The 44,395-nt window shown below is 62.2% G+C and carries 45 protein-coding genes (1 of these 45 only partly in view); 9 read left to right on the forward strand and 36 right to left on the reverse strand.

From position 1 onward, the window contains the following. From N5J71_RS01175 to N5J71_RS01225, 11 genes are all read right to left on the reverse strand, one after another. Window positions 1-191: the 5' portion of a PA3694 family proteiin gene (locus tag N5J71_RS01175; RefSeq protein ID WP_003462641.1), read on the reverse strand. It extends 133 nt beyond the left edge of the window; the window shows 191 of its 324 coding nt (coding positions 1-191); its start codon is at window positions 189-191; the stop codon falls past the left edge of the window. Next, a complete protein-coding gene (locus N5J71_RS01180; RefSeq protein WP_279916162.1) occupies window positions 188-1,105 on the reverse strand; it encodes an alpha/beta hydrolase in 918 nt (305 codons plus the stop codon). Before N5J71_RS01180 ends, N5J71_RS01175 begins: the two co-directional genes overlap by 4 nt. Before the next feature lie 55 nt (window positions 1,106-1,160). Continuing rightward, window positions 1,161-2,159: an ankyrin repeat domain-containing protein gene (locus tag N5J71_RS01185; protein ID WP_162884214.1), complete on the reverse strand. Its 999-nt coding sequence runs from the start codon at window positions 2,157-2,159 to the stop codon at window positions 1,161-1,163. Between the two features lie 141 nt (window positions 2,160-2,300). Next, on the reverse strand, window positions 2,301-3,590 hold the full coding sequence (locus N5J71_RS01190; RefSeq protein ID WP_279916151.1) for a flavohemoglobin expression-modulating QEGLA motif protein: 1,290 nt from the start codon (window positions 3,588-3,590) through the stop codon (window positions 2,301-2,303). A gap of 8 nt (window positions 3,591-3,598) precedes the next feature. Then, entirely contained in the window at window positions 3,599-4,159 is a 561-nt protein-coding gene (locus N5J71_RS01195; RefSeq protein WP_003462652.1) for a hypothetical protein, read from the reverse strand. 89 nt (window positions 4,160-4,248) lie between these two features. Continuing rightward, window positions 4,249-4,962, reverse strand: coding sequence for a TetR/AcrR family transcriptional regulator (locus N5J71_RS01200; RefSeq protein WP_003462655.1), 714 nt, complete (start codon window positions 4,960-4,962; stop codon window positions 4,249-4,251). Between the two features lie 333 nt (window positions 4,963-5,295). Then, on the reverse strand, window positions 5,296-6,798 hold the full coding sequence (gene lysS / locus N5J71_RS01205) for a lysine--tRNA ligase (protein WP_039964873.1): 1,503 nt from the start codon (window positions 6,796-6,798) through the stop codon (window positions 5,296-5,298). Between the two features lie 115 nt (window positions 6,799-6,913). Beyond that, window positions 6,914-8,009, reverse strand: a protein-coding gene (gene prfB / locus N5J71_RS01210; protein ID WP_279916152.1) for a peptide chain release factor 2 whose coding sequence is annotated in 2 segments (ribosomal slippage) — window positions 6,914-7,936 and window positions 7,938-8,009 — 1,095 coding nt in all. Because the reading frame shifts where the segments join, the coding sequence is not laid out codon by codon here. 178 nt (window positions 8,010-8,187) lie between these two features. Continuing rightward, on the reverse strand, window positions 8,188-8,610 hold the full coding sequence (locus N5J71_RS01215) for an autotransporter outer membrane beta-barrel domain-containing protein (protein WP_169713310.1): 423 nt from the start codon (window positions 8,608-8,610) through the stop codon (window positions 8,188-8,190). Then, on the reverse strand, window positions 8,562-9,122 hold the full coding sequence (locus tag N5J71_RS01220) for an autotransporter outer membrane beta-barrel domain-containing protein (RefSeq protein WP_003462666.1): 561 nt from the start codon (window positions 9,120-9,122) through the stop codon (window positions 8,562-8,564). The genes N5J71_RS01215 and N5J71_RS01220 overlap by 49 nt, the downstream gene beginning before the upstream one ends. Before the next feature lie 146 nt (window positions 9,123-9,268). Further along, on the reverse strand, window positions 9,269-10,915 hold the full coding sequence (locus tag N5J71_RS01225) for a GMC family oxidoreductase (protein ID WP_074858005.1): 1,647 nt from the start codon (window positions 10,913-10,915) through the stop codon (window positions 9,269-9,271). 179 nt (window positions 10,916-11,094) lie between these two features. Between N5J71_RS01225 and N5J71_RS01230 the strand changes: the two genes are divergently transcribed. Beyond that, window positions 11,095-12,867, forward strand: coding sequence for a SulP family inorganic anion transporter (locus tag N5J71_RS01230; protein ID WP_074858007.1), 1,773 nt, complete (start codon window positions 11,095-11,097; stop codon window positions 12,865-12,867). 14 nt (window positions 12,868-12,881) lie between these two features. Here the strand turns inward: N5J71_RS01230 and N5J71_RS01235 are convergent, their stop codons facing one another. The 4 genes from N5J71_RS01235 to N5J71_RS01250 form a co-directional block, all read right to left on the reverse strand. Beyond that, entirely contained in the window at window positions 12,882-13,607 is a 726-nt protein-coding gene (locus tag N5J71_RS01235; RefSeq protein WP_084341137.1) for a tellurite resistance TerB family protein, read from the reverse strand. 165 nt (window positions 13,608-13,772) lie between these two features. Further along, window positions 13,773-15,482, reverse strand: a complete 1,710-nt coding sequence (gene recJ, locus N5J71_RS01240; RefSeq protein ID WP_116618059.1) for a single-stranded-DNA-specific exonuclease RecJ — start codon at window positions 15,480-15,482, stop codon at window positions 13,773-13,775. 72 nt (window positions 15,483-15,554) lie between these two features. Then, window positions 15,555-16,094, reverse strand: a complete 540-nt coding sequence (locus N5J71_RS01245) for a YaeQ family protein (RefSeq protein WP_074858014.1) — start codon at window positions 16,092-16,094, stop codon at window positions 15,555-15,557. A gap of 254 nt (window positions 16,095-16,348) precedes the next feature. Beyond that, window positions 16,349-16,897 (reverse strand): rhomboid family intramembrane serine protease, encoded by a 549-nt coding sequence (locus N5J71_RS01250; protein WP_039964876.1) that lies wholly within the window; start codon window positions 16,895-16,897, stop codon window positions 16,349-16,351. Window positions 16,898-17,266: 369 nt separating this feature from the next. Between N5J71_RS01250 and N5J71_RS01255 the strand changes: the two genes are divergently transcribed. Then, window positions 17,267-17,521, forward strand: coding sequence for a hypothetical protein (locus tag N5J71_RS01255; protein ID WP_084341139.1), 255 nt, complete (start codon window positions 17,267-17,269; stop codon window positions 17,519-17,521). Window positions 17,522-17,567: 46 nt separating this feature from the next. On the opposite strand, the gene thrC is transcribed toward N5J71_RS01255, so the two are convergent. The 10 genes from thrC to ffh all read right to left on the reverse strand — a co-directional run bounded on the left by thrC (window position 17,568) and on the right by ffh (window position 26,504). Continuing rightward, window positions 17,568-18,977 (reverse strand): threonine synthase, encoded by a 1,410-nt coding sequence (gene thrC / locus N5J71_RS01260; RefSeq protein ID WP_003462689.1) that lies wholly within the window; start codon window positions 18,975-18,977, stop codon window positions 17,568-17,570. A gap of 57 nt (window positions 18,978-19,034) precedes the next feature. After that, complete coding sequence (locus N5J71_RS01265) at window positions 19,035-20,339, reverse strand: homoserine dehydrogenase (RefSeq protein ID WP_147810011.1); 1,305 nt, start codon at window positions 20,337-20,339, stop codon at window positions 19,035-19,037. A gap of 362 nt (window positions 20,340-20,701) precedes the next feature. Continuing rightward, complete coding sequence (dsbC, locus tag N5J71_RS01270; RefSeq protein WP_003462695.1) at window positions 20,702-21,427, reverse strand: bifunctional protein-disulfide isomerase/oxidoreductase DsbC; 726 nt, start codon at window positions 21,425-21,427, stop codon at window positions 20,702-20,704. Between the two features lie 119 nt (window positions 21,428-21,546). Then, the gene (xerD, locus tag N5J71_RS01275) at window positions 21,547-22,443 is read right to left on the reverse strand and encodes a site-specific tyrosine recombinase XerD (RefSeq protein WP_279916153.1); all 897 of its coding nucleotides are present in this window, start codon (window positions 22,441-22,443) and stop codon (window positions 21,547-21,549) included. A gap of 106 nt (window positions 22,444-22,549) precedes the next feature. After that, window positions 22,550-22,963, reverse strand: a complete 414-nt coding sequence (locus N5J71_RS01280) for an acyl-CoA thioesterase (RefSeq protein ID WP_074858020.1) — start codon at window positions 22,961-22,963, stop codon at window positions 22,550-22,552. A gap of 81 nt (window positions 22,964-23,044) precedes the next feature. Then, window positions 23,045-23,395 carry a 50S ribosomal protein L19 gene (gene rplS, locus N5J71_RS01285; RefSeq protein WP_003246155.1) on the reverse strand — a complete coding sequence of 117 codons (351 nt, stop codon included), beginning with the start codon at window positions 23,393-23,395 and terminating at the stop codon, window positions 23,045-23,047. A 42-nt stretch (window positions 23,396-23,437) separates the two neighbouring features. Then, window positions 23,438-24,181, reverse strand: a complete 744-nt coding sequence (trmD, locus tag N5J71_RS01290) for a tRNA (guanosine(37)-N1)-methyltransferase TrmD (protein WP_074858022.1) — start codon at window positions 24,179-24,181, stop codon at window positions 23,438-23,440. 5 nt (window positions 24,182-24,186) lie between these two features. Continuing rightward, window positions 24,187-24,723 (reverse strand): ribosome maturation factor RimM, encoded by a 537-nt coding sequence (gene rimM / locus N5J71_RS01295; RefSeq protein WP_074858024.1) that lies wholly within the window; start codon window positions 24,721-24,723, stop codon window positions 24,187-24,189. 8 nt (window positions 24,724-24,731) lie between these two features. Further along, window positions 24,732-24,983: a 30S ribosomal protein S16 gene (gene rpsP / locus N5J71_RS01300; RefSeq protein WP_037003051.1), complete on the reverse strand. Its 252-nt coding sequence runs from the start codon at window positions 24,981-24,983 to the stop codon at window positions 24,732-24,734. Window positions 24,984-25,124: 141 nt separating this feature from the next. Further along, entirely contained in the window at window positions 25,125-26,504 is a 1,380-nt protein-coding gene (ffh, locus tag N5J71_RS01305; protein ID WP_003462712.1) for a signal recognition particle protein, read from the reverse strand. A 157-nt stretch (window positions 26,505-26,661) separates the two neighbouring features. Here ffh and N5J71_RS01310 point away from each other — a divergent pair, with 157 nt between their 5' ends. Together N5J71_RS01310 and N5J71_RS01315 are read left to right on the forward strand one after the other, a co-directional pair. Then, the gene (locus N5J71_RS01310) at window positions 26,662-27,462 is read left to right on the forward strand and encodes a cytochrome C assembly family protein (RefSeq protein ID WP_003462716.1); all 801 of its coding nucleotides are present in this window, start codon (window positions 26,662-26,664) and stop codon (window positions 27,460-27,462) included. 10 nt (window positions 27,463-27,472) lie between these two features. Beyond that, a complete protein-coding gene (locus N5J71_RS01315) occupies window positions 27,473-28,759 on the forward strand; it encodes an HlyC/CorC family transporter (protein WP_279916154.1) in 1,287 nt (428 codons plus the stop codon). Here N5J71_RS01315 and N5J71_RS01320 read toward each other — a convergent pair. The 5 genes from N5J71_RS01320 to N5J71_RS01340 are packed head-to-tail and all read right to left on the reverse strand — an operon-like array spanning window position 28,731 to window position 32,012. Continuing rightward, window positions 28,731-29,465 carry an SGNH/GDSL hydrolase family protein gene (locus N5J71_RS01320; RefSeq protein ID WP_125873897.1) on the reverse strand — a complete coding sequence of 245 codons (735 nt, stop codon included), beginning with the start codon at window positions 29,463-29,465 and terminating at the stop codon, window positions 28,731-28,733. The genes N5J71_RS01315 and N5J71_RS01320 overlap by 29 nt on opposite strands. Beyond that, complete coding sequence (purT, locus tag N5J71_RS01325; RefSeq protein ID WP_084341143.1) at window positions 29,462-30,643, reverse strand: formate-dependent phosphoribosylglycinamide formyltransferase; 1,182 nt, start codon at window positions 30,641-30,643, stop codon at window positions 29,462-29,464. The genes N5J71_RS01320 and purT overlap by 4 nt, the downstream gene beginning before the upstream one ends. 21 nt (window positions 30,644-30,664) lie before the next feature. Further along, the gene (locus N5J71_RS01330; protein ID WP_039964880.1) at window positions 30,665-30,865 is read right to left on the reverse strand and encodes a DUF1289 domain-containing protein; all 201 of its coding nucleotides are present in this window, start codon (window positions 30,863-30,865) and stop codon (window positions 30,665-30,667) included. Then, entirely contained in the window at window positions 30,858-31,385 is a 528-nt protein-coding gene (locus N5J71_RS01335) for a gamma carbonic anhydrase family protein (protein WP_003462726.1), read from the reverse strand. The genes N5J71_RS01330 and N5J71_RS01335 overlap by 8 nt, the downstream gene beginning before the upstream one ends. A 21-nt stretch (window positions 31,386-31,406) precedes the next feature. After that, window positions 31,407-32,012 (reverse strand): CoA pyrophosphatase, encoded by a 606-nt coding sequence (locus N5J71_RS01340; RefSeq protein ID WP_039964927.1) that lies wholly within the window; start codon window positions 32,010-32,012, stop codon window positions 31,407-31,409. A gap of 149 nt (window positions 32,013-32,161) precedes the next feature. Between N5J71_RS01340 and N5J71_RS01345 the strand changes: the two genes are divergently transcribed. Together N5J71_RS01345 and N5J71_RS01350 are read left to right on the forward strand one after the other, a co-directional pair. Then, window positions 32,162-32,716: an NUDIX hydrolase gene (locus N5J71_RS01345; protein WP_003462730.1), complete on the forward strand. Its 555-nt coding sequence runs from the start codon at window positions 32,162-32,164 to the stop codon at window positions 32,714-32,716. Between the two features lie 18 nt (window positions 32,717-32,734). Beyond that, entirely contained in the window at window positions 32,735-33,238 is a 504-nt protein-coding gene (locus tag N5J71_RS01350) for a L,D-transpeptidase family protein (RefSeq protein WP_003462732.1), read from the forward strand. A 135-nt stretch (window positions 33,239-33,373) separates the two neighbouring features. Here N5J71_RS01350 and N5J71_RS01355 read toward each other — a convergent pair whose 3' ends face one another. The 3 genes from N5J71_RS01355 to purL all read right to left on the reverse strand — a co-directional run bounded on the left by N5J71_RS01355 (window position 33,374) and on the right by purL (window position 38,442). After that, entirely contained in the window at window positions 33,374-33,691 is a 318-nt protein-coding gene (locus tag N5J71_RS01355) for a YqfO family protein (protein ID WP_003462734.1), read from the reverse strand. 156 nt (window positions 33,692-33,847) lie between these two features. Further along, complete coding sequence (locus N5J71_RS22445) at window positions 33,848-34,183, reverse strand: CDGSH iron-sulfur domain-containing protein (protein WP_003462736.1); 336 nt, start codon at window positions 34,181-34,183, stop codon at window positions 33,848-33,850. Between the two features lie 362 nt (window positions 34,184-34,545). Beyond that, a complete protein-coding gene (gene purL, locus N5J71_RS01365) occupies window positions 34,546-38,442 on the reverse strand; it encodes a phosphoribosylformylglycinamidine synthase (RefSeq protein WP_279870580.1) in 3,897 nt (1,298 codons plus the stop codon). Between the two features lie 168 nt (window positions 38,443-38,610). Here purL and mltF point away from each other — a divergent pair, with 168 nt between their 5' ends. After that, a complete protein-coding gene (mltF, locus tag N5J71_RS01370) occupies window positions 38,611-40,080 on the forward strand; it encodes a membrane-bound lytic murein transglycosylase MltF (protein ID WP_279916155.1) in 1,470 nt (489 codons plus the stop codon). Window positions 40,081-40,170: 90 nt separating this feature from the next. Here mltF and tadA read toward each other — a convergent pair whose 3' ends face one another. Further along, window positions 40,171-40,647 (reverse strand): tRNA adenosine(34) deaminase TadA, encoded by a 477-nt coding sequence (gene tadA, locus N5J71_RS01375; RefSeq protein WP_116618054.1) that lies wholly within the window; start codon window positions 40,645-40,647, stop codon window positions 40,171-40,173. 41 nt (window positions 40,648-40,688) lie between these two features. After that, window positions 40,689-42,059: a multicopper oxidase family protein gene (locus tag N5J71_RS01380; protein WP_279916163.1), complete on the reverse strand. Its 1,371-nt coding sequence runs from the start codon at window positions 42,057-42,059 to the stop codon at window positions 40,689-40,691. Window positions 42,060-42,847: 788 nt separating this feature from the next. On the opposite strand from N5J71_RS01380, the gene N5J71_RS01385 reads away from it, so the two are divergent. After that, window positions 42,848-43,117, forward strand: a complete 270-nt coding sequence (locus N5J71_RS01385; RefSeq protein ID WP_279916156.1) for a hypothetical protein — start codon at window positions 42,848-42,850, stop codon at window positions 43,115-43,117. Further along, the gene (locus N5J71_RS01390; RefSeq protein WP_341793718.1) at window positions 43,114-43,410 is read left to right on the forward strand and encodes a LasR-specific antiactivator QslA; all 297 of its coding nucleotides are present in this window, start codon (window positions 43,114-43,116) and stop codon (window positions 43,408-43,410) included. The genes N5J71_RS01385 and N5J71_RS01390 overlap by 4 nt, the downstream gene beginning before the upstream one ends. 269 nt (window positions 43,411-43,679) lie before the next feature. Here N5J71_RS01390 and N5J71_RS01395 read toward each other — a convergent pair. Further along, window positions 43,680-44,395, reverse strand: a 716-nt coding sequence (locus N5J71_RS01395) for a transposase (protein ID WP_279916157.1), incomplete at its 5' end; no start/stop codon positions are given.

Genomic DNA, 44,395 nt, shown 5'->3' on the forward strand with positions numbered 1-44,395 from the left:
TGATTGGCCGGTTTCAGCGAGACCTTGTAGTCCTCACCAGGAATGGTCTTGAGCATGGTGAAATCGGACAGCAGCAGCGCATCTTCCGGTTTGGCGAAATGCACGTAGCCGTAGTACCAAAGCACGCCGATGGTGCCGACGATGCTGGCGATACCTGTGAGGATCAGGGGAATGGGGTTACGTTCGGTCATTGCGGACTCTCTGTTGCGGATTCGGTAGCCGGTCCCAGGCGCTCGACGTAGGCCTGCGGCGCGACGAAGAACGCCAGTAGCGACTGACGCCAGGCGGGCTCGGCAAAGGTTTGCACGTGCGGGCCACGGGTCGCCTGAAAGGCGCGTGGCGGGCGCGCAGCTTGATACAAACGCTGGCCATTGGAAAGCGGCACGATCGCGTCGTCAACACTGTGATAGATCAGCAAGGGCGCACCTGCGAGTCGATCGATGCTGTGAATCGCGCTGTCGCCGTCAGGCACCAGCCAGGACAGCGGCACCTGCAGCGGCCAGGTCAACCAGGACTTGCTCAGCGCATGCTGGGCAACGTCGCGATAGCTGGCCGGCACACCGTCCAGTGCAATGGCCTGCAAGGTCGATTGGCGCTCGGGATGCTCGGCCAGATAATGCACGGCTAACGCACCACCGAGGCTCTGCCCAAGCAGGAAAAGCGGCGCGCCCTGCACCTGCGGCGCCTGATCGAGCCAGGCGAAGGCCGCGTCGATATCCTGGTAGACCTCGGGCAAACGCGGCTTGCCAGCGGACAGGCCATACCCCCGGTAATCCAGCATCAGCACCTGATAGCCCTGCTCCGGCAGCCAGTGAACGCCACCCAGGTGCCAGGCCAGGTTGCCGCCATTGCCATGCAGATGCAGCACCGTGCCCTTGACCTGCACCCCAGCCTTGGCCGGCAACCACCAGGCATGCAGACGCGTGCCATCGGCGGCGCTCAGGTGGATGTCGCGGTACTCCAGATCGGCCCGCGCGGGGGTGAACGGCAACCCCGGTTCCGGATAGAACAGCAGGCCGCTGCAGCCGACCAGGCCGAGCAGGACAAGGCCAAGCAGCAGCGCCCGCAGCCTAGCAGCCAGCCCCCCCTGCTCGGATCGATGCATGGCCATAACGGTTTCCTTAACGAGCCTCGCCAACACCAAGGCTCGCTGGGAGCCTTTAATTCAGGTACTTGTTGCAATAACCAGGCACGGGCCTATCTTCGCTGTAGGGAACTTCTTCGCCACGCAGCCCTTTGGTGACCCCGCGCATCCATTTTTCATTCAACTCTAAGCAATGTGCTCTTTCAGCGTTTCTTAGCTTCTGCTTAGTCTGCATAAGCTGAGATTCGTCCAGCTTAGCTCCAGCCTTCAGCCACATATCAACTCTATCATCCGCCATATGATGCCAGATTAACACCCACTCAAGCGGAGTCAGTCCTTCCCGTGACTTATGATTAATATCGGCGCCATCATGGAGCAAACTGTTAAATAACTCCACAGAAGTATTCTCACCATACACATAACTCCAAAGAGCGTCCTTCCCCGCTTTTGTTCCGCCGGCCATAAGCCATGAAACGACTTTTAGTTTGCGCTGCTCTATAAAGCCATTAAGGATTTCTGGTTCCATGCAGTGATAACCCTTGTGGTTTCTCATCGCATCAATCATCTGAATTGCATCATCCTCTGACAGCCTCTCACTGCTCGCTACTTTGAGAAACTCCAACCTACAGTCAGATAAATTCTCTTTTCCCGATAGCAAAATCGTTTTTGCCACATCGTATCTCTTAGCATCTAGGGCCTTACTGAATACATGCCCCTTCAGCTCTGCAGAATTATTTAAAATAACCTCTATAATCTCTGAGCTAAAATACCTGTCATAGCTCAAGGCATAATTAATATACTGAGAGCAGTCACTGCATACGCCAGCCTCGAAAATCTCTTTTACCTCATCAACACTCCCTCGACTTATTATTTTATTTATATCTTTTTCCGAGTAACTTCGAATTTCTTCCAGTCTTGCAGCTGCGACTGCAGCTTTGGCAGCCTCGCTTTTTGTTCTTTCTTGCTCAGCTAGTCGGGCCTGATACCTCCCAACCATAGGCTTCAATACTGTAAGCGCAATAGTTACACATACAGCAATACCTACACCCCACAAAATCCATCCCTTTGCCTTCATTCCCGGATCTCTGATCGGTTGCTATTTGAGCGATAGTGCCATAAAGCCAGTTTCTCACCCAACCCTCGGCAGCTTCTGCCAACTCGAAGTGCGATCAATGGAATCGGAACCATTGACCCACAACAATTCGGCTTTCAGCTCTCACAGAATATTGGCGTAGTCCGCTTCGATGCGATCCAGGCTCAGATGGTTGAGGAAGTTGGAGAAGCACATCCAGGCCGACAGCGCGTTCATGTCCTGAAACTGCGCTGGCAGATACTTGGGCGGCTGCACCAGGCCCTCGTCCACCAGCTTGCGCAGGGTGCGCATGTCTTCCAGGGTGGTCTTGCCGCAGAACAGCAGCGGGATCTGCTCCAGCTTGCCTTTGCGCACCGCCAGCTGGATGTAGTTGTAGATCAGGATGAAACCCTTCAGGTACGACAGGTCCTTGGTGAACGGCAACCCATTCGGCAAGGAGCCGCGGAATACCCGGCTGGCGTTGCTGTAGCCGCCATCCAGGCCGTAGCCCTGGCCACGGAAGAACTCGAACACCTCGAGAAAATCCGCGCCCTCCTCGGCCATGTGGATGGCGCGGGTGCGGTTGGTCAGCTTGCGCAGGCGGGTCGGGTAGGAGGCGAAGGCGATCACTTCCATGAGAATGGCCAGACCTTCCTGGGTCACCGTCGATGAGGGCGGGCCCTTGGCCAGGAAGGTGCAGATCGGCTGGTTGAGGCCGTTGAGCGTGGTGCCGACATGCACCAGGCCTTCATGCACTTCCAGCGCCTTGACGTCGCGCTCGTTGAAACGCGCATCGCTGCGGATCTTGATGTAGTCGGCGCCAGCGGCCGCGTCGGCAAGGATGCCGTCGGACTCGAACACACGAATGGTTTCGTCGCCAAATACGCCAGCCAGACGCTGCTGCAGGATGTTCACCGCATCACTGGCACCGAGGGTCTTGGCCTCGTCTTCAAGGTCGCCACGCGCAGCGATGTTGTTGAGGTAGTCCGAGAGCATCAGGCCAAGGTCGGCCAGGGTCGGATCACCGGCATGAAAGGCGTCGGAGGCAGCGCCATACAGCTCCTGACTGATCAGGCCGAAGTCCTCGGTGCCGCGTGCCTCGAGCATGCGGATGACCATGCGGTATTCCTTGCACATGCGCCGCATGATCTGCCCGACCGGGTTGAACTGGCCGAGCTGACGGGTGATATCACGCTCGATGTTCTGGAATTCCAGCTTCTTCGCTTGCGCGTCAAAGGCCAGCGGCCGACTCAGGTAGTAGTCGCGATCCACCGCCGGTAGCTGCTTGCCCTTGGCCTGGAGAAACGCCTCACGGATACCGTCATCCCATTTCACCGCATCCAGTACACGGATCGGGGTCTGCGCCTCGACAATACGGTCGCTGAGAGCGCGAATACAGAGTTGGTAGTCATCCAGTTTTTGCAGGCTGTTCATTACGATTCCTATTCGGCCACTTCGGCCACCCGCTGGTAACGCGCCACCTCGACGAACAGGTCGGCATTGGCCGGGTCATCGAGATAGGCGAATACCTTGTCCAGCGGGCTGGTGATCAGTGCGCCGTCCGCTTCGGGCATGGAAACGGCCTGCCCTTGCAGCAGGCCCTTTTCCATATCCTGGAGAATGCGGTCGGTGTCGAGGTTGTACAGCACCAGCTCGTTGTCCTTGGTCAACTCGAAACCGGCAATGGCGAAATTGGCCCCCAGGCTCTTCGGCAGGCCCGCCGAGAGGTACCAGCGGCGGCCATGATGAGCGACGGTGAAACCGAACTCCTCGAGGCTGCCGAGGTTGTCCGCGCTGCCCTCGTAAATGCGCGCCTGGTAGAGATTGGAGCCGGCACGGGTGATTTCCAGAAATAGCTGGTCGCCCCACTCGTCCTGCCGGGTCCATTCGCCCAGCAGAGGTATCGGGGCAGCCTCGTTGGCCGGAATCGGGTCCTTGAAGGTAACCAGGCAACCACTCAACAGCAGGAAGGACAGGGCGACCAATGCGCGCCAGGCTTTCATTACGCTCTCCTTGTGAAGACCGTTCGACCCGATGATCGACGGTTTACAACCCCACCTTGTGAAGACCGTTCGACCCGATGATCGACGGTTTACAACCCCAGAACCAGATTCATGTAGCGTTTAAGGATGGCCAGCATTCCTTGGCTGTCCAGGTGCTCTACACCGTCTAGCAGGCCCTGATACTCCATCCGCACGATGGCGGCCGTCAACAGCACGGCGTCCTGTTCAGGCTGGCGCGAGCCCAGCACCTCGAAGAAGTGGGTGACCCCCTGCTGCAGGATCTGCCGGTGAGCTCGCACCAGCTCGCGCAGTCGCGGATTGAGCAAGACTTCCTGCTGGAATGCCTGCTCGGCGATCAGGTGATCACGACGCTCACGCAATTGGCGCTGCACGTACTGCACCGCCAGAGCGGCGATTTCGTCAGCCAATTGCCGACGCGCCTGCTCGCTGCCATCCAGGCGCCCGACCATCTCCTCCAGCACACCCTGGGTACCGGCCCAGAATGCCGCCATCTGCGCAGCGCTGCGCTCGACGAGCTGGGCGAAGGTATCGGTGATCAGGTCATCGATGTCCTTGAAATAGTAGGTCGTGGCCGACAAGGGTACCTGCGCCTCGGCCGCCACAGCGCGATGGCGCACGGCGCGCACGCCATCGCGCACGATGATGCGCATGGCGGCATCGAGAATCGCCTGACGGCGCTGCTCGCTGCCCTGACGACTGGCCTTGCGGCCCTGGTACTGGACGCTTTCGGCGACGGCATTGGCTGCCCGGGTGGCATTCGGGGGCGCGGGCACGGAGCTCACGGTGGGTCGACCCTCTACGTTCTAGTTATGACAGGGAGAGTAATGGCTTGGACAGGCAAGCAAAAGGCTCCGTTTCGCTTACAGGCCAGGCACCCAGCGAAATCGCCGCGAAATGCATAACGACAAGTAGCAAAAAGCCGCCCGAAGGCTAATGCTGATCAGATAAGTTCGTCACCACCCCCTCCTACTTGCAGTAGAGGGGGCGCTTTTCGTAGGAGCCAGCTTGCTGGCGATGCTTTTTATGGCGGATCGCCGGCAAGCCGGCTCCTACAAAAATCGAGTGCAACGGCTTAACTGACCGGCATTAGCCCGAAGGCGGCTTTCTGTCTGGCATCAAGCCTGCGGACGCATATGCGGGAACAGGATCACATCGCGGATCGACGGTGAGTTGGTCAGCAGCATCACCAGGCGGTCGATACCGATGCCTTCACCAGCCGTCGGCGGCATGCCGTACTCCAGAGCGCGGATGAAGTCGGCGTCATAGTGCATGGCTTCGTCATCACCAGCGTCCTTCTCGGCCACCTGGGCGAGGAAACGCTCGGCCTGGTCTTCGGCGTCATTGAGCTCGGAGTAGGCGTTGGCGATCTCGCGGCCACCGATGAACAGCTCGAAGCGGTCGGTGACATTGGGATTGTCGTCGTTGCGACGCGCCAGTGGCGACACTTCGAACGGATACTCGGTGATGAAGTGCGGCTGCTCCAGCTTACTCTCCACCAGCTCTTCGAAAATCATCACCTGCAGCTTGCCCAGGCCTTCGTGGCCGAGCACCTTGGCGCCGGCCTTCTTGGCAATGGCGCGGGCCTTCTCGACGTCGTTGAGATCTGCCTCGGTGATGTCCGGGTTGTACTTGAGGATGGAGTCGTACACCGACAGGCGCACGAACGGCTCGCCGAAGTGGAATACCTTGTCGCCATAGGGCACGTCGGTACTGCCCAGCACGGCCAGGGCCAACTCGCGGAACAGCTCTTCGGTGAGGTCCATGTTGTCGCGGTAGTCGGCATAGGCCTGGTAGAACTCGAGCATGGTGAACTCGGGGTTGTGCCGGGTCGAGACGCCTTCGTTACGGAAGTTGCGGTTGATCTCGAAGACTTTCTCGAAGCCACCGACCACCAGACGCTTGAGGTACAGCTCCGGGGCGATACGCAGGAACATCTGCATATCCAGCGCATTGTGATGGGTCTCGAAAGGCTTGGCCGCAGCGCCGCCGGGGATGGTCTGCAGCATCGGGGTTTCCACTTCGAGGAAACCGCGCTCGTTGAGGAAACGACGGATGTGCGCGATCACCTGCGAACGTACGCGGAAGGTGTGGCGCACTTCCTCATTGACGATCAGGTCGACGTAGCGCTGGCGGTAGCGCTGCTCGGTGTCGGTCAGGCCATGGTGCTTGTCCGGCAGCGGGCGCAGCGACTTGGTCAGCAGGCGCACGTTCTGCATGTCGACGTACAGGTCGCCCTTGCCCGAGCGGGCCAGGGTGCCCTCGGCGGCGATGATGTCGCCCAGGTCGAAGTGCTTGACCGCTTCCAGCTGCTCGGCTGGCAGGGTCTTGCGGTTGACGTAGACCTGCAGGCGCCCGGAGGTGTCCTGGATAACCATGAAGGCGCCACGGTTGAGCATGATGCGCCCGGCGACCTTGACCGGGATGGCGGCCGCTTCCAGCTCTTCCTTGGTCTTCTCCGCGTACTGTTTCTGCAGGTCGGCGCACAGGCTGTCACGGCGGAAATCGTTGGGGAAGGCATTGCCCTGCTCACGGACGGCAGCAAGCTTCTCTTTGCGCTGGGCAATCAGCTTGTTTTCTTCCTGTTGCAGCTCGTTGTGGTCGAGTTGTTGGTCGCTCATGGTCGTTTTATCTGCCTGGCGTGTATATGCAAATGGGGGTTTGGTAGGAGCCAGCTTGCTGGCGATGCGCTTCGAGAGCGTGATCGCCAGCAAGCTGGCCCCTACAGGGTAAGGCTTACAGGCCCTGCTTGAGGCTGGCCTCGAGGTAGCCGTCGAGGTCGCCATCGAGGACTTTCTGGCAGTCGCTACGCTCGACGCCGGTACGCAGGTCCTTGATGCGCGAGTCATCGAGCACGTAGGAGCGGATCTGATGACCCCAGCCGATATCGGACTTGCTGTCTTCCAGCGCCTGCGAAGCCGCGTTGCGCTTTTGCATCTCCAGCTCGTAGAGCTTGGCCCGCAGCATCTTCATCGCCGTATCCTTGTTGGCGTGCTGGGAGCGTTCGTTCTGACACGCGACCACGGTATTGGTCGGCACGTGGGTGATGCGCACCGCCGAGTCGGTGGTGTTGACGTGCTGGCCACCGGCGCCGGAGGAGCGGTAGGTGTCGATGCGCAGGTCGGCCGGGTTGATCTCGATCTCGACCTTGTCGTCGATCTCGGGCGAGACGAACACCGCCGAGAACGAGGTGTGGCGACGCGCGCCGGAGTCGAACGGGCTCTTGCGCACCAGGCGGTGCACGCCGCTCTCGGTGCGCAGCCAGCCGAAGGCATATTCGCCCTTGATGTGCACGGTGGCACCCTTGATACCGGCGACTTCACCCTCGGACAGTTCGATGATGGTGACGTCAAAGCCGCGCTTGTCGGCCCAGCGCAGGTACATGCGCAGCAGGATGTTGGCCCAGTCCTGGGCCTCGGTGCCGCCGGAACCGGCCTGGATATCCAGGTAGCAGTTGTTCGGGTCCATCTCGCCGCTGAACATGCGGCGGAATTCCAGCTTCTCGAGGATTTCGCGCAGGCGCTCGACTTCGGCGGCGATATCGTTCACGGCGCCTTCGTCGTTTTCTTCGGCAGCCATTTCCAGCAGATCTTTGGAATCGGCCAGGCTGCCGGTGAGGTCGTCGATGGTTTCGACGATCTGCGCCAGCATGGCGCGCTCACGGCCCAGGGTTTGGGCGTACTCGGGCTTGTTCCAGACGCTGGCGTCTTCCAGCTCGCGGTTTACTTCGACCAGGCGATCATGCTTGTGATCGTAGTCAAAGATACCCCCGAATTGACTGGGTTCGCTCGGACAGGTCCTTGATGCTGTTGAGGATCGGATTGATTTCCATGGTGGGCAGCACTCTCGGGCAAAAGACGCGAAACGGCTCAATCCGGCTCGCCCGGGCGGCTAATGCGCTGCCCTGGCCGAGCACGGCAAGAGCCGTGACCGCAAAGTTTCTGAAAAGCCGGAGAGTATACCCGACTCGAAGCCCCCTGGCAGCCCGCTGGCTGACCGGCGGGGCGCACTCAGAACTTCAGGCTCAGGCGTGCGGCCAAGGCGTTGTCGCGCGCGTCTTCGGCGTAATGGCCCGCATAGGTCAGGCCCAGGTAGAGACTGCGGCTGAGCTCATGATCCAGACTCAGGTCAAGACGCAGGCTGCTGCGCTCGAACTCACGACTGTGCATCTGCTGGAGTACGCCCTGGCCGTCGACCGCCTCGTCGCGCAAGCGGTCGCTGCCCAGGTTCTGCCGCAGCGTCAGACTGGCACGCCCTACCCACTTGCGCTGTTGCCAGTGCCAGGGCGCGGCCAGGCGCCAGCCAAGCGTCAGGTAGCCAGCCTGCTCGTACGCTGCCACCAGGCGCTGTCCGTCGAAACGCCGGGCGTCGGCATCCAGATGCACTAACGCCAGGCCGGCAAATGGCTCCAAGGTGAAATTGCGATAGTCCATGGCGTAACTGCTTTCGCCAAACAGCTGCCAACTGCACGCGTTATCGCGCCGTTCCAGCTCATGCCAGCCGTGCAGCAACCCGAGCCGAACCCCAACTGGTTGTATACCCGAGTCGCGGCGTAGCCCCCCAGGTAACGACTGTCGGTGCGGCCATGACCCTGATCATGATCCAGCCGGGCACGCGCCACTCCACCCAGCACACCACCGATCCACTGTCCGCCCAGCGCACGATCCATCCCCATCAGCAACCCCTCGCCGCGGCGCTCGAGGCCGGCGTCGTCCCAGCGCCCCTGGATGCCGCAAGTGCGCGACCACAGTGGCCACTCGCCGGCCTCAGGCGCCGCCTCGCGAAAAGCGAAGCGCACCTGCTGCAGACGATCCAGGGCTGCCTCACGCGGCAACCTATCGCCCTCCAGGAGCAGGGCGCGCTGGTCCAACGCCAGGTCGCCAGCGACTACGCCCGTGGCGACCTGAAACAAGCCCAACCCGAGCAGCGCTACACGCAGAGCCATGTTCGCCTCCAGTCATCGACGCCCAATGCTAGGGTCTGTTGCCGTTTCGAGGCGAGCCGTGCGCGAAACGGCAACAGACCCTAGCAGAGCACACCGTCAGCCACACCCACCGAGGCACCTCGGTCGAGCGGTCACGCGCTCACCCCTCAACCAGGCTCGCACTGCGGCACCACGCTTATCGCCGCTCGCGCATCGGCGGCGATCATCTGCGCGGCCTTTTCCGCGATCATCAGTACCGGCGAGCAGGTATTGCCCGAGGTAATGCTCGGCATGATCGACGCGTCGACCACACGCAAACCGGCGATACCATGTACGCGCAGACGCGCATCGACCACCGCTTCACGGCCCTGGCCCATGGCGCAGGTGCCGACCGGGTGGAAGATGGTAGTGCCGATCTCGCCCGCAGCACGCTGCAGGTCCTCCTCGCTCTGGTACTGCGGCCCCGGCTTGTATTCCTCGGGCCGGTAGCGGGCCAGGGCGGGCGCGGCGACGATGCGCCGGGTCAGGCGAATGGCATCGGTCGCCACCTGTAGATCCCGTTCGTCACTGAGGTAGTTTGGCCGTATCAGCGGGGCTACGCTGGCATCGACGGAGGCAATCTGAACGCTGCCGCGGCTGGTCGGGCGCAGGTTGCATACCGATGCGGTGAAGGCCGGAAAATCGTGCAAGGGCTCGCCAAAGCGCTCCAGCGACAATGGCTGCACGTGATACTGCAGGTTGGCGCGCGCCTGGCCGAGGTCGGACTTGGCGAAGGCACCAAGCTGGCTGGGCGCCATGGACAGCGGCCCGCTGCGCCTGAGCAGGTACTCCAGGCCCATGCCCAGCTTGCCCCAGGGGGTGGCTGCAATGCGGTTGAGCGTCTTCACGCCCTCGACGCGATAGATCAGGCGCAGTTGCAGGTGATCCTGCAGGCTCTCACCGACACCTGGCAGCTCGTGCCTGACGCCGATGCCCAGGCGTTCGAGCAGCGGCCGTGGGCCGATGCCGGAACGCTGCAGCAAGACCGGTGAACCGATGGCGCCGGCACACAGGATGATCTCGCGACGTGCCGCCACCCGCAGCGCCCGCCCCTGGCTGCGCATATGCAGGGCACGGGCGCGACCGCCCTCCAGCTCCAGCCGTTCGGCTTCGGCGCCGGTCAGCACCTGCAGATTGGGGCGCTGGCGAATATCGCGCAGAAAGGCCTTGGAGGCATTCCAGCGCACACCGCGCTTCTGGTTGACCTGAAAGTAGCTGCAGCCTTCGTTATCCCCACCGTTGAAATCATCGACGCTGGCAATACCACTCTGCTCCGCTGCCTCACGGAAGGCCTCGAGAATCTCCCACGACAAACGCTGGCGCTCGACCCGCCATTCGCCGTCGCCACCGTGCCATTCGCTGGTGCCAGCAAAATGATTCTCCGAGCGTTTGAACAGCGGCAACACATCACGCCAGGCCCAACCGGGATTACCCGCCGCAGCCCAGCCATCATAGTCCGCGGCCTGGCCACGCATATAGATCATGCCGTTGATCGACGAGCTGCCGCCAAGCACGCGGCCACGCGGGTACTTTAACGAACGGCCATGCAGACCGGGATCGGCCTCGGTGCTGTAGCACCAGTCGGTACGCGGATTGCCGATGCAGTAGAGGTAGCCGACCGGAATGTGGATCCAGGGGTAGTTGTCACGCCCACCCGCCTCGACCAGCAACACGCTGACGCCAGGGTCGGCAGACAGCCGATTGGCCAACAGACAGCCGGCCGGACCGGCACCGACGATCAGGTAGTCATAGGCATCCAGGAGCGCTTGCGACATGGGCATCCTCGCGTGTCGTTCTTGTCGTTGGTCTTCAGCCTAAAACAAGCCGGGGGCCGGGATGAATGGTCTTTTGGTCTGATGCGCATGCTGAATGCGCGTTCATCGCCTGGCAGCTATGGTGAAGCACCTGCGCTCTGCGCTTTACTTGCACGTAATCCTGCCAGAGCCCACCCGTTATGCCACCAGCGCCAGCCAGCACGCCACACAAGCCCCTTCCCCGCTTATCGCGACAGCGCGGCTGGCTCCGCTGGCTTCCGGGGCTGCAAACGCTCAGGGACTATCGCCTGGCCTGGCTGCCGAAGGACATTGCCGCCGGCCTGGTGCTGACCACCATGCTGGTGCCGGTGGGCATTGCCTATGCCGAGGCTTCCGGCGTGCCCGGCATCTATGGCCTGTACGCGACCATCGTGCCGCTGCTGGCCTACGCCCTGTTCGGCCCCAGCCGTATTCTCGTGCTCGGCCCGGATTCAGCCTTGGCAGCACTGATTCTCGCTGTGGTGCTGCCGCTCTCAGGCGGCGACCCGATGCGCGCGGTGACCCTGGCCAGCATGATGGCCGTGGTGGCCGGCCTCACCTGCCTGATAGCCGGACTGCTGCGCCTGGGGTTCATCACCGAGTTGCTGTCCAAGCCCATCCGCTATGGCTACATGAACGGTATTGCGCTGAGCGTGCTGATCAGCCAGACGCCCAAGTTGTTCGGCTTTAGCATCGACAGCCAGGGTCCGCTCAGCGACCTCCGGGCCATCGCCAGCGCGCTGATCGAGGGCCAGGCCCACCTCTACAGCCTGCTCGTCGGCGCCGGCACACTGGCCTTGATCCTGCTGCTGAGCCGCTTCCGGCAATTGCCCGGCATCCTCATCGCCGTGACCCTGGCAACCCTGGTGGTGGCCCTGTTCGAGCTCGATAGCCAGGGCGTACAGGTGCTCGGCGAACTGCCCCAGGGGCTGCCCAGCTTCACCCTGCCCTGGCTCAGCGGCGTCGATCTGGCCAGCGTGGTGCTGGGCGGTATCGCCGTTGCCCTGGTCGCGTTCGCCGACACCAGCGTGCTGTCGCGTACCTATGCAGCACGTACCGGACGCCCAGTAGACCCCAATCAGGAGCTGGTCGCCCTTGGCGCGGCGAACCTGGCCGGTGGTTTGTTTCAGGGTTTTCCCATCAGTAGCAGCGCCTCACGCACGCCGGTCGCTGAAGCTGCAGGCGCGATGACCCAGGTCGCCGGTATCGTCGGCGCCCTGAGCGTCGCCCTGCTGCTGGTGCTGGCCCCGGACCTGATGCAGCACCTGCCCACCAGTGCGCTGGCCGCGGTGGTGATTGCCGCTGTCATCGGCCTGTTCGTGGTCACCGACCTGCGGCGCATCTTCCGCGTGCAGCAATGGGAGTTCTGGCTGTCGATGGCCTGCTTCGCCGGCGTGGTGACCTTCGGCGTGATCCCCGGCATCGGCATTGCCGTGGTGCTGGCGGTGCTCGAATTTCTCTGGGATGGCTGGCGCCCGTACTACACCGTTCTCGGCCAGGTAGAGGGCATCCGCGGTTTCCATGACATCAAGCGACACCCCGATGCGCGGCAGATACCCGGCCTGCTGCTGTTTCGCTGGGACGCGCCGCTGTTCTTCGCCAATGCCGAGCTCTTCCAGCAATGTTTGCTGCAAGCGCTGGAAAAAGCCCCGGCGCCAGTGCGCCGCGTGGTGATCGCCGCCGAACCGGTTACCAGCATCGACGTGACCTCTGCCGACATGCTCGGCGACCTGGAACGGATGCTGGCTGAAGCCGGCATCGAACTGCACTTCGCGGAGGTCAAGGGGCCGCTCAAGGACAAGCTGCGGCGCTTCGGGTTACTGCACGACGATCAGCCAAGGCACCTTCAACCAACGGTTAGCGCGGCCGTCGAAGCCTACCTGAGCGATCATGCTGATGAGGCGATGCCGGGCCATGCCCGGCATGCGGACTGAAATGAGAAGACGACTCAGACACCGGCCGACAGCGAGCGCACCTGGGTTTCCAGCTCGCTCTTCAGCGCCAGTGGCAGCTTCAGTTGACGCGCTAGCTCCTCGAGGTAGGCGCGCTCCATGAAGTGCTCTTCGTCGACCATCAGCACACTGGCCAGGTACATTTCTGCGGCCATTTCCGGCGTGCTGGCAGCACGCGCGACGTCGGCCGGATCCAGCGGCTTGTTCAGCTCGGTGTGCAGCCAGCTCTGCAGTTCGGCGTCCTGCGCCAGCTTGCCCAACTCCTCTTCGATCAACTGACGCTCACGCTCATCGACATGACCATCGGCCTTGGCCGCCGCCACCAGCGCCTTGAGAATGGCGCGGCTGTGCTGCTCGACTTGCGGCGCCGGCAAACGATCCAGGGTTTGCGGCTCGACCGGCTGCGCACCACCCTGCTGGGCTTGCTGCGCCTGCCAGTTGCCATAGGCCTTGTACGCCATCACGCCGAGCGCGGCCAGACCACCATAGGTCAGCGCCTTGCCGCCCATCTTTCGCGCCTTCTTGCTGCCCAGCAGCAGGCCGACCGCACCGGCCGCCAACGCGCCGCCACCGGCGCCCGAGAGCAGACTGCCCAGGCCTCCGCCAGAGAGCAGACCGCCTAGACCGCCTGCCTGCTGCCCCTGAGGGCTCTTCGCCGCAGGTTTTTGCATGGCCTGCTGGCCGGCCTTGAGCAGTTGGTCGAGCAGATTACTGGTGTTCATCACGAACTCTCCTGAAAAGTAGGCACCGGAACATCCGACCCCGGAAAGCACCGGGAAATCCCGTGGCTCTTCAACCGACAGCGGTTGAACGGACGTGAATTTCTAGCAGAGTTCGCCCCAACCAGCCGGGCATATTGGTAACGCCGAATTTCATAACCGTCGCACTCAGCGCGGGGCGATGTGCGCCACCATCAGTTGCACGGTTTCATTGCCACGAAACTCGTTGAGGTCGAGTTTGTACGCCACTTCGGCCCAACGCAGCGTCGGATTGGGCCAGACCTCGCGATCGATGTTGAAGGCGATACCGTCGAGTTGCACGCTGCCGCACTCGGTCTTGAGTACCAGCTTCAGGTGACGCTCACCGACGATGCGCTGATTGACGATCTGAAACACGCCATGGAACAGCGGTTCGGGAAAATGCTGGCCCCAGGGCCCGGCGTTGCGCAGAGCGCGGGCCAGCTCCAGATGGAATTCGGTGGCGTCTAACTGGCCGTCTGAGAGCAAGCGACCGGTCAGGTCGTCCTCGCACAACTGGCGGCGTACCTCGGCATCGAAGGCGACGGCGAAGGCGCCGAAATTCTCCTGCGGCAGCGACATCCCGGCAGCCATGGCATGCCCGCCGAACTTGCTGATCAGCCCCGGATGACGCGCCGCCACGGCGTCCAGCGCATCGCGGATATGCAGCCCCGGCACCGAACGCGCCGAGCCCTTGAGCAGGCCGTCGCCGGCATCGGCGAAGGCGATGGCCGGGCGGTGATAGCGCTCCTTCAGGCGCGAAGCGAGAATGCCGATCACCCCCTGGTGCCAGTCCGGCTCGAACAGGCACAGGCCGAATGGCATGTCCGCCACTGGCAGATCCTTGAGCTGGGCCAGCGCCTCACGCTGCATGCCCTGCTCGATGGCCTTGCGATCCTGGTTGAGCTGGTCGAGCTGCACCGCCATGTCACGGGCCAGGGCTTCGTCGTCGCAGAGCAGGCATTCGATACCGAGGCTCATGTCGTCCAGGCGCCCGGCCGCATTCAGCCGTGGGCCGAGGATGAAACCGAGATCGGTGGAGGTGATACGCCGATGATCGCGCCCGGCTACTTCGAGAATCGCCCGCAGGCCCGGCCTTGCCCGGCCGGCACGAATACGCGCCAGGCCCTGGTGCACCAGGATGCGGTTGTTGGCATCCAACGGCACCACATCGGCGACACTGCCCAGCGCCACCAGGTCGAGCAGCTCGCCTAGATTCGGCTCCTGCCGACTGGCAAACCAGCCGATCTCGCGCAGCCGCGCGCGCAGCGCCAACAGCACATAGAACATCACGCCGACACCAGCCATGGCCTTGCTCGGAAACTCGCAACCCGGCTGATTGGGGTTGACGATGGCATCGGCCGCCGGCAGCTCCGGCCCAGGCAGGTGGTGGTCGGTGACCAGCACCGTCAGCCCGGCCGCCTTGGCGGCAGCCACGCCGTCGACGCTGGAGATGCCGTTGTCGACGGTCAGCAACAGATCGGGTTGGCGCTCCAGCGCCACGGCAACGATCTCCGGAGTCAGGCCATAGCCGTACTCGAAGCGGTTCGGCACCAGATAATCCACATGCGCCGCGCCAAGCAGACGCAGGCCAAGCACGCCGACCGAGCTGGCGGTGGCGCCGTCGGCGTCGAAGTCGCCGACGATCAGGATACGCTGACGCTGTTCAAGCGCCTGCACCAACAGCTCCACCGCCGCATCGATGCCCTTGAGCTGCTGGTACGGGATCAACCGTGCAAGGCCCTTGTCCAGCTCCTCGGCAGACTGCACGCCGCGGGCGGCGTAGAGACGGGTCAGCAAAGGCGGCAGATTGCCCAGGTCAGGCAGTTGTGCGGGTAAGGGACGGGCTTCGATACGCATCTTGGGTCTTTTTCTTGTAGGGCGGGTGCAACCCGCCACAGTGATCCGGCGGGTTGCACCCGCCCTATGATTTCAACGCTGACCAGCGAGCCACTCAATGGGGATTTCGTGCTGACCACGCTCGTCGGTGACGAACAACTCACCATCGCTGATCATCACGCTCCAATTCAGCGAACGTGGCATGTCCAGCGCCAGGTCGGCCAATGCTTCCTGGCCCAGGGCGACCACGTTGATATTCTTCAGGCTGCGTACGGGATCGAGGCACTTGGTTTGCCACACGCGCAGGTTACCGTAGGCCACCAGGCTGAATTTTTCGGTACGCCGCGAGCACCAGGTAATGCGCTCGCTATCCGGCTGCCCCACTTCGATCCAGTGCAGCACGCGATCATCCAGGCTCTTTTCCCACAGCGCCGGCTCGTCGACATCCGACAGACCGCGGCCGAACGCCAGTTGCTCGTGATAGAACAGCGCATAGGCGATCAACCGCGCGGCCAGGCGCTCTTCGGTTTCGGACGGGTGACGCGCGACGGTGAAACGCAGGTTTTCATAGACGCTGCGATCCATGTCGGTGAGGTTCAGTTCGATCTTGTACGTGGTCGATGGCAGGGCCATGGCGGGCTTCTTGGCTGGTCGGGAAAGTCGCCAAGTCTACCGCGAAACCTCTTCCGCCGCCCGACCGGACACAAGCGCATCGTCAGCCACTTGAGCCGCCCTGATGCCCGGCACGACAGGATGCTCTATCTGCAAGAGCTCAGGCCATAACCCGCCCCACCCTCACACCACCTGCCCCGTCGCGCGCATCGCTACTTCGGCACAGGCCAACCAGGCAATCACACCAGTTACTCACCGAGCCGGCTGCAGTCCATTCAACGATATTGTCGGCGACTCAGCGCGGCATATAACACGCCACAAAACGCACCCGCCAGGTGGTACTCAAAGGAGACATCGGCACGCGGCAACAGACCGAAAAACCAGCCGCCATAAAGGCAAAAAACCAGCACAGCCAGCAACAGGTCGAGCAGGCTGCGTTCGAACCAGGCTCGCGCCAACAGCAATCCCCAGAAGCCAAAAAGCCAGCCACTGGCTCCAACGTGCAGACCAGTGCGTCCGAACAACCAGACCAACACACCGCTACCGACAATGATGAAGGCGCTGGACAAATAGAAGTCTCTACGCGAACGCAACAACACCAGGCTACCGAGCACCAGTAGTCCACTGAGGTTACTCAGCAAATGCGCCCAACTGCCGTGCAGCCAGGGCGCGAGGAGAATGCCAGGCAGCGCCTCGATATGCCGGGGCACCAGCCCCCAGACGTTCAAGGCGCCACCGAGCGAAGCATTGACCAGTTGCACCAGCAGCAGCGCGCCACTGATCAACAGCAGCGGACGCAACTCGACCAGCCAGCCTCGCCTCACGATGCTACGCCGCCTGCCGTCATGCAAAGGATCGAGATGGATACCTCCCATGTAACGCCACAACTACGCCAGCCAATATCGGTATTCGTTTGCATAACCCTTATTCGCGACAGGAGGCTATTGCCCTCTCCGGCAATTCTTGCGTGCCCTGCGCAAGCGCTGCAAGCACCGTTCGATACCGGCAGCGCAGACATGCAGTGGCGATGGTCAACTGGCGCCTTGCCAATATCTCGACTACGAGGGCTTATTAAAGGTAACTGCAGCATCTCCATGACTGCCAGCTTGCCACTGTGACGACATCAGGTGCCGACCAACAGTCGCCACCAGCACGGACTGACTGACGCTCACCTGATCAAGAGGATCGGCCGCATGCTTGACGAACTCCCCCCGGCCGTACGCCAACTGCTGCATGCCAATCAACGCCAGGCCGCCATCGACCTGCTCAGCGAAAACCTGGCCAACGACCAGAAGGAAGCCGAGCGCCGCGTCGACCAATACTTGGAAGACAACCCGCCCATACGTATGCGTGGCGCTGCCGTGGTACGCGCCAGCCGCCTCAATGCGCTGATCTGGCTGATTCTGATCATTCTGATGGCGCTAGCCGGCCTGATCTTCGCCCTGTAAACGAAACCGGCGCCACGAGGGCGCCGGTTTTATCGAAGCGACAGCCTCAGAGCGGCTTGCCGCGATTACCATGCGCGGCAACGAACTGCTGCACGGTCTTCAGGTCATTGGCCAGCACCGTGCAGCGCTCCTCGCGCTGGAACAGATCGGCCAGGTGCGCCGGCAGCGCCGGCACGGCGTCGATACCGGCCTTTTCCACCGCCTCGGGGAATTTGACCGGATGCGCGGTACCCAGCACCACCATGGGCGTCGCCAGACTGCGGCGGCACTCACGCGCGGCGCGCACACCGATGGCGGTGTGCGGATCGAGCAGCTCGCCACACTCCCTGTACACCTCAGTGATGGTCTCGCAGGTCTGCTCGTCATTCACCGCCAGCGAATCGAACAGCTTGCGCGCCTCGCTCCAGCGATCTTCCTCGACACTGAAGCCACCACCTTGCTTGAAAGTATCCATCAAGCCGACGATAGCCGCACCATTACGCCCATGCAGGTCGAACAGCAGGCGCTCGAAGTTGGACGAGACCATGATGTCCATCGACGGCGACAAGGTCGCGTGCAGGGTTTCTTTTACATACTGATTGCCGCTCATGAAGCGGTGCAGGATGTCGTTGCGGTTGGTGGCGACGATCAGCTGGCTGACCGGCAGGCCCATGTTGCGCGCCAGGTAACCAGCAAAGATATCGCCGAAGTTGCCGGTCGGCACCGAGAAGGCGATGGATCGCGCCGGCGCGCCGAGCTGCAGCGCAGCGTGGAAGTAGTAGACGATCTGGGCCATGATCCGCGCCCAGTTGATCGAGTTGACCGCCACCAGGCGCGTGCCCTTGAGGAAGCCCTGGTCGGCGAAGCTGGCCTTGACCATCTCCTGGCAGTCATCGAAGTTGCCTTCGATGGCGATGTTGTGGATGTTCTCGCCGAGGATGGTGGTCATCTGCCGGCGCTGCACTTCGGACACGCGGTTGTGCGGGTGCATGATGAAGATGTCGACGTTGTCGCAGGCCTTGCAGCCTTCGATGGCGGCCGAGCCGGTATCGCCACTGGTGGCGCCCATGATCACCACGCGCTCGCCGCGCTTGGCCAGTACGTGGTCGAGCAGGCGGCCGAGCAGTTGCAGGGCAAAGTCCTTGAACGCCAGGGTCGGGCCGTGGAACAGCTCCAGCACCCACTCATTGCCATTGAGCTGCCGCAGCGGCGCCACGGCGTTGTGCTCGAACACACCGTAGGTCTCTTCGAGAATCTTTTTGAAGTCGGCATCAGCGATGGAGCCGGCAACGAACGGGCGCATCACCCGGAAGGCCAGCTCGTGGTACGGCAGGCCGGCCCAGGAAGCGATCTCCTCGACGGTGAAGCGCGGCAGATTCTCCGGCACGTAGAGGCCGCCATCACTGGCTAGGCCAGCCAGCAGCACGTCTTCGAAATTCAGGGCCGGCGCCTGGCCGCGGGTACTGATATAGCGCATGGGATAAACCTTCGTTCGACTGCACCCGCAGGCCTGCGCCTGCGGGTGGACACGGGATTAGTTGAGCTGTTCGACGCGCAGGCGCATGACAGGCGAGGTCACGCCATCCAGCGCTTCCATGGCGGCGATGGCCTCGATGATACGCGCCTCGACCACACGGTGGGTGACCAGGATCATCGGTACCAGGCCGTCCTGCTCCTCGGCTTCCTTCTGCATGATCGACTCGATATTGATGCCGCGCTCGGAGAGAATGCTCGCCACCTGGGCCAGCACGCCAGGATGATCCTTGGCCTGGATGCGCAGGTAGTAGGCGCTCTCGCACTCGGCAATGGGCAGGATCGGGTGATCGGAGAGCGAATCCGGCTGGAAGGCCAGGTGCGGCACGCGGTTGGTCGGATCGGTAGTAAGTGCACGCACCACATCTACCAGATCAGCCACCACTGCCGAAGCGGTCGGCTCCATGCCGGCGCCCGCGCCGTAGTACAGGGTGCTGCCGACGGCATCGCCATTGACCATCACCGCGTTCATCACGCCGTTGACGTTGGCGATCAGGCGATCGGCCGGAATCAGCGTCGGGTGCACGCGCAGCTCGATACCAGCCTCGGTGCGGCGAGCGACACCCAGGTGCTTGATGCGATAGCCCAACGCCTCGGCATAGTTCACGTCGGCTGTGGTCAGCTTGGTAATGCCTTCGGTGTAGGCCTTGTCGAACTGCAACGGGATGCCGAAAGCGATGGATGCGAGAATGGTCAGCTTGTGCGCGGCATCGATGCCTTCGACGTCGAAAGTCGGATCAGCTTCGGCATAACCCAGCGCCTGCGCTTCCTTGAGCACGTCCTCGAAGGCACGACCCTTCTCGCGCATCTCGGTGAGGATGAAGTTGCCGGTGCCGTTGATGATGCCGGCCAGCCAGTTGATGCGGTTGGCCGCAAGCCCCTCGCGGATCGCCTTGATCACCGGAATACCGCCAGCCACAGCCGCTTCGAAAGCGACGATCACGCCCTTCTCGCGCGCCTTGGCGAAGATCTCGTTGCCGTGTACGGCGATCAACGCCTTGTTGGCGGTGACCACATGCTTGCCGTTGTCGATGGCCTTGAGCACCAGCTCCTTGGCCAGGGTGTAACCGCCGATCAGCTCGATGACGATATCGATCTCGGGGTTGTTGACCAGCTCGAACACGTCGCTGGTCATGGCAATGCCGGTGGTGTCGTACTGCGGCTTGGGCGAGCGAATGGCGATCTGGGCAATCTCGATGCCGCGACCGGCGCGCCGAGTAATCTCCTCAGCATTGCGCTTGAGTACATTCAACGTACCGCCACCGACGGTGCCCAACCCACAGATGCCCACTTTGACCGGCTTCACACTCAATTCCCCATCAGCACTGCACGAAACGGCCGGAGCATGCTCCGGCCGCAGATAAAGAGCCGCACCTTACGAAGCGGCTGTTTGTTAGTCAATCCACCGCTCACAGAACCTGATCACGAGCTCGCGAGCTAGAGCTATGCAAGGCGCAACGACCAGCGGGAGTAACAGCCGAAGGCTGGCCCGAAGGGCGAGCGCCAGCGAGTCAAACAGGCAAGGAAGCGCAGTTTACGAGGTGTAAATGAGCATTACTCGCTTCGCTCACCCTTTCGGGCCGCACTGAGGTGCGTTAGCCGCAAGCGGCTTTCCGGGCCTGTTTTTAACGCAGCAGAGCCGACGCACAGCAGCTCGTGGACAGGTTCTTAGTTCGACTCCAGCGCAATTTTGGCCAACTGCGGCGCCGGCTGATAGCCCGGAATCATCTTGCCGTTGGCCAGCACGATAGCCGGCGTACCATTGACCCCAATCATCTGGCCGAGCTGGTACTGCTTGGCCACCGGGTTGTCACAGGAGGCATCGGCTACGCTCTGGCGGGTCTTGGCGCGGTTCATCGCCTCCTGCTGATCCTTGGCGCACCAGACATTGACCAGCTCCTTGGCCGCCGGGCTGTTCAGGCCCTGGCGCGGGAAGGCGACATAACGCACTTCGACGCCCAGACGGTTGAGCTCGGGCACTTCACTGTGCAGCTTCTGGCAGTAGCCGCAGTCGGTATCGGTGAACACGGTGATATGGGTCTTCGGCGCCTTCGGCGCGAACACCACCATTTCCTTGGCCGGAATGGCATTGATCTGCTTGGCCACCGCGCGGCTTTCTTCGAGCTCGGTCAGGTTGACGGCCTTACCGTCCTTGACCTGAAACAGATAACCCTGGATCAGGAACTGACCATCGGCACTGGTATAGAGCTGACGGCCGCCCTCCAGCTGCACCTGATAGATACCCGGCAACGGGCTTTCGGCAATCGCCTCGATCGGCAAATTGGCGTCGAGCGACTTGAGCGACTGGCGAATGGCCTGATCAGGATCGGCAGCCAGGGCGGCGCTACTGCCCAGCACAAGTGCCAGAGCCAGGGAAATACGGGTCAGGGACATGAATACTCCTGTCGAACGACGGACCGTTGAAAATCGCAACAGCCTACCACAGATGCAACACCGGACAGCCGACCAGCTAGCAGATGGCGCAGCCAACGGCCCCCCATTCCGCCAGCGCATCAGCCACGCGGGTGGTGTTGCGCATGCAGCTCCTGCAAACGGGCACGTGCGATATGGGTGTAGATCTGCGTGGTGGACAGGTCACTGTGCCCCAGCAACATCTGCACCACCCGCAGATCGGCGCCGTGATTGAGCAGATGCGTGGCGAAGGCGTGGCGCAATGTGTGCGGCGACAACGCCTTGCTGATGCCAGCGACCTGGGCCTGATGCTTGATGCGATGCCAGAAGGTCTGCCGAGTCATCTGCTCGCCACGCAAGCTGGGAAACAGCACATCGCTGGGTTTGCCGCCCAGCAACAGCGGACGCGCCTCGCGTATGTAGCGCTCGATCCAGGCAATAGCCTCTTCACCCAACGGTACAAGACGCTCCTTGCTGCCTTTACCGAACACCCGCAGTACGCCCTGACGCAGATTGACCTGCTCCAGCGTCAGACCGACCAGCTCGCTGACACGCAAACCGCAGGCGTAGAGCACCTCGAGCATGGCGCGATCACGCAGGCCGATGGGGTCATCCAGGTCCGGCGCCTGCAGCAACGCCTCGACATCCGCTTCGGACAGTGACTTGGGCAGTGGCCGGCCGACCTGCGGCAGCTCGACCTGCAAGGTCGGGTCTTCGCTGATCAGTGCTTCACGCAGCAGGAAACGGTAGAAGCCGCGCACACCGGAGAGAAAGCGCGCCGTGGAGCGCGCCTGATAGCCCTGCTCGAGACGCCAGGCCAGGTGATCGAGAATGGCGTCGCGGCCGATATGCTGCAGCGCCAGGCCACGCCCAGCGAGCCAGCCATTGAAGTGCTCCAGATCACTGCGATAGGCGGCCTGAGTATGGGCGGAAAGCCCTTTTTCCAACCATAGGGCTTCGAGGAAGCGCTCGATCAGAGGGTGAGTCAGCGCAGGCATCGATTGACCTTCAATTACAGGGTAGGCAAGTGTTCCACAGCCAACACCCGACGCACCAGCAGACCAGGCCGACGATCAGCGGCCCTTGCCCAAGGCCGGCAAATGGCTAGCTAGCGAATCCCGGCAATACCGGCACTGGCTTCTGCTGATCATCGACGGCGACGAAGCTGAAACTACCGCTGATCGCCCGCTCGCGCCCTTCCTGATACAGCCCCTCGACGAACACCTCGACCTCCACCTTGAGACTGGTGTTGCCCACCTTGATCACCCGCCCGACCAATTCGACGATGGAGCCGGCCGGTATCGCATGCTTGAAATCGATGCGATCACTGGACACCGTCACCAACGGCAAACGACAGAAACGCGTGGCAGCGATGAACGACACTTCGTCCATCCAGGCCAGCGCGGTGCCGCCGAAGAGGGTGTTGTGATGATTGGTGGTCGGCGGAAACACCGCCTTGGTCACGCGGGTTTCCGACAGCGCGATGCGCCGCTGAATCTCTTGCTCTCTTGGGGTCATGCCATTACCACTGATGATTACTGGAGGCCAGAAACGACAAAAGCAGCCCTTAGGCTGCTTTTGTCAGAGAAGCGTCCAAACTTAGGACAGCTTTTCCTTGATGCGCGCGGCTTTGCCGGACAGATCGCGCAGGTAGTACAGCTTGGCTTTGCGCACGTCACCGCGACGCTTGACGCTCAGGCTGTCGACCAGCGGGCTGTAGGTCTGGAAGGTACGCTCAACACCAACACCACTGGAGATCTTGCGCACGGTGAAGGCGCTGTTCAGGCCGCGGTTACGCTTGGCGATAACCACGCCTTCGAAGGCCTGCAGACGCTGACGGTCGCCTTCCTTCACTTTCACTTGCACGACTACGGTGTCGCCCGGGGCGAAAGTCGGGATTTCTTTGTTCATCTGCTCGGCTTCGAGCATCTGGATAATCTTGTTGGTCATGCTGCGCTCCTAAGACAAGCCTCCCGGCCCATCATCGATACGTTAACTATCGTCCCGCTGGCGGATGTATTCCTCCAGCAGCTTCTTCTCTTCTCCAGAAAGCGAGCGGCTATCCAGAAGATCAGCGCGACGTTCCCAGGTCCGACCAAGGGACTGCTGCAAACGCCAGCGCCGGATGTGTTCGTGATTGCCACTAAGCAACACTTCGGGAACACGTTTATCCGCATACACCTCCGGGCGGGTGTAGTGCGGGCAGTCGAGCAGGCCATCCGTAAAGGAGTCCTCCTCGGCCGAATCGGCATGACCCAATGCACCAGGCAAAAGGCGCGTCACCGCGTCGATCAGCACCATGGCCGGCAGCTCACCGCCGGACAGGACGTAGTCGCCAATCGACCATTCCTCATCGACATGCGCCTCAATGAAACGCTCGTCGATGCCTTCATAACGACCAGCGATCAGGATCAGTGCATCCTCCTGCGCCAGCTCGCGGACCGCCGCCTGATTCAGGCTACGGCCCTGCGGCGACAGGTAGATCACCTTCGCCTTCTCTCCCGCGGCTTGCCTGGCACCGGCCAAGGCATCCTCGAGAGGCTTGATTTTCATCACCATTCCCGGACCACCGCCGAAAGGGCGGTCATCCACCGTATGGTGACGATCAGTCGTGTAGTCTCGCGGGTTCCAGCAATTGAGCTTGAGAAGCTCCTGCTTGACCGCTCGACTGGTGATGCCGTACTCGCCGATGGCGGCAAACATTTCCGGGAACAGGGTGATGACTTCTACACGCATGAGCCTTAGAAATCCGCATCCCAGTCGACCCGCATCTCACCAGCTGCCAGGTCAATCGAAAGCACGCACTGCCCCGTGTAGGGCAACAGACGCTCGCGATCATCCAGACTGCCCGCGCAGGGCTTGACCACCATCACATCGTTGGCACCGGTCTCGAACAAGTGGTCGACCACACCGAGCAGCTGCTCTGCCTGATCAATGACCTTCAAGCCCTGTAACTGGTACCAGTAGAACTCACCATCTTCCAGCTCTGGCAACTCGCTACGCGGCACGCAGATCTCGAAACCGGCGTAGGTACGCGCAATTTCGCGATCATCCAGACCTTTCAACCTGGCTACCAGCACCTTGCCCTGAAGGCGGCCGCTGGCCAGTTCCACTTTCTTTACCTCACCGTCACGCCTGAGCGTCCAGTTGCGGTAATCGAGCACGTTATCGATGGGATCGGTAAAGGAGTACACCTTCACTTCACCCTTGACGCCGTGCACCGAAACAATCTTGCCGAGAACGATCAAATCCTCGGCGACGGCCGGCGTCGTACTCATAAAGATGCTTAGGCAGCAGCCTTGGCAGCTTCCTTGAGCAGCTGAGCAACGCGCTCAGACGGCTGCGCGCCCTGGCTCAGCCAGTAGGCAGCACGCTCTTGATTGACGGACAGCTTGACTTCAGCACCCGCGGCGATCGGGTTGAAGAAACCGATACGCTCTACGAAGCGACCGTCGCGCGCATTGCGGCTGTTGGTCACGGTCAGGTGGTAGAAGGGGCGCTTTTTGGAGCCGCCACGAGCGAGACGAATAGTTACCATGAGAACATCGTTCCTGTAGTCGGTGCTAACTTGAGGCACACATCAAAAATGGGCCTAGGCCCGAAAGGCCGCATATTTTAAGGATTATGCGGCGGTTTGCAAATCTCTTTTTCCGGACGACCATCGGCCGGCGTACAGGCCTCAGAATTTCGGCATTCCGCCGCCACCCGGAAGCATGCCGCCCATGCCGCGCATCATCTTGGCCATACCGCCCTTGGCGGTGAATTTCTTCATCATCTTCTGCATCTGCTTGTGCTGCTTGATCAAGCGACCGATGTCCTGCACCTGGGTACCGGAACCCATAGCGATGCGGCGCTTGCGCGAGCCACTGATGATGTCCGGATCGCGGCGCTCGGCCGGCGTCATCGAGTTGATGATCGCCTCCATCTGCTTGAACTGCTTCTCCGCCGCACCTTGAGCATTGCCCATCTGCGACAGATTAACGCCACCGATGGACGGCAGCTTGTCCATCAGACCGCCGAGGCCGCCCATGTTTTTCATCTGCTGCAGCTGATCACGGAAGTCTTCGAGATCGAAGCCCTTGCCCTTCTTCAGCTTCTTGGTGAGTTTCTCGGCCTTCTCGCGATCAAGGGTCTGCTCGGCCTGTTCGATCAGGCTGAGCACATCACCCATGCCGAGGATGCGCGAGGCGATACGATCCGGATGGAAGGGCTCGAGCGCGTCGCTCTTCTCGCCCATACCGATGAACTTGATCGGCTTGCCGGTGATATGACGGACGGACAAGGCAGCGCCACCACGGGCGTCACCGTCGACCTTGGTCAGCACCACACCAGTCAGCGGCAACGCCTCGCCGAACGCCTTGGCGGTGTTGGCGGCGTCCTGGCCGGTCATGGCGTCGACCACGAACAGCGTTTCGACCGGTTTGACGGCTGCGTGCAGCGCCTGGATCTCGGCCATCATCTCGGCATCAATGGCCAGGCGACCGGCGGTATCGAGGATGACCACGTCGATGAACTTCAGCTTGGCTTCGCGGATCGCTGCGTTGGCGATATCCACCGGCTTCTGACTGGCATCGGAGGGGAAGAAAGTCACCCCGAGGTCGCCCGCCAGGGTTTCCAACTGTTTGATTGCCGCCGGACGGTAGACGTCGACCGACACCAGCAGCACAGACTTCTTCTTGCGCTCCTTGAGGAACTTGGCCAGTTTGCCGGCGGTGGTGGTCTTGCCCGCGCCCTGCAGGCCGGCCATCAGCACCACGGCTGGCGGAGTTGCATTGAGCGCCAAGTCTTCGTTGGCAGCGCCCATCAGCTCTTCCAGCTCGGCGCGAACGATCTTCACGAAGGCCTGGCCCGGCGTCAGGCTCTTGGAGACTTCGGTACCAACGGCGCGATCCTTGACCTTGCCGACGAAGTCCTTGACCACCGGCAGAGCCACGTCGGCCTCGAGCAGGGCCATGCGCACTTCGCGCAGCGTATCCTTGATGTTGTCTTCGGTCAGCTTGGCCTTGCCCGTGACATTACGCAGCGTCTGGGACAGGCGATCGGTAAGATTTTCGAACATGCGCGTTCCTTTGATAGGTGCGACCCGGCGCGCCGGGTGTGCGACAGGCGGCGGATTATAGCGAAGTCGCCGAGCTGCCGACACCGCCGGCGGTCTTTCGTGCTGACGCCCTTCTGTGCCACACTCAGCGCCTTTCGGGCTCGCCTTACACGGATTTATGCACCCTCTGTTGCCCAGTCTCGCCGCCGCCCTCCTCTATGCCGGCGCCGCCGCTTACCAAGGCCTGCGTCTGACGCAGCGCAGCATCCCCGACAAACGCCTGCTGGCGTCGCTAGGTGTGCTCGCCTTGTGCCTGCACGGCATCAGCCTGTTCTACCAGCTGTATGACGTACACGGCCTCAACCTGGACTTCTTCAACGCAGCCAGCCTGATTGCCTGGGCGGTTATCGGCCTGATTCTGCTGGCCTGCTTGCGCATCCCGGTGGAAAACCTGCTGCTATTGCTGTTCCCGCTCGGCACACTGACCGTGCTGGCGGCCGAATTCATGCCCAGTGGCACCATCAACCCGATCAACGAGCACCCCGGCATCCTCGCCCACATCCTGTTCTCGATCATGGCTTACGGCATGCTCACCATCGCCGTGTTCCAGTCGATCCTGCTGCTGTTGCAGGACCATCAGCTCAAGCACAAGCACCCGTCCGGGCTGATCCGCAACTTTCCACCCCTGCAAACCATGGAAAGCCTGCTGTTCGGCTTTCTCTTCGCCGGCTGGCTGCTGCTGTCGCTGTCGCTGCTGTCCGGCGCGCTGTACATCGATGATCTGTTCGCTCAGCACCTGGCGCACAAGACCTTCCTGTCCTGCTTCGCCTGGGTGGTTTTCGCTGTGCTGCTGTGGGGGCGCCACCAGCTCGGCTGGCGCGGGCACAAGGCCATTCGCTGGACCCTCGCCGGGTTCTGTCTGCTGATGCTGGCCTATTTCGGCAGCAAGCTGGTACGCGAATTCATCCTGCACATCTGAGGCAGACGTCATGGACGACATACATTCGAGCTACCTGCTCGGCCTGTTGTTTTTCCTCATCCTCTGCTCGGCGTTCTTCTCCAGCTCCGAGACCGGCCTGCTCAGCCTCAACCGCTACCGGCTCAAGCATCTGGCCAAGGAGGGCCACAAGGGCGCCAAGCGCGTCACCCGCCTGCTGGATCGCCCGGATCGCCTGCTCGGCACCATCCTGGTCGGCAACAACGTGGTCAACATCCTCGCCGCTTCCATCGCCACAGTGCTGGCGGTGGACATGTGGGGTGAGGCCGGTATCGCCATCGCCACCGCAGGCCTGACCATCATCGTACTGATCTTCGGCGAGATTACGCCCAAGACCCTGGCCGCGCTACGCCCGGAACTGGTGGCCTTCCCTGCCAGCCGCGTACTGAGCCTGCTGTTACGCCTGCTCTACCCGGTGGTCTGGCTGACCAGCGTGATCAGCAACGGCCTGCTGCGCCTGTTCGGCATCGACCCGACGCAGCGCGTCAGCGACAGTCTGTCCACCGAGGAACTGCGCAGCGTGGTGCGTGAGTCCGGCTCAGAACTGCCGACGAACCGCCAGAGCATGCTGCTGAGCATCCTCGACCTCGAACGGGTGACGGTGGACGACATCATGATCCCGCGCAACGAGGTGGCCGGCATCGACCTGGACGACGACCTGGAAATCATCATCGGTCAGTTGCGTAGCACCTCTCACACGCGCCTGCCGGTGTTTCGTGGCGACATCAATCAGATCGAAGGCGTGGTGCACATGCGCCAGATCGCCCGCCTGCTGAGCCACAACCAGTTGACCAAGGACAGCTTGCTGGCAGCCTGCAACGAGCCCTATTTCATCCCGGAAAACACGCCGCTGGCGACCCAGCTGATCAATTTCCAGAAGCAGAAGCGGCGCATCGGCATCGTCGTCGACGAGTATGGCGAGGTGATCGGCATCGTCACCCTGGAAGATATCCTCGAAGAGATCGTCGGCGACTTCAGCAACCAGGACAGCCTGCGCAGCCCCGACATTCATCCGCAAGAAGACGGCACGCTGGTCATCGACGGCGCCGCCTACATTCGCGAAGTGAACAAGACTCTCGGCTGGCATCTGCCCAGCGATGGTCCCAAGACCCTCAATGGCCTGATCACCGAAGCCCTGGAGACCATCCCTGACAGCAGCGTCTGCCTGAAGATCGGCCCCTATCGCCTGGAGATCCTGCAGGCGGCGGACAACCGGGTGAAGAGCGTCCGCGTGTGGCAGGTGAAAAAGGTCAAACCGGACGCTGCAACGACGGAGTGAGACGCTCGGCCAGGCCATCGGCCCAGCGTCGGTAGCCCATTGCCGATGGGTGATAGCCATCCTCGGCCAGGTAATGCGCTTCGAACGGCAGGTCCAGCCGGCAATGCAATGCGCCAAGGCGTTGCGCCAGGCCCTGCAACTCAGCATCCAGCAAGCGGGCCCGCCAGCCCATCAACTGCCGCAGCAACCAGGGCAAGGCGCTGAAGTGCTGCAACGGCGGTACGCCGCTGAATGCCACGTGACAGCCCTGCTCGCCCAGCGCAGCGGCCATCCCGGCCAGTGACTGCAGCCAACGCTTGCTCGGTGTCAGGTGGGTGGTGTCATTGACGCCGAACACCAGCAGCGCCAGGTCCGCGGGCTCCATCAATGCCTGCGGTAACAGGCGTTCATGGGCCTCAGGCGCGGTGATGCCATTTTCGCCACAGGCGCGCCAGCGCACCGGTCGCCCCAGGCGCTCAGCCAGGGCGGCGGCCAGGCAACTTGCCAGCGATTGATCGAAGTGGGTGACCCCAACGCCTGCCACGGTCGACTCACCGATCAACAGCAGGTGCAGCGGCTCACCCGGAAGATGCGCAGCGGCGACACCGCTCGGCTCGCCCTGCGCAACCGGCAGGCGCAAGGCGGTGCGCCGGGTGTTCAGGGCCAGAGGCAGCGCCAGTGGCAGCAATGGCACAGTTGCCAGCCACCACAGCGCATGCCGACTCACAGCTGGACGCGAACCGCTTGCGCGCTGCGCAGCGCCTTGGCACGTGCAGCCTCGATGGATTCGTCACGTGCCAGCGCCACGCCCATGCGGCGCTGGCCCTTGACTTCGGGTTTGCCGAACAGGCGCAGCGCCGTGTCTTGCTCGCTCAGCGCGGCGCCGAGGTTGGCGAAGCTGGCCTGCTGCGAATTGCCCTCCACCAGAATCACCGCCGACGCCGACGGGCCCATCTGGCGGATTGCCGGAATTGGCAGACCGAGAATGGCGCGGGCATGCAGGGCGAACTCGGACAATTCCTGGGAAATCAGCGTCACCAGACCGGTGTCGTGCGGGCGCGGCGAAACTTCGCTGAACCACACCTGATCGCCCTTGACGAACAGCTCGACACCGAACAGGCCACGGCCACCGAGTGCCTCGGTCACTGCCAGCGCCACGCGCTCGGATTCGGCCAGCGCCTTCGGGCTCATCGGTTGCGGCTGCCAGGACTCCTGGTAGTCACCGTTCTCCTGGCGGTGGCCAATCGGGGCGCAGAAGCTGGTACCACCGACATGACGCACGGTAAGCAGGGTGATTTCGTAGTCGAAATCGATGAACCCCTCGACGATCACCCGCCCCTTGCCGGCGCGGCCGCCTTCCTGAGCGTAGTCCCAGGCGCGCTGCAGGTCGGCGTCGCTTTTCAGGACGCTCTGGCCTTTGCCGGAAGAGCTCATGATCGGCTTGACCACGCAGGGGTAGCCGACGGATTTCACCGCGGCGGCGTAGTCCTCAAAGGTGTCGGAGAAATGATACGGCGAGGTGGGCAGGCCCAGCTCCTCGGCCGCCAGACGACGAATGCCTTCGCGGTTCATGGTCAGCTGTGCGGCACGTGCGGTCGGCACCACGTTGAAGCCTTCGGTTTCCAGCTCGACCAGCGTGGCCGTGGCGATCGCCTCGATCTCGGGCACGATGTAGTGCGGCTGTTCCTTTTCGATCACTGCACGCAGGGCTGCACCATCGAGCATGTCGATGACGTGGCTGCGGTGCGCCACCTGCATGGCCGGCGCATTGGCATAACGATCAACACCGATGACCTCACAGCCCAGGCGCTGCAGCTCGATCACCACTTCCTTGCCGAGTTCGCCGCAGCCACACAGCAGCACACGGGTCGCAGAAGACGACAGAGGGGTTCCAATACGGGGCATGAGTGTTCCTCGAACAGTGAATCAGGACGGAGTCAGTAAAAGACCGGAAGCGCGGGCGCGCTCCAGGCAGCGTTGCAGTACCTCGCGGCGCTCGGCATTGCCCATGCGGCCCCAACGGGTGATTTCGGCGGCGGTACGCTGACAGCCGATGCAGATATCCTGCTCATCCAGCGCGCAGACATGCACACAGGGTGAGCGCACCGGTTTTTGTACATCACTCATCGTCATCAGGCACCAGCTCACGGGAATAGCGCTGCGCATTATGAACGTAATGCGCGGCGCTGGCCTCCAGCATCTTCTTCTGCGGCTCGGTGAGCTCGCGCACCACCTTGCCCGGGCTGCCCATGACCAGGCTGCCGTCGGGAATCACCTTGCCTTCGGGAATCAGGCTGTTGGCGCCGATGATGCAGTACTTGCCGATCTTGGCGCCGTTGAGGATCACCGAGTTGATGCCGATCAGGCTGTAATCGTCCACGCTGCAGCCGTGCATCATCACGTTGTGGCCGACGGTGACGCCCTTGCCCAGCGTAAGCGGAAAGCCCATGTCGGTGTGCATGACGCTACCGTCCTGCACGTTGCTGTTCTCGCCGATATGGATCAGTTCGTTGTCGCCGCGCAACACGGCGCCGAACCAGACACTGGCGCCGGCCTCCAGGCGAACCTTGCCGATCAGGTCGGCGCTTGGTGCGACCCAGCTCTCGGGATGGGCGTCGACACGGGAGCTTCCCAGGCGGTATTTCATGCTTGTCAGTCCTCGGCGCTATCAGCGCAGGTGTATGAAGTGTTCGGGGGGCTGGTGCAGAGCGATCTGCGCATCGTCGAAGATCAGGTTGACCAACTCCACCACCATGATCGCGGTCAGGCCCCAGATGCGGTACTCGCCATAGGTGTAGGACGGCACGTACCAGCTCTGCCCTAAGTAGTCGATACGGTGGGTGACTTCGCGCGGGTCGCTGCGGAAGAACTCCAGCGGCACCGAGAATACCGAGGCGATCTCAGCGTCGTTGGGCTTGTACTCGACGTAATCCGGCACCAGCCCGACGTAGGGCGTGACCTGAATGCCGTGGCGCGACACCAGGCTGCTGAGCGGCCCAACCATCTCGACCAAACCAGGTGGCAGGCCAATTTCCTCCTCGGCCTCGCGCAGTGCGGTGTCCACCAGATCGCGGTCTTCCGGGTCACGCCGGCCACCGGGAAAGGCAACCTCGCCACTGTGGGTCGACAAACCGCTGGCGCGCAGGGTCAGCACCAGCTCAGGTTCGTCACTGCGGGTAATCGGGACCAGCACCGCCGCTTCGGGGAAGCTGCGCTCGGTCTCCAGAGGGCGCGGACTGTAACCGCGCACACGATGGAGCAACTCGTCCAGCATGGGCATACTCGGAGTCTTGTTTTGCCAGGCATCATGGCATGAAAGCACGCGGCCGCCCAACCCCGACGACAGGACAGGCCGGCCGCAATAGCGGGCTTGCCGGCCACCTCTCAGCCGGCCAAGATAACGCCAGAAAAAGAGGAACGGGCATGAAATTCTGCAGCCAGTGCGGCAACCCGGTCACCCGCATGATCCCCGCGGGCGACAATCGCATGCGCCATGTCTGCGGCCACTGCGCCACCGTGCATTACGAAAATCCGCGTATCGTTGCCGGCTGCCTGCCTGTGTGGGGCGACCAGGTGCTGCTGTGCCGCCGCGCCATCGAGCCGCGCCGCGGCTACTGGACGTTGCCGGCCGGCTTCATGGAAAACGGCGAAACAACCGAACAGGCCGCCGCCCGTGAGACCCTCGAAGAAGCCTGCGCCCGCGTACGCGACCTGAGCCTCTATACCTTCTTCGATCTGCCGCACATCAGCCAGGTGTACATGCTGTTTCGCGCCGAACTGGTCGACCTGGATTTTGCCGTCGGCGAGGAAAGCCTGGAGGTGCGATTGTTTGCAGAGAGCGAAATCCCTTGGTCAGAGCTGGCTTTCCCGACCATAGGCCGTACCTTAGAATGCTTCTTCGCCGACCGTCGGCAGAATCTCTTTCCGCTACGCAATGAGCCACTCGAAGCGCTGCGTGCCCACTACACACCCCGTTGACCCTTGCGGACGTTCCCGATGCGCTGGTTGTTGCCCCTGCTTTGCCTGACTCTCAGCTTCAACGCCCTGGCCAGCACCACGCCTGCGACCAGCCAGCAGACCGTGGACAAGGTGCTGGTGCTCAAATCCGAGCGCAAACTGCATCTGCAGCAGCGTGGCGAAACCATCAAGTCGTACCGTATTTCCCTGGGCAAGCAGCCCAATGGTGCCAAACAGCGCGAAGGCGACCTGCGCACACCGGAAGGCTTCTACTGGATCGATTGGCGCAAGCCGAGCGATAAGTACCAAATGTCGCTGCATATCTCCTACCCCAACGCACGCGATCTGGCTCGCGCCAAGGAAGCCGGGGTGCCGCCGGGCAGCATGATCATGATTCACGGCACGCCACTGGATGAGGAATATCCGGAGTGGTTCTTCCACACCCTGGACTGGACCGAGGGCTGCATCGCCATGAAGAACGACGACATGCGCGAGGTATGGAGCCTGGTCAAGGATGGGACGCTGATCGAAATCAGGCCCTGAGCCAGACACTGAATCGCCCGTTGAACCTGTAGGAGCGGCGCCCCGCCGCGAACCCGTGCCGCGCTGAGGCGAAAAGCTTCGCCCCGAGGCGGGGCTCCTACGAAGGGCTGCGTTGCAGGCCTTAGCTGAGGTGATTCAGAACTGCAGATCGGACAAGCGCCAGACATCGAAGGCCGGTGTTTCGTAAGGATGACTCTTCTTCAGTGCCTTCACGGCATCGTGGATCAACTCGTCGGCAACGACCATTTCCACCTTCCACTCGGCAACCTGCTCGACGCTGCCAACCTGACCGATAAACGGCTGGCTACCTTCCAGAGCGCGGAACTGACCTTGGCCCAACACCTGCCAGCAGCAGTTGTCGTACCGCCCGATGCGCCCGCCGCCGGCTGCGAACACCGCCTTTTTCACCGGCTCCAGATAGGCTTCCGGCACGTAAAAACACAGTTTGTACATCAAGTTCTCCGCAGATGGGCAACCGAACAACAGACAAGCCATGACGCCAATATGATGTCATTGCGCCATGAAGTTGTCTTGAGATCGCCCGCACAAATCCATACGCAGCATTAAAACGATTCGTTGCTTTCGACTCAGGCAAAGGGCGTGGCGTTCTCAGCGACCGCTGAAAAAGCGCCGCCATTTGTCGGCCAGACCGGTGGTCGGCGGGCTGTGACTGCCATCGCAGTAGGGCAGGTTTGCGGATCGGCTACAGCGGCATAGCAGCAGACGCTGCTCGCGCTCGGGCTGCAGAATCAGAGACTGGACGCAGTCGGGTGTGCAGTTCGGCATGTCGGGCGAATGCCCGCAGCGGCATAGATGATGAGTTTCGCCAGGCCTGACTAGGCGAACTTCGGGGAGGATGGGGAGAGGATCATCGGCCATGGCTGGGCCTGTGTAGCCTGGATGAAATCCGGGTGACGGTGTGGCAACGGTTATCCCGGATTGCATCCGGGTTACGCGCTCCACGATCGGCTCCCTCTCCCATTTATTGGGGGCACGCCTAGTGGAGAGGGCTGGGGAGAGGGTTCGGCGTTCGCTATACACCGGTGCCAGCTCAAGCTGGATCGGAGCGCGGCCGCTTTGGCCCTCTCCCGCCCTTCGGGCACCCCGCTCCGCGCCCCGGCTTGATCGCTTCGCGATCAGGCGCTCATCGGCGCAGGAAGCAGTGCTTCCAAAGCGCGCCTCTTCGCCCCATAAATGGGAGAGGGTCGTCAGAAGACTGGTGCGCGGCCGCTTTCCCTCTCCCGCCCTTCGGGCACCCTCTCCCGCAAGCGGGAGAGGGTTAGCAGAGGGCCGCTACGCGACCGCTTTTAGTCCACCCACACTCGGGCGTTGCGGAACATGCGCATCCAGCCGCCGTCTTCCTGCCACTCGTCCGGGCGCCAGGAGTTCTGTACGGCGCGAAATACCCGCTCCGGGTGCGGCATCATGATGGTCACGCGGCCGTCGCGGCTGGTCAGGCCGGTAATGCCACGCGGCGAACCGTTGGGGTTGGCCGGGTAGGCTTCAGTGACCTTGCCGTGGTTATCGACGTAGCGCAGGGCCACGGTGCCGGACAGATCCGCCTCCAGCAGCGCCTCCTCGCTCTCGAACTCGGCATGACCCTCGCCGTGAGCGATGGCGATCGGCATGCGCGAACCGGCCATGCCCTGCAGGAAGATCGACGCCGACTCCTGAATCTGCACCATGGCCACGCGCGCTTCGAACTGCTCGGAGCGGTTGCGCACGAAGTGCGGCCAGAACTCGGTACCCGGGATCAGCTCGTGCAGGTTGCTCATCATCTGGCAGCCGTTGCACACGCCGAGGGCGAAGCTGTCGCGCCGCTCGAAGAAACCCTGGAAGGCATCGCGGGCGCGAGCGTTGAACAGCACCGACTTGGCCCAGCCTTCACCGGCGCCGAGCACGTCGCCGTAGGAGAAACCGCCGCATGCCACCAGACCTTTGAACTCTTCAAGGCTGACGCGGCCGGCGAGGATATCGCTCATGTGCACGTCGATGGCGGAGAAGCCGGCGCGGTCGAACGCGGCGGCCATTTCCACCTGGCCATTGACGCCCTGCTCGCGCAGGATCGCCACTTGCGGACGCACGCCCTTCTTGATGTAGGGCGCAGCAATGTCCTGATTGACGTCGAAGCCGAGCTTGACCGAAAGGCCGGGGTTGTCTTCTTCCAGTAGCAGGTCGAATTCCTGATCGGCCCCCTGGGCGTTGTCGCGCAGACGCTGGATGCGATAGCTGGTCTCGGCCCACTGACGCTGCAGCAGACGACGATCACCAGCGAACACCGGCTCGCCATTGAAGCTGATGCTGACGTCGCTGTTGTTCACGGCCTGACCGATCACGGCCACGCAGTCGTCCAGACCGGCAGCGCTGAACTGCGCCAGCACTTCTGGCGTGGCGTCCTGGCGTACCTGGATCACCGCACCCAGCTCTTCGTTGAACAGCACGGCTGGAAGCTCGGAGCTGTCATCAGCCAGCGCGTCGAGGTTCAGCGACAGACCGCAATGACCAGCGAAGGCCATTTCCAGCACGGTGGTCAGCAGACCGCCGTCGGAACGGTCGTGGTAAGCCAGCAGGTGGCCGTCGGCATTCAGGCCCTGGATCACGGCGAAGAAGGCCTTGAGGTCTTCGGCGTCGTCGAGGTCCGGCACCTGCTGGCCGATCTGCGCATAGACCTGCGCCAGGATCGAGGCGCCCATGCGGTTCTGGCCGCGACCGAGGTCGATCAGAATCAGGTCGGTCTCGCCCTTGTCCATACGCAGTTGCGGAGTCAGGGTCTGGCGGATGTCCTGCACCGGAGCAAAACCGGTGATCACCAGCGACAGCGGCGAAGTCACGCTCTTGTCGACGCCTTCGTCCTGCCAGCGGGTTTTCATGGACATGGAGTCCTTGCCCACCGGAATGGTGATGCCCAGTGCCGGGCACAGCTCCATGCCGACTGCCTTGACGGTGTCATAGAGGCGGGCGTCTTCTCCGGGGTGGCCGGCAGCGGCCATCCAGTTGGCCGACAGTTTGATGTCGGAGATTTTCTCGATGCGTGCAGCGGCCAGGTTGGTAATGGTCTCACCCACCGCCATGCGGCCGGAGGCCGGTGCGTCGAGCAGCGCCAGCGGCGTGCGCTCGCCCATGGCCATGGCTTCGCCGGTGTAGACGTCAAAGCTGGTGGCGGTCACGGCGCAATCGGCCACCGGTACCTGCCACGGGCCGACCATCTGGTCGCGAGCAACCAGACCGGTAATGGTGCGGTCGCCGATGGTGATCAGGAAGCTCTTGCTGGCCACGGCCGGGTGATGCAGCACACGACCCAGGGCTTCTTCGATATCGACGCTGGCGGCGCTGAAATCATCACCCCGCTCGGCTTCGCGGCTGACACTACGGTGCATGCGCGGCGGTTTGCCCAGCAGCACTTCCAGCGGCATGTCCACCGGGGTGTTGCTGAAGTGGCTGTCGGTGACGGTCAGGTGCGGCTCTGCAGTGGCCTCGCCGACCACGGCGAAGGGGCAACGCTCGCGTTCGCAGATGGCTTGGAAGCGCTCGAAGTCGGCCGCATCGACGGACAGCACGTAACGCTCCTGCGACTCGTTGCACCAGATTTCGTGCGGAGCCATACCCGGTTCATCGTTGGGCACGTTACGCAGCTCGAAACGGCCACCGCGACCACCGTCGTTGATCAGCTCCGGCAGGGCATTGGAGATACCACCGGCGCCGACGTCGTGGATGAACTTGATCGGATTGGCCTCGCCCAACTGCCAGCAGCGGTCGATGACCTCCTGGCAACGGCGTTCCATTTCCGGGTTCTCGCGCTGCACCGAGGCAAAATCCAGATCGGCCGAGCTGGCACCGGTGGCCATCGACGAAGCAGCGCCGCCGCCCAGGCCGATGAGCATGGCCGGGCCACCGAGCACGATCAGTTTGGCACCGACGGAAATCTCGCCCTTCTGTACGTGGTTCTCGCGGATGTTGCCGAGACCGCCGGCGAGCATGATCGGCTTGTGGTAGCCACGTACTTCCTCACCGCGCGGGCTGCTGACCGCCTGTTCGAAGGTGCGGAAGTAACCGTTGAGCGCCGGGCGACCGAACTCGTTGTTGAACGCGGCGGCGCCCAGCGGGCCTTCGATCATGATATCCAGCGCGCTGACGATGCGCTCGGGCTTGCCGTAGGGCTTTTCCCAAGGCTGAAGGAAATCGGGGATGTTCAGGTTGGAGACCGAGAAGCCGGTCAGGCCGGCCTTGGGCTTGGCGCCACGACCGGTGGCGCCTTCGTCGCGAATCTCGCCGCCGGAGCCGGTGGCGGCGCCGGGGAACGGGGCGATGGCAGTCGGGTGGTTGTGCGTCTCGACCTTCATCAGGATGTGCACCGGCTCCTGCACCGCGCCGTACTGGCGGGTTTCAGGATTGGGGAAGAAGCGCCCGGCGGTGTGGCCTTTGATCACCGAGGCATTGTCCTTGTAGGCGGACAGCACGCCTTCGCTGTGCATCTGGTAGGTGTTCTTGATCATGCCGAACAGCGACTTGTCCTGGCTCTCGCCGTCGATGTCCCAGCTGGCATTGAAGATCTTGTGGCGGCAGTGCTCGGAGTTGGCCTGGGCGAACATCATCAGCTCGATGTCGTGCGGATTGCGCCCCAGGTCATTGAAGCTCTTCACCAGGTAGTCGATTTCGTCCTCGGCCAGGGCCAGGCCCAGATCCAGGTTGGCCTGTTCCAGCGCGGCGCGGCCACCGCCGAGCACGTCCACGGCGGTCAGCGGCTTGGGCTCGGCATGACTGAACAGCGCGGCGGCGTCCTCGAGGGCATTCAGAACAAGCTGGGTCATGCGGTCGTGCAGCAGGCTGGCGACGGCAGTGCTGTCGGCTTCGCTCAGTTCGCCGCTGACGTAATAGGCGATACCACGTTCCAGACGCTGAACCTTGGCCAGGCCACAGTTACGGGCAATGTCGCTGGCCTTGCTCGACCAGGGCGAAATGGTGCCGAAACGCGGAATGGTCAGGAACAGCTTGCCGCTGGGCTCCTGCACCGGCACGCTCGGGCCGTACTTGAGCAGGCGGGCCAGCACTTGCTCCTCATCGGCGTCGAGTACGCCGGTGACATCGGCGAAATGCGCGAACTCGGCGTACAGCCCGGTCACGGCCGGCACCTTGCTGGTCAGTTGCTCGAGCAATTTGCCATGGCGGAAAGCGGAAAGGGCGGGAGCGCCGCGCAGAATCAACATCGTCGGGACAGCCTCTGGGCAAGAGTGTGTACTTGGAGGCCGTGCATTCTAGCCTAAAGCCGCGCTCGCAGCACCCGTACCGGATGCTTTCGAGACGGGCGAGCGCTAGCAGAGAAGCGCTGCGCTGTCGAGATATGGCGCCGCCTGCGCTTTGCGTATACTGCGCCGATGTTTGCACGACCTGCGACACGCATGCGTTGCGCCACAGGGCTGTTGGCGATTGGCACCCTCCTGATGCTTGCTGGCTGTGGCGAAGACCCCAAGCCCAGCGTACTCGAGCAGGTAAAGGCGGAGGGTGAGCTGCGCGTGGTTACTCGCAACAGTCCCGCCACCTACTTCCAGGATCGCAACGGCGCCACCGGTTTCGAATACGAACTGGCCAAACGCTTCGCCACCGATCTGGGCCTGGAACTGAAGATCGAAACTGCCGACAACCTCGACAGCCTGTTTTCCAGCCTGGCTCGCAGCGACGGCCCGGTCATGGCTGCCGCCGGCCTCGTCGACACACCCCTGCGCCTGCGCCAGGCGCGCTTCTCGATTCCGTACCTGGAAGTGACTCCGCAGATCATCTATCGCCAGGGCGAAAGCCGCCCGACCAAGCCTGAAGATCTGATTGGCAAACGCATTCTGGTGCTCGCCGGCAGCAGCCATGCCGAACAGCTGGAAGCGCTCAAGCTGGAGCAGCCGCAGCTGGCGTTCGAGGTGTCTGACGCGGTGGAAGTGGTCGACCTGCTGCGCATGGTCGACGAAGGGCAGATCGACCTGACCCTGGTCGACTCCAACGAGCTGGCGATGAACCAAGTGTATTTCCCCAACGTGCGCGTAGCCTTCGACCTGGGCGATACCAACAGCATGCGCTGGGCCGTGGCCGCTGGCGAAGATGACAGCCTGTTGCAGGAAATCAATGCCTTTCTTGAGCGCGCCGAAGCCAATGGCACCCTGCAGCGCCTGAAAGAGCGCTACTACGGCCATGTCGACGTACTCGGCTATGTCGGCGCCTACACCTTTGCCCAACACCTGCAACAGCGCCTGCCGCGCTACGAGAAGATGTTCCGCCAGGCCGGTCAGGCCAATCAGGTGGACTGGCGCCTGCTGGCTGCCATGGGCTATCAGGAGTCGCTGTGGCAACCCAATGCCACCTCCAAGACCGGCGTGCGTGGCCTGATGATGCTCACTCAACGCACCGCGCAGTCGGTCGGCGTCTCCAATCGCCTCGACCCCAAGCAGAGCATCGACGGCGGTGCCCGCTACTTCGTGCAGATTCATCAGCAACTGCCTGAAGGCATTCAGGAGCCGGATCGCACCTGGTTCGCCCTGGCTGCCTACAACGTTGGCGGTGGTCACCTGGAAGACGCACGCAAGCTGACCGAGGCCGAAGGCCTGGACCCGAACAAATGGGCCGATGTGCAGAAGATCCTGCCGCGTTTGGCGCAAAAGCAGTGGTACAGCAAGACCCGTTACGGCTATGCGCGTGGCGGTGAGCCGGTGCATTTCGTGCGCAACATCCGCCGCTACTACGACATCCTGACCTGGGTGACCCAGCCGCAACTGGAAGGCACGCAAGTGGCTGAAAGCGGCGCTCACCTGCCCGGCATCGACAAGCGTAAACCCGAAGAAGAACAAACCCCGCCCTTGTAGGGTGCGCCACTCGCACCAAGTGGCAAGACGCAATCCTGGCAGAGGTTCGACAGCCCGCATTTGCCCCGGATTGCATCCGGGCTACGTCACTCAGGCGCGCCGAGCCTTGAAGAACGCTTTCAACAGCGCCCCGCTCTCTTCGGCCAGCAAGCCCCCTTCCACCTGCACGCGGTGGTTGAGAAAAGCCTGATCGAAGAACTGCCCCTGACTGATCGCCACCCCCGCACGCGGCTCGCTGGCGGCGAACACCACGCGGGCGATCCGCGCATGCACGATCAAACCTGCGCACATGCTGCAGGGTTCCAGGGTGACGTACAGGGTGCTGCCGGGCAGTCGATAGTTCTGCACGCTTTGCGCCGCCGCACGGATCGCCACCATCTCGGCATGGGCGCTGGGGTCGTGACGCAAAATCGGGCAGTTGAACCCCTGCCCCACCACCTCACCGCCCTGCACCAGCACGGCACCGACCGGCACCTCGCCCTGCTCAGCCCCCAGATGCGCCTGCGCCAGCGCCAGGCGCATGAAGTGCTCGTCACGCGAGCGGTCGATGATCTGCGGTCGTTTCATTGCAACAATCCATAGGGTGCCGGCGAAAAACGGCGCCTACCCTACACCACTTCGATGGCCGCCATCAGCCCCGTTTCCATATGGTCGATGACGTGGCAGTGGAACATCCACACACCGGGATTGTCGGCGACGAAGGCGATGCGCGCCGTCTCGTTCTTGCCCAACAGGTAGGTGTCGGTGAAGTAGGGAATGATTTTGCGTCGATCCGAGCTCAGCACCTTGAAGGTCATGCCGTGCAGGTGAATCGGGTGCTGGTACTGCGCCATGTTGCGGAGCACGAAGATGTAGTGGCCATCCTTCTTCAGCGTGGCAATCGGGCGCTCGGCACAGGTTTTGTCATTGATATCCCAGGCCTGACCGTTGATCTGCCAATACTTGTAACTGCCGCCACGCTCAACGTTACCGGACAGCATCGCCGCCCACTCGAAGTTGAAACGCAGCGTTTCGGCGCGCGCCAGATCCGGCTCGGCAATCGGGTTGGCCGGCAGGGGCGGCGGCCAGCTTCCCGTCGTTTCGCCAGTGGCTACACCCTTGAGCGTCGCCAGACGCAGCGGCCCATTGCGCAGCGACAACGCTTCACCGGCTGCCGGCACCCTCAGCGCCAGATCGATGCGCATGCCCGGCCCCAGCCAGTATTCCTTGCCCAAGGGGCGCGGCTGCACCGGATTACCGTCCAGCGCATAGATGCGCGCCTCTCCACCCGGCAAATTGAGCCGATAGGTCACGGTGTTGTCGACATTGATCAGACGCAGACGCACCACCTGCCCTGCCGGCAACTCGAGAGTCGGACTGGGTTCACCGTTGATGGTAGTCAAGCGCCCACGCGTACCCTCACGCGCCGCCTGACGCGGCACCAGAAACTCGGTGAAGGCACCCCGCTCATCGATATGCCAGGTCTTCAGACTCAACGTGCGCTCATGGCCAAAGCCGCTCGGCTCGCGCTCCTCGACGATCAACGGCCCGACCAGGCCGCGTCCCAATTGCTCGGCGCTGGTGGTATGCGGGTGATACCAGAAGCTGCCAGCATCGTGGCAGATGAAGTCGTAATCGAAGTACTCGCCCGGCAGCACCGGTGCCTGGGAGACATAGGGCACGCCGTCCATTTCCAGCGGTAGACGAATGCCGTGCCAATGGATGGTGCTCTGTACATCCAGCTTGTTGATGAAGCGCACCCGCAAACGCTCACCCTGCCGACAGCGCAATTCGACACCTGGCGCCTGTCCGCCATAAGCCCAGGCCGGCGTCACCTGCCCCGGCACCAGCTCCAGATCAAGCGGCGCAGCGATCAGCTCATAGTCGTGAGTCGCCACATTTTCCGGGCGCCCCAGCCAGTAACGCACGCCACCGGCGCCCAGGCCGGCAACACCGAGGCCACCCAGGCCGGCGAGCACTTGTCTGCGGGTAAACGACATTTTCATCCTCGGCAACCTGTAGCCATACTCAATTGCGGTATCTTCTCATTTTCATCACTTGAAAAACGAGTCCGCAAACAGAGACGGGTTGCCGCAGCACCGATCTGCAGGCATGAAAGAACCGGCCTAAGCCGGTTTCTTCATACAACGCCGGGGATCACTCCCACTCGATCATCAACAAGCCGCCCGAGCCCGCTTGGCTAAAGGGATAGGCTGAAATTGAAATGAGCCTTACCGTCACCTCTACCGTCAATCGCGCAGAGCTTTTACTGACGCGGGGGATAGATCGATTTGCGGGGCGACGGATCTGACAACACCATCATCAATCAGCCTACATATTATCCGCACCCCGCCCCCGAGACGAGCCCGAACATGCCGTCGCCGAATCAGGGGCCGAGGAGTTACCCGTCTTCAATCTCACCTACGCCACAGTAGGTTGCCATCCTGAAACCCTCGGGCTAGAGTGCGCCCGTCGTGGTAAGTCCCACGACCGAGCGTGACAACTCGTGGAGCAAGGGCGCGGCAACGCCAAAAGTGATTAGCAGGCACGCAAGTGCTGGGCTATCGCTTTTCTATGGTGGGCCGTGCGGGGCAGGCTTTTGCCTGGCCGGTTCCCTTGGTTCCCGGTTGTCACCCCCGTGCGGTCCACCACCAATCCGCGTGACAACGGTTGGTAGTGGCTCCTTAATCGAACCAAGGAGCATAAGGAATGCGCTACCCCTTTTTTACCCGAGAGCTCCGCCTTGGGCTTCAGGTTTTGCTGTTCACCTCTGATCAGGAGGTGCGCCATGGCTGAGTTCGAATCCTGCGTTGTACCTTTTCCGCTGCAGCGAAGCCCGCTGCATGAATCCGAACGATCTCCCCTAGCCTCTGAAGCTGCAGCTGAACTGCGCGGCGTCATGCTCGGTAATCTGCTGGATCAACTGGCTGAACCAGATGGGCTACAGCCGGAAGATCTGCGCGTGCGGATCGCTGCTTATTCAGCTCTGGATCTGCTCGATGAGATGGTCGTGCTTTATCGCCGCGCTCTCTCCGAAGTGCGAGGAGGTGCCAGATGAGCAAGGGTGTTATGACATGCCTACCACCTCATGATGGCCATCCAGGAGCCGAAATCATCTGGGCTGCCGACTGCAGGGAAGCGTTCAACCAGGGCGTGAAGCTGGCCCAAACTTGGCTCGACAACGCCCGCAGCGGCTGGCTCTGGGCGGTAATGATCGCCGAGCGCGACTTACTGCCATGCGCGATAGAACGGAGAGCCTTCGAAGTAGGCTTCCTCAGCCGCATCCACCAGCGCATATGCTCACCCAGGTGCTGCGGCCAGTACGCTCCCCCCCGTCCCGTGGAGCTGTAAAGCTGATGTTCGCGAGCCGGCTTTGCCGGCTTGCGCTAACTGTCGCATGTCGTCAAATTTTTGGGGCGCCCCCAAAACGCGGGCGCAATAGAACAGGCCGAGAACGGCCGATTCTGTTGAAAAAGTAGGTTCAGTGGCAGCCGGCCGGTCGGATGTGCCTGCCGTCAAAGTGGCTGCAAGCCACTTCGAGTTGCCTTTCGGCGTTTCACAGAGCTTCCTTGCCCAGGTCTGAGGGTTAACTCGAGGGTTTCCGCTCACCGCAGGCGCACCTATCCCGTGATCGGTGGCCCGTGAGGCAGCAGCTGGGCCATACGTCTCAGGTTTTGCACAGTCGCGGCCAAGGTGAATTCGTCAGTCGCACCCGTCAGCCCACGCAGTCGTAAACGGTCGAGTCTCATGATCCGTTTGAGGTGGGCGAACAGCATCTCCACCTTCTTCCGTTCGCAACGAGAGACGAGGTATTCCGGTGTCTTGGCGATGCGTCGTGCCACGTCACGGGCCGCTTCATGGATGCTCCGAGCGATCTTGCGGAATGTGGTATTGGGGCAGCACTTCGCTTTCAGCGGACAGGTGGCGCAGTCGCTTTTGCTGGAGCGGTAGATGATGGTGTTGGCCTTGCTCACCCGAGACCGTTGCTGGGTGAAGGTACGCCATTCACTGCGTAGCGGTTTGCCGACTGGGCAGCGGTATTCATTGGTCTCTGGATTCCAGTGGAAGTCGTTACTGGAGAGGCTGTCGTCCTTGCGCTCGGTCTTATCCCACACCGGCACGTGCGGCTCGATGTTCTTTTCTTCGACCATCCAGGCCAGCATCGGGGCAGTGCCATAGGCGGTATCGCCGATGAGGCGTTCCGGCGTGAGATCGAACTGCGCTTCGACACGCTCGACCATCGTCCTGGTCGAGTCGACTTCGGCGGTACGATGCGCCGGAGTCGCTACTACATCCATGATCACGCCGTGCTCGGTGTCGATCAGGTAGTTGGTGG

Origin of the sequence: Ectopseudomonas oleovorans, from assembly GCF_029845265.1 — a bacterium.
In the GTDB taxonomy this organism is placed as follows: domain Bacteria; phylum Pseudomonadota; class Gammaproteobacteria; order Pseudomonadales; family Pseudomonadaceae; genus Aquipseudomonas; species Aquipseudomonas oleovorans.

Bases quoted from the DNA above. Each gene is read 5' to 3' on its own strand.
- N5J71_RS01345 (WP_003462730.1), top strand. From the start codon at position 32,162: ATGAAATTCTGCAGCCAGTGCGGCAACCCGGTCACCCGCATGATCCCC.
- N5J71_RS01335 (WP_003462726.1), bottom strand. From the start codon at position 31,385: ATGAAATACCGCCTGGGAAGCTCCCGTGTCGACGCCCATCCCGAGAGC.
- N5J71_RS01185 (WP_162884214.1), bottom strand. From the start codon at position 2,159: ATGAAGGCAAAGGGATGGATTTTGTGGGGTGTAGGTATTGCTGTATGT.
- N5J71_RS01380 (WP_279916163.1), bottom strand. From the start codon at position 42,059: ATGTCGTTTACCCGCAGACAAGTGCTCGCCGGCCTGGGTGGCCTCGGT.
- rplS (WP_003246155.1), bottom strand. From the start codon at position 23,395: ATGACCAACAAGATTATCCAGATGCTCGAAGCCGAGCAGATGAACAAA.
- lysS (WP_039964873.1), bottom strand. From the start codon at position 6,798: ATGAGCGACCAACAACTCGACCACAACGAGCTGCAACAGGAAGAAAAC.
- N5J71_RS01315 (WP_279916154.1), top strand. From the start codon at position 27,473: ATGGACGACATACATTCGAGCTACCTGCTCGGCCTGTTGTTTTTCCTC.
- N5J71_RS01255 (WP_084341139.1), top strand. From the start codon at position 17,267: ATGCTTGACGAACTCCCCCCGGCCGTACGCCAACTGCTGCATGCCAAT.
- N5J71_RS01310 (WP_003462716.1), top strand. From the start codon at position 26,662: ATGCACCCTCTGTTGCCCAGTCTCGCCGCCGCCCTCCTCTATGCCGGC.
- trmD (WP_074858022.1), bottom strand. From the start codon at position 24,181: ATGCGTGTAGAAGTCATCACCCTGTTCCCGGAAATGTTTGCCGCCATC.
- N5J71_RS01190 (WP_279916151.1), bottom strand. From the start codon at position 3,590: ATGAACAGCCTGCAAAAACTGGATGACTACCAACTCTGTATTCGCGCT.
- N5J71_RS01220 (WP_003462666.1), bottom strand. From the start codon at position 9,122: ATGGCTCTGCGTGTAGCGCTGCTCGGGTTGGGCTTGTTTCAGGTCGCC.
- N5J71_RS01280 (WP_074858020.1), bottom strand. From the start codon at position 22,963: ATGACCCCAAGAGAGCAAGAGATTCAGCGGCGCATCGCGCTGTCGGAA.
- rpsP (WP_037003051.1), bottom strand. From the start codon at position 24,983: ATGGTAACTATTCGTCTCGCTCGTGGCGGCTCCAAAAAGCGCCCCTTC.
- N5J71_RS01195 (WP_003462652.1), bottom strand. From the start codon at position 4,159: ATGAAAGCCTGGCGCGCATTGGTCGCCCTGTCCTTCCTGCTGTTGAGT.
- ffh (WP_003462712.1), bottom strand. From the start codon at position 26,504: ATGTTCGAAAATCTTACCGATCGCCTGTCCCAGACGCTGCGTAATGTC.
- N5J71_RS01230 (WP_074858007.1), top strand. From the start codon at position 11,095: ATGCCACCAGCGCCAGCCAGCACGCCACACAAGCCCCTTCCCCGCTTA.
- N5J71_RS01385 (WP_279916156.1), top strand. From the start codon at position 42,848: ATGGCTGAGTTCGAATCCTGCGTTGTACCTTTTCCGCTGCAGCGAAGC.
- mltF (WP_279916155.1), top strand. From the start codon at position 38,611: ATGTTTGCACGACCTGCGACACGCATGCGTTGCGCCACAGGGCTGTTG.
- N5J71_RS01245 (WP_074858014.1), bottom strand. From the start codon at position 16,094: ATGGCCCTGCCATCGACCACGTACAAGATCGAACTGAACCTCACCGAC.
- N5J71_RS01390 (WP_341793718.1), top strand. From the start codon at position 43,114: ATGAGCAAGGGTGTTATGACATGCCTACCACCTCATGATGGCCATCCA.
- xerD (WP_279916153.1), bottom strand. From the start codon at position 22,443: ATGCCTGCGCTGACTCACCCTCTGATCGAGCGCTTCCTCGAAGCCCTA.
- thrC (WP_003462689.1), bottom strand. From the start codon at position 18,977: ATGCGCTATATCAGTACCCGCGGCCAGGCGCCGGCCCTGAATTTCGAA.
- recJ (WP_116618059.1), bottom strand. From the start codon at position 15,482: ATGCGTATCGAAGCCCGTCCCTTACCCGCACAACTGCCTGACCTGGGC.
- purT (WP_084341143.1), bottom strand. From the start codon at position 30,643: ATGCCCCGTATTGGAACCCCTCTGTCGTCTTCTGCGACCCGTGTGCTG.
- N5J71_RS01215 (WP_169713310.1), bottom strand. From the start codon at position 8,610: ATGGACTATCGCAATTTCACCTTGGAGCCATTTGCCGGCCTGGCGTTA.
- purL (WP_279870580.1), bottom strand. From the start codon at position 38,442: ATGTTGATTCTGCGCGGCGCTCCCGCCCTTTCCGCTTTCCGCCATGGC.
- N5J71_RS01225 (WP_074858005.1), bottom strand. From the start codon at position 10,915: ATGTCGCAAGCGCTCCTGGATGCCTATGACTACCTGATCGTCGGTGCC.
- N5J71_RS01180 (WP_279916162.1), bottom strand. From the start codon at position 1,105: ATGCATCGATCCGAGCAGGGGGGGCTGGCTGCTAGGCTGCGGGCGCTG.
- N5J71_RS01340 (WP_039964927.1), bottom strand. From the start codon at position 32,012: ATGCTGGACGAGTTGCTCCATCGTGTGCGCGGTTACAGTCCGCGCCCT.
- tadA (WP_116618054.1), bottom strand. From the start codon at position 40,647: ATGAAACGACCGCAGATCATCGACCGCTCGCGTGACGAGCACTTCATG.
- N5J71_RS22445 (WP_003462736.1), bottom strand. From the start codon at position 34,183: ATGCAATCCGGGATAACCGTTGCCACACCGTCACCCGGATTTCATCCA.
- rimM (WP_074858024.1), bottom strand. From the start codon at position 24,723: ATGAGTACGACGCCGGCCGTCGCCGAGGATTTGATCGTTCTCGGCAAG.
- N5J71_RS01235 (WP_084341137.1), bottom strand. From the start codon at position 13,607: ATGAACACCAGTAATCTGCTCGACCAACTGCTCAAGGCCGGCCAGCAG.
- N5J71_RS01330 (WP_039964880.1), bottom strand. From the start codon at position 30,865: ATGAGTGATGTACAAAAACCGGTGCGCTCACCCTGTGTGCATGTCTGC.
- N5J71_RS01355 (WP_003462734.1), bottom strand. From the start codon at position 33,691: ATGTACAAACTGTGTTTTTACGTGCCGGAAGCCTATCTGGAGCCGGTG.
- dsbC (WP_003462695.1), bottom strand. From the start codon at position 21,427: ATGTCCCTGACCCGTATTTCCCTGGCTCTGGCACTTGTGCTGGGCAGT.
- N5J71_RS01350 (WP_003462732.1), top strand. From the start codon at position 32,735: ATGCGCTGGTTGTTGCCCCTGCTTTGCCTGACTCTCAGCTTCAACGCC.